General features: G+C 70.1%; 25 protein-coding genes and 2 pseudogenes (2 of these 27 only partly in view). 12 read left to right on the top strand and 15 right to left on the bottom strand.

The annotated features are described in order from the left end of the window. The 3 genes in view from KZQ38_RS11690 to KZQ38_RS11700 are tightly spaced (at most 28 nt apart) and all read right to left on the bottom strand, a layout consistent with a single transcriptional unit that may run on beyond the window. Nucleotides 1-1,715, bottom strand: the 5' portion of a protein-coding gene (locus KZQ38_RS11690; protein ID WP_219441087.1) for a non-ribosomal peptide synthetase. It extends 64 nt beyond the left edge of the window; 1,715 of the gene's 1,779 nt are visible here — the first part of the coding sequence; its start codon is at nt 1,713-1,715; its stop codon lies off the left edge, out of view. Further along, nucleotides 1,712-2,581 carry an NAD(P)-dependent oxidoreductase gene (locus KZQ38_RS11695; protein WP_219441089.1) on the bottom strand — a complete coding sequence of 290 codons (870 nt, stop codon included), beginning with the start codon at nt 2,579-2,581 and terminating at the stop codon, nt 1,712-1,714. Before KZQ38_RS11695 ends, KZQ38_RS11690 begins: the two co-directional genes overlap by 4 nt. A 28-nt stretch (nt 2,582-2,609) precedes the next feature. Then, a complete protein-coding gene (locus tag KZQ38_RS11700) occupies nt 2,610-3,413 on the bottom strand; it encodes an SAM-dependent methyltransferase (protein ID WP_219441091.1) in 804 nt (267 codons plus the stop codon). Between the two features lie 186 nt (nt 3,414-3,599). Here KZQ38_RS11700 and KZQ38_RS11705 point away from each other — a divergent pair, with 186 nt between their 5' ends. From KZQ38_RS11705 to KZQ38_RS11720, 4 genes are read left to right on the top strand one after another with little or no spacing between them, the layout of a single operon-like run. Further along, nucleotides 3,600-4,796 (top strand): cytochrome P450, encoded by a 1,197-nt coding sequence (locus KZQ38_RS11705; protein WP_219441094.1) that lies wholly within the window; start codon nt 3,600-3,602, stop codon nt 4,794-4,796. Continuing rightward, nucleotides 4,793-6,076 (top strand): aminotransferase class III-fold pyridoxal phosphate-dependent enzyme, encoded by a 1,284-nt coding sequence (locus tag KZQ38_RS11710; RefSeq protein WP_219441097.1) that lies wholly within the window; start codon nt 4,793-4,795, stop codon nt 6,074-6,076. Before KZQ38_RS11705 ends, KZQ38_RS11710 begins: the two co-directional genes overlap by 4 nt. Before the next feature lie 28 nt (nt 6,077-6,104). Continuing rightward, entirely contained in the window at nt 6,105-8,069 is a 1,965-nt protein-coding gene (locus tag KZQ38_RS11715) for a radical SAM protein (protein WP_219441099.1), read from the top strand. A 6-nt stretch (nt 8,070-8,075) separates the two neighbouring features. Continuing rightward, nucleotides 8,076-8,660, top strand: a complete 585-nt coding sequence (locus KZQ38_RS11720; protein WP_219441101.1) for a hypothetical protein — start codon at nt 8,076-8,078, stop codon at nt 8,658-8,660. Nucleotides 8,661-8,716: 56 nt separating this feature from the next. On the opposite strand, the gene KZQ38_RS11725 is transcribed toward KZQ38_RS11720, so the two are convergent. Next, a complete protein-coding gene (locus tag KZQ38_RS11725; RefSeq protein WP_219441103.1) occupies nt 8,717-9,256 on the bottom strand; it encodes a TetR/AcrR family transcriptional regulator in 540 nt (179 codons plus the stop codon). A 93-nt stretch (nt 9,257-9,349) separates the two neighbouring features. Between KZQ38_RS11725 and KZQ38_RS11730 the strand changes: the two genes are divergently transcribed. Then, nucleotides 9,350-10,231, top strand: coding sequence for an NmrA/HSCARG family protein (locus tag KZQ38_RS11730; RefSeq protein WP_308258346.1), 882 nt, complete (start codon nt 9,350-9,352; stop codon nt 10,229-10,231). Nucleotides 10,232-10,268: 37 nt separating this feature from the next. On the opposite strand, the gene KZQ38_RS11735 is transcribed toward KZQ38_RS11730, so the two are convergent. Then, nucleotides 10,269-10,853, bottom strand: coding sequence for a TetR/AcrR family transcriptional regulator (locus KZQ38_RS11735; protein ID WP_219441105.1), 585 nt, complete (start codon nt 10,851-10,853; stop codon nt 10,269-10,271). 111 nt (nt 10,854-10,964) lie between these two features. On the opposite strand from KZQ38_RS11735, the gene KZQ38_RS11740 reads away from it, so the two are divergent. Next, nucleotides 10,965-11,879: an aldo/keto reductase gene (locus tag KZQ38_RS11740; RefSeq protein ID WP_308258347.1), complete on the top strand. Its 915-nt coding sequence runs from the start codon at nt 10,965-10,967 to the stop codon at nt 11,877-11,879. A gap of 52 nt (nt 11,880-11,931) precedes the next feature. Here KZQ38_RS11740 and KZQ38_RS11745 read toward each other — a convergent pair whose 3' ends face one another. The 6 genes from KZQ38_RS11745 to KZQ38_RS11770 all read right to left on the bottom strand — a co-directional run bounded on the left by KZQ38_RS11745 (nt 11,932) and on the right by KZQ38_RS11770 (nt 17,946). Then, nucleotides 11,932-12,603, bottom strand: coding sequence for a response regulator (locus tag KZQ38_RS11745; RefSeq protein WP_219441107.1), 672 nt, complete (start codon nt 12,601-12,603; stop codon nt 11,932-11,934). Further along, nucleotides 12,600-13,748 carry a sensor histidine kinase gene (locus KZQ38_RS11750; RefSeq protein WP_219441109.1) on the bottom strand — a complete coding sequence of 383 codons (1,149 nt, stop codon included), beginning with the start codon at nt 13,746-13,748 and terminating at the stop codon, nt 12,600-12,602. Before KZQ38_RS11750 ends, KZQ38_RS11745 begins: the two co-directional genes overlap by 4 nt. Before the next feature lie 16 nt (nt 13,749-13,764). Next, nucleotides 13,765-14,610, bottom strand: a complete 846-nt coding sequence (locus tag KZQ38_RS11755; RefSeq protein ID WP_219441111.1) for a CPBP family intramembrane glutamic endopeptidase — start codon at nt 14,608-14,610, stop codon at nt 13,765-13,767. Between the two features lie 118 nt (nt 14,611-14,728). Further along, a complete protein-coding gene (locus KZQ38_RS11760; protein ID WP_308258348.1) occupies nt 14,729-16,237 on the bottom strand; it encodes an alpha/beta fold hydrolase in 1,509 nt (502 codons plus the stop codon). A gap of 174 nt (nt 16,238-16,411) precedes the next feature. Beyond that, nucleotides 16,412-16,747: a hypothetical protein gene (locus KZQ38_RS11765; protein ID WP_219441114.1), complete on the bottom strand. Its 336-nt coding sequence runs from the start codon at nt 16,745-16,747 to the stop codon at nt 16,412-16,414. Between the two features lie 95 nt (nt 16,748-16,842). Beyond that, nucleotides 16,843-17,946, bottom strand: coding sequence for an FAD-dependent oxidoreductase (locus KZQ38_RS11770; protein WP_219441116.1), 1,104 nt, complete (start codon nt 17,944-17,946; stop codon nt 16,843-16,845). A gap of 81 nt (nt 17,947-18,027) precedes the next feature. On the opposite strand from KZQ38_RS11770, the gene KZQ38_RS11775 reads away from it, so the two are divergent. Then, entirely contained in the window at nt 18,028-18,618 is a 591-nt protein-coding gene (locus KZQ38_RS11775) for a TetR/AcrR family transcriptional regulator (RefSeq protein WP_219441118.1), read from the top strand. Nucleotides 18,619-18,908: 290 nt separating this feature from the next. Here KZQ38_RS11775 and KZQ38_RS11780 read toward each other — a convergent pair whose 3' ends face one another. Further along, a complete protein-coding gene (locus KZQ38_RS11780) occupies nt 18,909-19,607 on the bottom strand; it encodes an allene oxide cyclase barrel-like domain-containing protein (protein ID WP_219441121.1) in 699 nt (232 codons plus the stop codon). Between the two features lie 67 nt (nt 19,608-19,674). Next, nucleotides 19,675-22,425 carry a helix-turn-helix transcriptional regulator gene (locus KZQ38_RS11785; RefSeq protein ID WP_219441123.1) on the bottom strand — a complete coding sequence of 917 codons (2,751 nt, stop codon included), beginning with the start codon at nt 22,423-22,425 and terminating at the stop codon, nt 19,675-19,677. Nucleotides 22,426-22,713: 288 nt separating this feature from the next. Between KZQ38_RS11785 and KZQ38_RS11790 the strand changes: the two genes are divergently transcribed. The 5 genes and pseudogenes from KZQ38_RS11790 (at nt 22,714) to KZQ38_RS11810 (ending at nt 56,429) form a co-directional block, all read left to right on the top strand. Further along, nucleotides 22,714-40,974: an SDR family NAD(P)-dependent oxidoreductase gene (locus KZQ38_RS11790; protein ID WP_219441125.1), complete on the top strand. Its 18,261-nt coding sequence runs from the start codon at nt 22,714-22,716 to the stop codon at nt 40,972-40,974. 49 nt (nt 40,975-41,023) lie between these two features. Continuing rightward, nucleotides 41,024-51,061: pseudogene (locus KZQ38_RS11795) on the top strand (SDR family NAD(P)-dependent oxidoreductase); the annotation flags it as partial. Then, a pseudogene (locus KZQ38_RS11800) lies at nt 51,057-54,317 on the top strand (type I polyketide synthase); the annotation flags it as partial. The pseudogenes KZQ38_RS11795 and KZQ38_RS11800, both read left to right, overlap by 5 nt. Then, nucleotides 54,290-55,210: a TIGR03621 family F420-dependent LLM class oxidoreductase gene (locus KZQ38_RS11805; protein ID WP_219441131.1), complete on the top strand. Its 921-nt coding sequence runs from the start codon at nt 54,290-54,292 to the stop codon at nt 55,208-55,210. The pseudogene KZQ38_RS11800 and the gene KZQ38_RS11805, both read left to right, overlap by 28 nt. 136 nt (nt 55,211-55,346) lie before the next feature. Next, nucleotides 55,347-56,429 (top strand): acyltransferase family protein, encoded by a 1,083-nt coding sequence (locus KZQ38_RS11810; RefSeq protein ID WP_219441133.1) that lies wholly within the window; start codon nt 55,347-55,349, stop codon nt 56,427-56,429. A gap of 50 nt (nt 56,430-56,479) precedes the next feature. On the opposite strand, the gene KZQ38_RS11815 is transcribed toward KZQ38_RS11810, so the two are convergent. Further along, on the bottom strand, nt 56,480-57,547 hold the full coding sequence (locus KZQ38_RS11815) for an alpha/beta fold hydrolase (RefSeq protein WP_219441135.1): 1,068 nt from the start codon (nt 57,545-57,547) through the stop codon (nt 56,480-56,482). A 14-nt stretch (nt 57,548-57,561) separates the two neighbouring features. After that, nucleotides 57,562-57,671: the end of a 2-oxo acid dehydrogenase subunit E2 gene (locus KZQ38_RS11820; RefSeq protein ID WP_219441137.1), read on the bottom strand. It continues 661 nt past the right edge of the window; the window shows 110 of its 771 coding nt (coding positions 662-771); its start codon lies off the right edge, out of view; the stop codon is at nt 57,562-57,564.

Here is a 57,671-nt window from a genome sequence, read left to right on the forward strand (position 1 = left end):
GACGGGGCGTACCCGTCGCCGGAGGTCTCGGACGGGACGCGCCCGTCGATCCGGGCGGCGAGCAGGCGCACGGTGTGCGCGGCGAGCAGGTCGGCCACGGGCAGCCGGAGCGACCAGCGGCCCTCCACCTCGGTGCGCAGCCGGGCCAGGTCGAGCGAGGTGCCGCCGAGCGCGAAGAAGTCGTCGTCCGCCCCGACCTCGGCCACGCCGAGCACGTCCGCCCACATCCGGGCCACCGCCCGTTCGGTGTCGCCGCGGGGTGGTGCGTACCCGTGCCCGAGGTCCGGGCGGGGGCGCGCGGCCGGGAGCGCGTCGCGGTCGAGCTTGCCGTTCGGGGTCAGCGGCAGGGCGTCGACGGTGGTGAACACCGACGGGACCAGGTGCTCGGGCAGCCTCGACCGCAGGAACGAGCGCAGCGGGCCCGCGGGCACCGGCGCGCCGGTGGGCCGGACGTGGGCGACGAGCCGCTGGTCCGCCGCGGACACGGCGGCGTCGGCCACGCCGGGGTGCGCCCGCAGCGCCTCTTCGACCTCCGCGGGCTCGACGCGGAACCCGCGCACCTTGAGCTGCCGGTCCACCCGGCCCGCGAACTCGTACGTGCCGCCGGCGGTCAGCCGGGCCAGGTCACCGGTCCGGTACAGCCGCGCGCCGGGGTCGGCGGCGAACGGGTCCGGCCGGAAGTGCCGCCGGGTCAGCTCGGGGCGGGCGAGGTAGCCCCGCCCGACACCGGGGCCGCCGACGTGCAGCTCACCGACCTCGCCCGGCGGCACCGGGTGCCCGGCGGCGTCGAGCAGGTGCACCGCGACACCGGGCAGCGGCACGCCGATCGACGGTCTGCCGACGCCGGTGCAGCGACCCGCGGTGACGCACACGGTGGCCTCGGTCGGGCCGTAGGCGTTGATGAAGTCGACCCGGCCGCGCCAGCGGCGCACCAGCGACTCGGGCAGCACCTCACCGCCGGCCACCACGCAGCGCAGGTCCGGCAGCTCCTCGGGCGACAGCGTGCTCAGCAGGGAGGGCGCGGCGGAGAGGTGGGTGGCCCGGCCGGCACGCAGCCACCGGGTGAGTTCGGCGCCGGTCAGCGGCCCGTCGGGGTCGGGCAGGCAGAGCAGCCCGCCCGCGGGCAGGCTCATCGCCAGCTCCCACACCCACGCGTCGAACGACGGTCGAGCGAACTGGAACACCCGCGCCGCGGTCAGGTCGCCGAACAGGTCCGCCAGACCACGTGCCAGGTTCACCACCCCGCCGTGCTCGATCGCCACGCCCTTGGGGGTGCCGGTCGAACCGGAGGTGTACAGCACGTAGGCGAGGTCCCGATCGCCCACCGCCACCGGGTGGCGGCGTGGCGGGGGAGCGGCGGCGCGGTCCAGCCGCAGTGCCGGTGCGGGCACGGTGTCGACGTCGGCGAGCACGACCCGCGCGCCGGTCTCGGCCAACGCGGCCAGGGTGCGCGGGAGCGGGTCGTCGACGGGCAGCGGGACGTACGCCGCGCCCGCCTTCCACACCCCGAGCACGGCGACCAGGTGTCGCAGCGGGTCGGCCAGCGCGAGGCCGACCACCGCGCCCCCGGCGCCCGCGGCGGCGAGCCGGTCGGCCACCTCCTCGGCGCGGCGGTCGAGTTCGCCGAAGGTCACCACGCCCGCGGCCCGCCACACCGCGACCCGGTCGGGCTCGCGGCGCGCGTGCTCGGCGACGAGTTCGTGCAGGCCGCTCACCCGGCGGCCCGCCCGGCGCGGAACTGCTCCACGACCACGGCGATGTGCTCGCGGCTGCCGCCGAGGTCCACCGCGCGTTGCACCCGGTCCCGCACGGCGGGCAGGAACGAGTCGGTGACACCGGCCTGCGCGGCAAAACCGGGCAGGTAGCGCAGGATGTCCAGGTGGGTGGTCAACGGCGCCTGCTCGAAGGTGTAGTCGCCACGCGCGATCAGTTCCACGCCGGTGTCCACCGTGGACTGGAGGCCGGCCTGGTACATCGGCACGGACCGGGCGAACGCGGGCAGCGGGACGCCCTGGTCCAGCGCCATCGCCGCGCACTCCAGGAAGCCGTTGACGCAGGCGTAGTAGTAGGCCGCCGCCACGAGCAGGTACGCCTTCGCGGTGGTCAGCTCCGGCCCGAGGTGGATGCGCGTGCCGCTCACGGCGTCGGTGAGCGGCGAGACCGACTCGTAGGTGGCGACCGGACCGGCGTACACGGTGAACGCGCCGGCCGTGCCGATCGCCTGCGGGTAGTTGAGGATCGCGGCTTCCAGGTAGGACCCTCCCGCCCCGTGCACGGCGTCGGCGAGCGGGCCGACCTCGGCCGGCGCCCCGCTGGAGGTCTGCACCAGCGTGCGCCCGGCCAGCTCGCCCAGCACCGGTCCCAGCACCTCGTGCGCCACGTCGTAGTTGAGCAGCGCCGACACCACGATCGGGGCGGCCCGCACCGCGTCGGCGACCTCGTCGTGCCGCGTGACGCCGGCGTGCCGGGGCACTCGGGCCGGCGTGCGGTTCCACACCGCCACCGACAGCCCGGCGTCGGCGCACGCCCGCGTCACCGCCGACCCCATCACGCCCGACCCGATCACCGCGACCTGCGCCATGGTCCACCCTTCCCTCGTGCGGGCGTGCTCATCGGCGATGCGCGGTCAGCACCGCGCCGCCCACTTCGGTGACCGACGCCCAGTCGGTGAACAACGCGATCACGCGGTCCGCCTCGACCCGGCCGACCCGACGGGTCAGGTCGTCGCGACGGGCCGCCAGCACGCGGGCGAGGCGGCTGAACGACGGGCGCACGTTCGACGTGATGTCCTCCACCTCCGCCGGCTCGAAACCCGCGTCGCGCAGGGCGGTCAGGTGCTCGTCCACGCGGTGGATCCGCGCGGCCCGCAAGAGGTCGAGGAACCCGGCGGCGCGCCGGCGCGCGGCGGCGTCCAGGGGGCGGCGCGTGCACGGCGTCTCCACGACCAGCCGCCCACCCGGCCGCGACAGCCGCCACAGCACGGGGTACAGCGCGTCCAGGTCGAAGTGCGGCGTCGACTCGACGGCGACCACCGCGTCGAACGGCTCCGGCCACGACGCTCGCAGCACGTCGTCCAGGACGAACTCGACGAGGTGTTCGACGCCCGCGTCGCGCGCCCGGTGTCGCGCCACCTCCAGCGCGCCGGGGTTCACGTCGACCCCGACCACCTCGGCGCCCGTCGTGGCGGCGATCTCCACCGCCGGACCCCCGCACCCGCAGCCGACGTCGAGCACCCGCTGCCCCGGACCCGTGCCCAACCGGGCGACCACCTCGCGCGTCAGGCGCGCGGTGGCGGCGCGGAAGTCGTCGTCCGGCTCGTCCCAGTAGCCGTAGTGCAGGTCGTCGCCCCAGTGCTCACCCACGAGGTCGCCGACGCGGTCGTAAGCCGTTGCGAGGGTTGAGGATTCCGTCACCCGACCTCCAGGCGCTGGGCGGGATGCCGACGATTGTCCGCAGAGGACCGTCGCTTTGCCCTTCCTAGCAACCCCTTTCGCCCCGTGACAACCCGTGCTACCGGACCGGGTGACTTTGCCGGGGAAGCGCTGCCGGACGCGCGGTATCACGCTGCACTGGGGCGTGGACGTGGAGGGAGGCCCGCGATGGAGCCCGGTCCGAGAGCCGTGCGGTACCCGTTCGCCGACCCGGTGCGTTTGGAGGTCGACGACGGCTACCGGCAGTGCCGGGAACGCGGCGGGCTGACCCGCGTGGCCGCCCCGTTCGGGGACCAGGCGTGGCTGGCCACCACGCACGCCGACATCCGCCTGGTGCTGGGCGACCCCCGGTTCAGCCGGGCCGCCGCCGCCCGGCACGACGAAGCCCGGCTGACCCCGCTGCCGCTCCAGGCCAGCCTGCTGGGCGCGGACCCGCCGGACCACACCAGGATGCGAGGTCTGCTCGCGAGCGCGTTGCGGTTCACCGGCCCCCGCGTGGCGGCGATGCGCCCCTCGCTGGAGCGCACGGCCGACGCGCTGCTGGCCGGGGGCGTCGACGCGGGCCCGCCGTTCGACCTGGCCGAGGGCTTCACCACCCCGCTCAGCGTCTCCGCCGCCTGCGACCTGATGGGCGTGCCGCTCGGGGACCAGGAGGTCTTCCGGGAGTGGTTCGAGTCCTTCGCCAGTACCGAGCTGCCGGCGGCGGAGGTGGAGGAGCGGGTGGCGCGGATCTCCCGCTACACCCGCGACCTGCTCGCCGACCGCCGGGCCCGACCGCGTGACGACCTGGTCAGCGTGCTGGCCGGGTCCCGCTCGCTCACCGAGCGCGAGCTGGTCGAGGTGGTCGAGGACCTGTTCCTGGCCGGGGACAACGTCGCCACCCAGTTGACGAACGCGTTGTACGTGCTGCTGACCTCGCCGGAGCACTGGCAGGCCCTGCTGCGCGACCCCGGACTGCTGCCCGGCGCGGTGGAGGAGCTGCTGCGGTTCGTGCCGTTCCCGTCGCACGCGACGTTCGCCCGGTACGCGTTGGAGGACGTGCGGGTGGGCGGTTCGCTGGTGCGCGCGGGTGAGGCCGTGCTGCCCGCGCTGCCGTCCGGCAACCGGGACGAGTCGGTGTTCGCCGACCCCGACCGCCTGGACTTCCACCGCAGCCCGAACCCGCACCTGGCGTTCGGCCACGGCAGGCACCACTGCCTCGGCTCGAAGCTGGTGCGCGAACTGCTCGCCGTCGCCATCGGCCGCGTGCAGCACCGGCTGCCGGGCGCCCGGCTCGCCGTCCCGGTGGAGGACGTGCGGTGGCGTGCCGACATGCTCATCCGCCGGGTGGTCCGGCTGCCCGTCACCTGGTCGGTGGTCCGTTGACCGCCGTCGCCGTCGACGCCGACCGCCTCGGCATCGTGGCGCGGGACCGCCTGCTGCGCGGCTACAGCAGGCACACGACGCGGGCCGTGCCGCTGATCACCCGCGGCGAGGGCTGCCACGTGTGGGACGGGCACGGCCGCCGTTACCTCGACGCGGTGTCCGGCGCGTTCCTGGTGCAGGTCGGGCACGGACGGGTGGACCTCGTCGAGCGCGCCGTGCGGCGCACCGCCGACCTCGGCTACTTCCCGGTGATGGAACGCGCGCACCCGGTCGCCGCGGAACTGGCCGAACGGCTCACCGCCGACGGGGGCCGGGTCTTCCTCAGCTCCGGGGGCGCGGAAGCGGTTGAAAGCGCGTGGAAGTTCGCCAAGCAGTATTTCAAGGCGATCGGACAACCGGCGCGCCACAAGGTGATCCGCGCCGACTGGGCGTACCACGGCGGCACGCTGGGCGCGTTGGCCGCGGGTGGCCTGCCCGGCCTGGGTGAGGTGTTCGGCCCGCTGCCGCCCGGCGGGTCGGCGGTGCCGGTCGGCATGGCCGCCGAGGAGGTCGACGCCGCGATCGAGGCGGATGGACCCGACACGGTGGCGGCGGTCATCGTCGAGCCGCTGTCCCGCCCCTCGGGGTGCCGGCCGCCGGCGCCGGGCAACTTCGCGGAACTGCGGCGCGTCTGCGACCGGCACGGCGTGCTGCTGATCGCCGACGAGGTGATCTGCGGCGCGGGTCGCCTCGGCGCGTTGCTCGGCGGCGCGCGATTCGGCCTCGAACCCGACATCACCTGCTTGGCCAAGGGGTTGACCAGCGGCTACGCCCCGCTGGGCGCGACGCTGGTGAGCGAGCCGATCGCCGCCGCCATGCTGGCGGAGATGCCCCTGCTGCACGGCTGCACCTACAGCGGGCACCCCCTCGCCGCCGCCGTGGCGCTGGAGAACCTGGCGGTGGTGGAGGCCCTGCACGAACACGTGCTGGCGACCGAGGACGAGCTGCGGGCCACCCTGGAGGAGCTGACGTCCCTGCCGGTCGTGCGTGCTGTGCACGGAGCGGGCTACCTGTACGCCCTGGAACTCCAGCGCGGCCCCGGACGGCCCCTCACCGCTCAGGAGTGCGCACGACTGGGCACCGGGTGGCTGGCCGACGCGTTGTTCGACGCCGGGCTGCACTGCCGCGCGGGCGATCACGGGCAGCCCTACGTGCACATCGCGCCACCGCTCATCGCCGGACCCGCCGAGTTCGCCGGTATCCACCGGATCCTCGCCGAGGTGCTGGGCGCGCTCGACTGACGGCCGCACGACAACTCACGGAGCACCGATGGCCAGGCAAGTCCACCTCGTCGACCTCACCTCGGTCGCCGGCATGACCTACAGCCCGAGCCTGGGCTACCTCCAGGCCGCCGCGCGGTCCGATCCGGACGTCGCCGCCGCCTGCACCTTCCACAAGCACGTCCGGGTGGCTCGCGGAACCCTGTTCGAACGGGTGTGCGCGGACGTCCTGGCCGCGATGCACGACCCGCTCGTGGCCGCGTTCTCGGTCTACAACTGGAACCGCTCCTCGTCGCTGGAACTGGCCAGGCTGGTCAAGCGGCGTTGGCCGGAGTGCCGGATCGTGTTGGGCGGCAACGACGTGTCGCACCAGCAGGACGTCGTGTTCGCCGAGGCGCCGTGGGTCGACGTGCTGGTGCACGGCGAGGGCGAACTGAAGTTCCGCGACGTGCTCGTGACGTACCTGCGCGGCGGAAGCGACCTGTCGGGCGTGGCCGGGGTGTCGTTCCGACGTGACGGCGTGGTGGTGACCACCGAGCCCGCCCAGCGGATCGCGGACCTGGCGACCGTGCCGTCACCGCTGCTGGGTGACGCGTTCACCGACGCCGAGCTGGCCGACACCAGCATGGTGATCTACGAGACGAACCGGGGTTGTCCCTACAGTTGCGCGTTCTGCTACTGGGGCGGCGCGGTCAACTCCAAGGTCCGGCAGTTCCCGTTCGACCGCGTCGTGGCCGAGCTGGACCGGGTCGTGCGGTGCGTGCGCGACGGCGCGCTGCTGTTCCTCGCCGACGCCAACTTCGGGCTGCTGCCGCGTGATCCCGACATCGCCCGCGCGCTCGTGGCGCTGTGCCGGCGCCACGACCGGCGGTTGGGGTTCATCGCCGCGTGGGCCAAGAACACCAACGACCGCGTGATCGAGACCGCGACCGTGTTGCACGAGGCGGGCCTGCTCAAGGCCGTGACGCTCTCGGCCCAGTCTTTCGAGCGGTCGGCACTGGCCACGGCCAACCGCTCGAACCTGCGGCCGGACCGGTTCCGCGAACTGCACGCGCGGTTCCGCGGCCTGGGCATCACCACCTACACCGAGCTGATCTGGGGCCTGCCCGGCGAGACGTACGACTCGTTCAAGAACGGCGTCGAGGAGGTGCTGGCGGTCGGCGGCAACGTCGTGGTCTACCCGTTGCAGTTGCTGAACAACACCGAGTACGACACCGACCGGTTCCGGGCCGGGCACGCCCTCACCACGCGCCGCATCCCGGCCGACATCAGCAACCCCGAACTGCTCGGCGAGCTGGTCGTGGCGCACTCCACCATGACCGAAGAGGACTGGTTGCGCGGCCTCGAACTGCGGCTGTCGTTGTTCCTGTGCCAGAAGACGTTGCTGCGCGCCACGTTGCGCCTGCTGAGCGCCGGCACCGGCGTGCGGGTCGTCGACCTGTGCGAACGACTGGTCCGCCACCTGGTCGACTGCCCCGACCCGGTGGTGGCCGCGATCGCGCGCGGGTACCGCGAGGCGTGGCGCGACCCGGAGCACGCCGACCGGGGGCTCCTCGCCGACGAGTTGGGCGAGGAGTTCCTGGCCGACGATTCGCACTACCCCACCGAGGTGCACCTGCAAGCCATCGTCCACCACCTGGTGCGCACACCCGGTGCGCTGGAGCGGTTCCTCCACGGTGCGGTCGACCACCTGCTCTCGACCGTGCGGCCGGACCGGCGCTGCGACGTCTCCGAGGGGCTCGCCCTCGACCTGGCCGCCGCGAGCGTGTTCCGCGCGCACCTGTGGGGCACCCCGCAGTCCGCCGAGTTCTCGCTGTCCGCGGCCACCGCGCGGCTGTTGCGCGCGACCGGCGAACTGCCGCCCGGACCCGAGGACGACCTCCTGGTCGGGCGGTTCGAGACGGGCTCGCGGACCGTCGACCGCTTCTCGTTCAGCCGCTACACCGACCTGGTGTGGCGCAGCCTGGCCCACCCGCTGCACGACGCCGTGCTGACCGCGGCCGTGCCGAGCTGAACCGCCGTGACCACCGCCATCAGGACCGGCCCGGCCGACATCCCCGGTCTCAGCGCGCTGTTGGGCGCGGCACTGCACGACAACCCGCTGTCCGCGCACTACCAACCCGACCCCGAACGGCGTCGGACGGCGCTGCCCGCCCACTTCACCGCCCTGCTCACCGGCTGGGTGCGTGCCGACCCCGAACTGGTACGGGTCTGGACCACCGCGGAACGCGACGCCATCACCGTCTGGACCCACGCGGACCACACCGAAGGATCGTCCGACGACGACTTGGCCGACCTGCTCGGCACGCACTCCGCCCGGCGTTTCGCCGAAGCCGTGGCCGTCGCCGACGCTCACGAACCACCCGAGCCGCACCACACGTTCCAGTTGGCGGCCACCGACCCGAGCCGCCGCAAGCAAGGGCTGGGGACGACCGTCGTCGCACCGGGCCTGGCGTGGTGCGACACCGACCACATGCCGGCCTACTGCTGGACCGCCCACGACATCGTCGTGCCCTGGCTGAAAACCTACGGCTTCCGCGTGATCTGGACCGACCGGGCACCGGGCGGGTTGACCATGTACGGCGCCTGGCGAGACCCCCGCTGACCGTCCGCTCTTACCGCGGGATCTCCCCGCACCGCGCTCGCGCGGCCGGTGACCGCTCAGGGCAGCACGCCGTCGAGGGCGAGGCGGAGCAGGCGGAGTGCCGTTGCCGAATCTCCTTCGGTGGCCACGGAAATGGCCGTCACGAGGGCGAGCAGGTCGTCCGGCGAGGTACCCGCTCGCACAGCGCCCACCGCGAGCGCCCGCTCCAGCAGGCGCACAGTCACCCCCCGCATCACGGCGTGGCAGCCGTCGGCCGATGACGGCCCCCCGGCTTTCAAGGCCGCGGTCAGGCCACGGGTCTCCACCGCGCTCACCGTCAGTTCTTCCAGCCAGGTGAAGAATCCCGTACCGGGGTCACCGCCGGCCAACTCGTCACCCCGCCGGCGCAAGTGCTCGACCGCCTCGCGGAAGACCTCGTCGAGCAACGCGTGCCGGGACGAGAAGTGCCGGTGCAGGGTGGCCGAACCCACGCCGGCCTCGCGCGCGACCTCCTCCAGCGAAACCCGGGCACCGTCCCGGGCGACAAGGGGCCGGGCCGCCGCCAGCAGCCGCTCGTGGTTGCGCTGCCAGTCCGCCCTGGGTCCGCTGCGTGCCATGGGACGACCTCTCGCTAGACAAACGGGGTGGCACCCCATATCTTAGGCCAAGAGAAACGGGGTTCCACCCCACTTAACGCCCGGAGGACCGCTGTGCCCACATCACCGCCGTTCGTGCTGGTCACCGGGGCGACCGGCAAGCAGGGAGGCGCCGTCGTCCGCGCGCTGCTCGCCGCTCACATCCCGGTTCACGCCCTGGTGCGGGACGTCGAACGCGCCGCCGCCCTGCGTGAACGAGGAGCCGTTCTCGTGCAAGGCGACCTGGACGACGTCCCGTCGTTGGAAGCGGCCCTGGACAACGCCTTCGCGGTGTTCTCGGTGCAGACGCCCGACTTCACCGACCTGCTGGGCGGCTCCGAAGTCCGCCACGGCCACAACCTGATCAAAGCCGCCCAGCAGGCCGGGGTGAAGCACGTGGTGCACACCTCGGTCTCGGGTGCAGGCACGATCGACGTCGTGCACTTCGACGAGCAGCGCTGGGGCTCCTTCGTGCGGCACTACTACCACAGCAAGGCCGCGGTCGAGGACCTGGTGCGCACCGCCGGCTTTCCACAGTGGACGATCCTCAGGCCGGCCACGTTCATGGAGAACTTCGTCCGCCCCTCGCCCTACTTCGCCGACCTGACCTCGAACCGACTCGCCGTCGCCGTCGACCTCGACGTCGCACACCCCTTCGTCGCGGTGGACGACATCGGGGTGGCCGCCGCGACGGCGTTCGCGGAACCGGGGCGCTTCCACGGCGTCGAACTGGAACTGGCCGGAGACGTATTGACCTTCCGCGAAGCCGCGCGGATTCTCGGGGCCGTCGTCGAACCACCTCAACACGCGGAGGGCCTGCCCTCCGCGCTGTTCCAAGCACAGCGGCACATGAGTGCCCATCCCGCGCCGGCACGTCCGCGGTTCGCCGAAAACCTGGGTCTACCGACGACGACCTTCACGGACTGGGCGACGAACACCCGGGCCAGCCGGTCGTGAAGGTGGAGGTCCCGATCCGTCGCCGCGGAACCACCCTTCACCGGGCTCGGAGACCGTCGAGGACCAGCGAGACGACCGCCGCGGACTCCGCTTCGGTTTCGGGGGAGTGCCATTCCGAAGCGTGTTTCGGGTCGTGGAAGCGGCTCGTGGCGTTCACGACGGCCCGTGCGATCACATCCGGCTCACCGGCGGCGAAGTCACCGCCGGCGACACCGTCGACGATGATGTCCCGGACCTGGGCGACCAGGAAGCCGACATGGCCGGAGGACACGGTGCTGTGCTCGGCCGCCAGCACCCGGAAGGTGGCGAACAGCTCCGGGTCCTCCCTGGCCTTCGTCCACTTGGCGGCGAACATGGCCGTGAGCAGTGCCCGCAACCGCTCGGCGGGGGGCTGCCCGGGGTCGTGCGCCGCGGCGAGTTCGTCCCGCACCTGGTCGAGCCAGCGCCGGATCACGGCCTCGCGGAGCGCGGCCTTGGACGCGAAGTGCCGGTAAACACTGCCGTGGCTCACGCCTAGCTGCCGTGCGACGTCGAGCACCGTCGTCTTGTTCGGGCCATGACGGCGCAGCAGCTCCTCGGTGGCCGACACGATCGTCTCCGCGTCAAGCGGCTCCCCGCGCATCGGGCCTCCTCGCCGGCTGGTCACGTCGTCAGCCCCGGGAACCTATGTCGCCCTGGAGTCGGCGGTCAAACCCCGTCAACTGGATGACAACTATTGAAATCTGTCAGTAAGGTGGAGTCACCTGAACAACGACCGAGGGGACTCGTCATCAACACCACCACCGCTTCCTTCGCCGGCCGCTCCGTGTCCCGGACCGGCTACGGCGCGCTCCAGTTAGGCCGGCTGCACGATCGCCGCGACGAGGCCGTCGCCCTGCTGCGGCGTGCTGTCGAGCTGGGCGTGAACCACGTCGACACCGCCGAGTTCTACGGCTTCGGCTTCGCCAACGCCGTGATCCGCGAAGCCCTGCGGCCCGGGGACGACGTCCTGGTCGTCACCAAGGTCGGCGCCGAACCCGACCCGAGCAGGCAGGTGCCGCTGCGGATCGCGCAGCGGCCCGAACAGCTGCGGGCCGCCGTCGAGGACAACCTGCGCGGCCTCGGCCTCGACCACCTGCCGGTGGTCAACCTCCGGCGCCTGGACACCGGCCCCGGACTGCGCCCCGAGGGTGACCAGGTGGTCGACCTGGACGACCAGCTCGCGACGATGACCGCCCTGCGCGACGAGGGCAAGATCGGCGCGATCGGCCTGAGCGCCGTCACCCCGGACGTCCTGCGCCGCGCCCTGCCGGCCGGCATCGCCTGCGTGCAGAACGCCTACAGCCTCGTTTCCCGTGAGGACGAGGACATGCTGCGGCGGTGCGTCGAAGAGGGCATCGCATGGGTGCCGTTCTTCCCGCTCGGCGGGGGATTCCCGGGCCTGCCCAAGGCCACCGACGAGCCGGTGGTGCGCACCGTGGCCGAATCCCTGGGCGTGACGCCCTCCCAGGTCGCCCTCGCCTGGCTGCTGCACCACGCGCCGAACACCCTGCTCATCCCCGGCACCGCAGACCCGGCCCACCTGGAGGCCAACACGGCGGTCGGCGAGATCACCCTCGACGCGGACGCCTTGGCCGCCCTCGACTCCTGCTCCACCAACGTCCCGTGAAGGCCACCGCGACAACGGCGGCGTGGTCGGCGAAGTCCTGGTCGACAGGGCTTCACTCGGCGACGACCAGTCCCACCCGGTAGGCGAGGACCACGGCCTGCACGCGGTCGCGCAGGTCGAGTTTGGTCAGGATGCGGGAGACGTAGGTCTTCACGGTTTCCGTGGTGATGTGGAGCTTCTCGGCGATCTCCGCGTTGGACATGCCCGCGGCGAGCTGTTCGAGCACTTCGAGTTCCCGGCGGGCGAGGGTCTGCCGGACGCGGTCCCGGGCCGGGTTGGTGGTGTCGGGGCGCAGGCGCTCGGCGTAGTGGCCGATCAGGGTGCGGGTGACGGCCGGGGCCACCAGCGACTCCCCGGCGGCGACGGTGCGCACGCCGTTGACCAGTTCGCGCGGTGGCGCGTCCTTGAGCAGGAACCCGCTGGCACCGGCCTTGAGCGCCTCGTAGACGTACTCGTCGACGTTGAAAGTGGTCACCACCAACACCTTCGCCGGGTTGTCCACGCCGGGCCCGGCCAGTCGGCGAGTGGCCTCGATGCCGTCGAGGATGGGCATGCGGATGTCCATCACCACGACGTCCGGGCGCAACCGCGACACCTCCTCGACGGCCTGCCTGCCGTCCGCGGCCTCGCCGACGACCTCCATGTCCGGTTGCGCCGAGAAGATCGTGGTGTACCCGGCGCGCACCAGTTCCTGATCCTCGCACACCAGAACCCGGATGGTCATTCCTGCCTCCGTGACGGGATGAGGGCGTGCACCCGGAACCCTCCTCCGGGCCGTGCCGCGGCCACCAGTTCACCACCGAGCATCCGCACCCGCTCCCGCAGCCCGCTCAAACCGCGCCCGCCCGACCCGACCGCGGGCGTGCCCGCGGAGACCCCGTCCGTCGTCACCTCGATCTCGATCCGGTCGTCGTGGTCGTCGATCCCGACCCGCGTCAGGTGTCCCGCCGCGTACTTCATCGCGTTGGTCAGCGCTTCCTGCACCACCCGGTACGCCGCCAACTCGACGTCGACGGCGTGCTCGCGCCGGTCGCCCCGCCTGTGCAGCTCGACCGGCTGACCGGACAGCCGGGCCTGCTCGACGAGGTCGCCGACCCGGCCCAGGGTCGGCGACCGGTCGGCCCGCGCCGAGTCACCCGTCGCCTCCAGCACACCGAGCAGGTGACGCAGTTCCGTCAACGCCCGGCGGCCCGTGACGCTGATGGCGTCGAGCCCTTCCCCGACGCGTTCCGGCGCCCCGTCGAGCAGGAACTGCGCCGCGTCCGCCTGGACGACCATCGCGGTCACGTGGTGGGTCACCACGTCGTGCAGGTCCCGGGCGATGCGGGCCCGTTCCCCGGCGGTCGCCACCTCGACGCTGAGCCGGCGGTTCTCCGCCTCCTCGGCCCGCCACCGGCGCATCGCGGTCCCGGCCATCCACATCACCACCAGACTCAGGTAGAAGACGACGAACACCTGGAGCCGACTGGGCGAACCCAGCACGTGCAACGTGATCGCCAGCCCGGCGAAGCCCGCGGTCGCCACCGCCGCGGTGACCCGGCGGTACCGGACCTGGTGCGCCCCGACCGTGAACAGCGCCAGGTAGAGGCCGATACCGGCGATGGTGTCCGGGTAGCCGAACGACTGGTGCAGCGCGAAGGCGGCACCGGTGACCGCCAGGCAGCCGGCCGGCCGGTGCCGCCTGACCGCCATCGGCACGGCCTGCGCGATGACCAGCACGAGCGCGAGCGCGTCGACCGGGCGTTTCGGCAGGTCCCCGAGCTGAGGACCCATGGTCGACACGGTCGGGACGAACGCCAGAGCCGTCAGGAGCAGCGCGAGCGCGATGTCCTTGGTGGACTGGGATAGTTTCTGCCACCACCGGAGCACCGCGCGAGCGTACTGGTCAGGCCGCCTTGGCACGGCGCTGGATCCGGCCGGTGCGGGCGGCGCGGCGCAGCAGGACGGCGATGGGCACGACGCAGACCAGCAGCGCGAGCAGGCTCGCCTCGGGTCCGAACGCCCCACCGGTCAGCGCGGCGGGACCGGACAGCGTGGTCCGCAGCAGCCCCTGCGACGCATCGGCCGAGCCGGACAGCGCGACGCCGAAGATGCCGGCGTGGGTGAAGTTCCAGGCGAAGTGCAGGCCGATCGACAGCCACAGCGAACGGGTCGCGACGTAGGCGGCGGTCGTCAGCAACCCGCCCGTCAGGGCGATCGACAGCACGCCCCAGAGCGTCGCGTCGGCGTTGATCGAGTGCGTCAGACCGAAGATCAGCGACGACAGGACCAGCGCGATCACCGTCCCGGTGCGCTCCTCCATGATCCGGAACAGCACGCCGCGGAACAACACCTCCTCGGCCACCGCGACGCTCGCCATCAGCCCGGCGGTGCCGAGGCAGCCCCAGATCGAGCCCCACGTCACGTCCTGCCAGCCGCCGAACATCCCGATCAGCAGGATCAGCAGGGCGGACAGTCCGAACCCGAGCACCACCCCGCGCCCCAGCTGGGACCACACCCGCGCCTCGGTCAGCTCGGGGATGTCCGCCCGCTGCTCCACGACCCGCGACAGCTTGCGATAACCGGCCACGACAACGATGACGGAGCCGACACCCAACGGCAGGGCGAGCAGTGCGACGGGCGACACCAGCTGCATGATGACCGCGTTCACCAGCATCACGACGGTGAACGCGACCAGCAGCACGGGGAACCGATACCTGCGAAGCTGCCCGATTTCCTTCGTACGAACCATTGCCCTCGTCCCCTCTGCGACGGTCTCCTTGCGTGACACAGAGATTAGGAATCCAGGCCGGTCACGGAATCCCGCCGGGAACAACAACCTGTGTAGCTCGCAAGGGGGACAACGACCCTCAGCGCGGGGCGACGTCGGTGCAGTCGACCTTGCTGTCCGGCAACCGGCCGGTGGTCAGGAACGTCACCGTCGCCTCGTCCACGCACTTGGAGCCCTGGTTGTAGACGTAGTGCCCACCGTTGTCCGCGCCGACGAAAGCCGCTCGCTCGCCGAGGGCCTGGTAGAGCCCGAGGCCGTCTTCCCACGGTGTGGCGTTGTCCCGGCGGTTCTGCAGGATCAGCGTGTTGCGTGGTCCCTGGTCGGTCACGCGGACGGGCTCTTCGACCGGCTCCGGCCAGAACGCGCACGCCCGGATGTTGGCGGGCATCCCCGCGGTGAGCGGCCAGGCCGCGCGGTCCTCGGCGGTGCGGCGGGCGTACTCGTCGACATCATCGGACCACGGCGCGTCACCACAGGTCAGTGCCAGGAACATGGTGGCCTGGTTGTCGACCGGCACGCCCGGGGTCGGTGGCGGTGCGGCGAACACCTGGTGCAGCACCTGGCCGTCCGCCTCGGTGAGCGTGCCGTTGGCCAGGGCGACGGCGGCCTTCCAGAACCGCGCGAGCACCGGCAGAGTCTCGTTGTGCAGCAGGAGGCTGTAGGTGACGGTGCGCAGCACCGAACCCGTCAAAGCAAGGGAGGAGCCGGGAACGGGCGCGGGAACGCGGTCGAGGCGGTCGGCGAGTGCGAGGTACGTCCGGGTCACCTCTTCGGCGGTGCGGCCCAGCCCGAGCGCGGCGTGCTGTGCGGCGGCAACCCCTGCCGCGTCGGGGAAGCGTTCCGACATGGCCTTGCCCCAGTTGTCCGTCGCGTCGGCCCAGACCTTCGTGGGGTCGACGTTGCTCTCCAGGATCACCCGGTCGGCTCGATCCGGGAACAGCGACGCGTAGACGGTGCCGAGGTACGTGCCGTAGGACTGACCCCAGTAGGAGATCTTCTCCTCGCCGAGCGCCACGCGGATGCGGTCCATGTCGCGGGCGGTGTTGGCGGTCGTGAAGTGCCGGAGCTCCTCGTTCGCCGCGCACCGTTCGGCGTCGGCGCGGGCGTGGTCGACGTTCGCGGTGATCGAGCCGTCCGCGGCCGGGAACGGGAAGATCCCGGTGAGGGTCGGGTCGCCGAGACCACAGCTCTGCGGTGTGCTGTGCCGGACTCCACGCGGGTCGAAACCGATCAGGTCGTAGGCCGCCAACACCGGCGGCGGCAGGGTCGGCGCGACGGCACCCGGGGTGTCCAGGCCGGGCAACGCCGGGCCGCCCGGGTTCAGCAGCAGGACGCCGCGGCGGTCGGGCGACTTCGCCGCCGGCAGCTTCGAGACGGCCACCTCGATCATCCCGCCACCGGGGTTCCGGTAGTCGAGCGGGACCTCCACCGTTCCGCAGGTGAGCCGGGGGTCGCGACCGGCGCCCTCGGCCGACTCCGGGCACGTGCCCCACGTGATGTGCGGCGTGGCGGCGACCGGTGGCGCGGCCCCTCTTCCCGGGGCGGCGTCACAGGCCGCCACCGCGGTGAGCGCCACCGCGATCACCACCCCGGTGAACCTCCGGGGGACACCCGCTGACCGTTGCGTCGTCTTCAACGCCTTGCCTCCAGTTCTCGGCGTACCGCGACGGACTGACGCCGTCATCGGCGAAAACTACGAGAGGCTGTGGCGCGCCGAATCCCCTTGGTGTGGACACTTCTCTGTAGTCCTCACGGGGGAGCCCTACATCCGCACCCGCACCGTGACACGGCCCTTGTCGTCGCGGTGCGATGTCGCGTGCCCGGTCCGTTGGACGCCATCGAGTTCCAACGTCAGAGGACCGCCCTCGCCGCTGAAGTTGCGCCACCAGGTCTTGGCGTCCGGCATCATCACCCTGATCTCGACGATGCCGCCCTTGCGTTGGTACCCAACGGGTGTGGAGAACGTGCGGCCCGACTTGCGCCCCGTGTAGGACGCCACGGTGATCCCCTTGCGGACGAGCTTCCCGATGAGCGGCACGTCGCGCAGTCCGACGACCCACCTGTTGACGCGGCCGACGAGTGGAGCCTTGAAGTTCATGTGCCCGACCGTAGTCCGGGAAATGGAGAATCCCCTCCGCCGGGCGTGAAGTGAGGAAGTGACGGCGGAAACGTCTCGGATGCTCCGGCGCACCGTCAGTCGGCCGACAGCAGGTCCTGCACGCCGTTTTCAAGCAGCTTCGCCATCTCCGTCGAACGGGGCAGCATCGTGTCCTCGTAGGCGCGGACGGCGTCGGCGACGGTGGGTGAGTGCGCGAGGGCGAGCGCGAGGTCGCGGGCGTCGAGCAGGGCCAGGTTGACGCCGACGCCGAGCGGCGGCATGAGGTGGGCGGCGTCGCCGAGCAGGGTCACCGCCGGGTCGTGGTCCCAGGTGTGCGGTACGGGGAGGGCGTGGATCGGCCGGTCGACGTAGGGGCCGTCGTTGTCGGTGATCATCCGGCGCAGGTCCGGCGACCAGTCGGCGAACTCGGCGAGCAGGTGGGCACGCAGGCCCGCGGTGTCCTCGACGGTCAGCCCGGCCGCGGCGATCCAGTCGACCGGCACCCGCTGGATGACGTAGACCCGGATGTGGCCGCCGCTGCCGCGCTGGGCGAACAGGGCGCGGGTGCCGTCCGCCGCGTGCGCGCTGCCCGGGCCGACCAACCGGGACAGGTCGGCGTGCCGGTCCTCCACGTCGTTGAACCGGGCTTCCAGGAAGCTCACGCCGGTGTGCCGGGGCACGGCGCGCGAGACGGCCCGGCGGACCCGGGAGAACGCGCCGTCCGCGCCGACGACCAGGTCGGCCTCCGCGGTCGTGCCGTCGGCGAAGTGCAACGTCCGCGGCCCGCCGGGCGACCCGCCCACCCGGTCCAGGGCGTGCCCCCAGCGCACGGTGCCGGGCTGGAGCGAGTCGAGCAGCAGGGTGCGCAGCCGGCCGCGGTCGATCTCGGGTTTGACCCGCTCGTCCGGGTCCGGGACGTGGTGGGCGCGGAGTTCGCCGGACGGGTCCAGCCCGCGCATCTCCTGCCCCTCCGGGCGGGCGTGCGCGAAGAACTCGTCGAGGAGGCCGGCCTCGCGCAGGGCGAGTTGGCCGTCGTCGGCACGCAGGTCGAGCGAACCGCCCTGGTCGCGGGCGTCGGGGCCCAGGTCGCGGTCGTGGACGGTGACCGCGATGCCGTGCCGCTGGAGGATGCGGGCGCAGGTGAGCCCGCCGGGTCCGGCGCCGACGACGGCGATCCGGGCGGTGGTGGGTGACGTCATGGTCACCAGAAAAGCAAACTCAGTTCAAAAGTGCAACCGTTCAACTTTGTGCCCGATGCCACCTTCGGTTACGCTCCCGTCATGACCGAAGCCCCGGTCGGCCGCCGCGAGCGCAAGAAGGCCGCCACCCGCCAGGCGATCGCCGATGCCGCCCTGCGGCTGTTCCTGGAGCGCGGCTACGCCGATGTGGGCATCCGGGACGTCGCCGACGCGGCCGACGTGTCCACCACGACGGTGTTCAAGCACTTCACCGGCAAGGAAGCGCTGGTGTTCGACCAGGAGCGGGACCGGGAGGCGGAACTGGTCGCCGCCGTGCGCGACCGGCCGGCCGGGCAGGACGTCCTAGACGCGCTGCGGCACCACCTCCTGGACACGTGGCTGCCGATCGCGGCCCACCCGCAGGCCGCCGCCTTCACCGAGCTGGTGAACTCCACGCCCGAGCTGCGCGACTACGCGGAACGCATGTGGACCCGCCACACCGACCGCCTCGGCGCGGCCATCGCCGACGAGTTCGGCGTTGCCCACGACGACCTCGCCTGCGTGACCCTCGCCCGGTTCGTTCTCGAAATCCCCGCGCTCACCCGTGCCCGGCGCGATCGCCGGCAGGCCGTCGAGGCGATCTTCGACCTGCTGGCGCACGGCTGGCGACCGCCGAGCGCCGTGGTCAGCTGAGCCGTAGCCGAGCAGTTAGTCCAACGAGCTTGCGAGACTCCCTCACCGGGAGGTTCTCCTCGCGCAGGCGGAAATGGGTTCCCTGAATGGCGATCTGCCGCCGTTGTTCGGTGTGTCGGCACCCACGGCGTACCGGAGGTCCGCGCAGCGGACGCAGGCGGTACCCGTCGCGGCGGTTGCACCAGACAGTGCTCGACCGGCTCAGCGCCCAAGGGATGGTGGACTGGCAGAGGGACCCTGGTCCGTGTCGCGAGCCCACCCTACCTGTGGTGAGTCGAAACGCCTGGTGGTCACGCCAAGTGCGATCGTACGGCGGAGGTGGTTGATGACAGGTCCGTGCTGACAGGTGGAGCTTCCAGACGACCTGATTCGGGCTCAGGGTTGACCTGCGGACCAATCAGCGCGCCCAGCAGCGTCAGCAACAGGTCCAGTTCCTCTGGGCTGGTCGGAGCGGTAGTACCCGGTGGGAGGGAGCGCAAGACGAGACTGGACTCGTAACGACTGTGCGGGTTGTCGGGGGTGGGGCGGAACCCGCGGATGCCGATTGTCCCGCTGAGCGCCCCGCCGGTGCCGACCACGGGAAAGCGCTGGGCCACGCCCTTGATGATCTCGCTGGCGTCGATCCAACCAGCCGTTTGGGCCGTCCCGTCGGGGAATTCCAAGCGCTCACGGTAGTACATCATGACGTGGCCGTCCCGAGAGCGCTGGTAGAGGATTCGACCAGTGCCTGTCAGGGTGGCGACCAAATCGCCGTCCGGCGTGCGCAGCTCGCTGTCGTAGGTGTCCCAGTCGCCGATGCTGCGCCCAGGCGGATTGACGTGGCGGTAGTCCAGCTCGACCCGCTCCACCAGCTCCGCGTGATCGCGGTCACCGGGAGAGCAGCGCCCGCCTGGCGCCAACCCGCCGTTCTCGGCCAGCGCTGTGAACGCTGTGACGGCGGCGGCGAGGGACAGGTTGCGGCCGGGGATGCCGATGGTCGTGGGAAACATGACCCTCCGATCGAAGTGTCGGTGACCCATCGTGTGATCGATGTCTAAAGCTATCCTTGCTTCCCGGTCAGGACGACGCCATCAACCGGATCAACTGGGCGCGCGAGGTGAGGTTCAACTTCTGGTAGATCCGGGTCAGGTGCACATCGACCGTGCGCGGGCTCATGCGTAGTTGTTGGGCGATCTCCTTGGTGCGCTTGCCGGTCGCGGCGATGGCTGCCACTTCGGACTCCCGCTTGGTGAGGGTCGACAACGGCTCCTGCTTGCCCGCAGCCGGCTGTGGGCCGGAGTCGAGGTGTTCGCGGGCCAGGGTGGCTAGACTCACGGCACCGCAGCCGAGCGCCCGGCGCTCGGCGTCAACGAGGAGCGCGCGGCCCTCCCTGGCGTTTCCCGCTTCGATCTCACACAACCCTGCCAGCAGGATTGCCTGCGCGCGGGGCAACGCCATGTCTGTCAGGGAGAACTGATCGGCGGCCTGCCGGTACAGCACCCGGCCGAGCCGAGGGTTGCCTTCAGCTCTGGCGACGTGCGCGCTCGCCAGCAGTGCCCACCCGTGCTGATGAGGGAGGTTCTGCCTGCGAGCCTCCCTGGTCGCCCGGGCGGCCCAATCGGCGGCCTCGCCCTCCTCGCCGAGAGTCGCCGAGGTGAGCAACTCGTAAATCCGGGGCCGTAGCGCCGCGGGAAACGCGGTGAGCGCGGCCCCGCCGTTGCCGTTGAGCACGACGCGGACGCAGCGCCGCACGTCGGCTCCCGCATCCAGAACGGCCTGCAGCCACATCGTCATGCTCTGGGCGAATGGTGTGCTCTGCCGAGGAAAATCGATGACCACCTGCTCGGTGGAAGCCACCGCGATGCTCGGGTCGGTCAGCGCGCCGACCCGGGTCAGGGTGAGGTGTCCGGCAGCGGCGGCGAAGTCGTGGAGGCACCGAGCCCCGGCTTCCTGGGCGAGTTGTGCCGCGCGTCGGTAACGCTCGACCGCCTTCGGGAGATCACCGAGCAGGTCGGCGACGGCACCCAACGTCGAGACCACGGCGGCCTCGACGCCCAGCACACCCGCCTGCCTGCCTGCTTCCAGCGCTCGGTGCATGTGCCGCTCGGCGTTGTGCAGCCAACCCATCAACATCTCGCCATAGCCGAGTACGAGCGGGCTGTCGAAGTCGTGCCGGGTGCGCGATCCGGGTAGCCCGTCGAGGTCGCGCGCGCACGCGGTGAGCGTCTGAGCGGCCAGTGCGCAATTCCCGTCGAGCACCTCTTGGAGGCCGCGTACGGCCAGCACTCCGACGCGGGTGTGGATGTCATTGGTCTCCGCGTGGGCACCAAGTTCCGCGATCCGGTCGACCGGCACGGGGGGACCGCCCAGCAGGGACAAGAAAGCCTGGCGCACCACGACTTGCGCCACCTCGGCTCGCGCAGTGCCGGGCAGGGTGGCAAGGTGCTCTTCGAGGATCGTGTTCGCCTCTACGTAGTTGCCCGCCAGGCAGAGCACGGTCGCCTGGTGCCGGACGGCGTCGGTGGCCAGTCGGAGGTTGTCCTCGCTCGCGAGTCGAGCTGCTTTTGCGGCAATGCGCACGCTGTCGTCGAGTTCGCCTGTGGCGGCTGTGACCCGGGCCAGGCGCAGTGTCAGCTCCGCGCGTTCTCCGCCGTCGTCTGTGATGCCGATGGCCGTGCAAAGCCAGTGTGCGGCCTGCTCGGGTGCCTGCTGAGCGACCTCGTCGGCAGCAGCGGCCAAGATCTCGGGGTCCTGTGGCGTGGCATGGGCGATTGAGCGTTCGATGTGACGTGCGAGGATTCCCGTCGGAGTGGTGCGCTCGGCCAGCGCGAGCTTCGCACGGCGGTGCAGATCCGCCCGCGCACCCGCCGCGATGTCGGTGTAGGTGGCGCGGCGCAGCACCGGATGTCGGAAGCGGGGTATTCCCGGGCCGTCCTGGTGACGCAGGACGTCCGAAGCCACCAACGTGTCGAGTGCTCGGTTGGCGTCCTCGCGGTCGAGACCGGCGACCTCTGCCAGCAGGTCCAGGTCTGGCATGTCCTCGTCGAGGACCGCCAACGCGTCAAGCACCAACCGGTCCTGGTCGCTGAGGGTCCTCAGCTCGTCCGTCAGTAGGGCGGTGATGTGAGCCGGCGACTTGTGCGTTCGAGGAGTGTCCGGGCACTTGGCGTAGGCGAGGGCGAGCAGGTAGAGCGGGTTTCCGCCTGACTCGGCGTGGAGGGCGCGCATCGCATCGTCCTCGGTGTCCCGACCCAGAACGCGCATCGCCTGACCGATGGTCAAGGGTGGCAGCGCGACCCGGTGTACTGTGCCCAGCTCCACGCCATGCGCCAGTGCGCTGACCAGGGTGCGCGGCGACCGCCTGCTCCGGCGCGCGATCACGATCACAAGCGGTCCGTTGATCGGGGCGTGGGCGAGGTTCTCCACCAGTTCCACCGACTCCTCGTCGGCGAGGTGGAAGTCGTCGAGCACCAGAACCACCCGGTGCGGGTTCAGGCGCGTCAGGGCGGTTCGCGCCGCCGCATGCCGCCGGAGCTGGTCGCCGCGCACCTCGACCTCCGTCAGATGGTCGCCCAGGGCGGTCGCCAGTGGCCCGAGTGGTTCACTGCGATTCCGCGCCGAGTAGCGCACGCGTAGAACGGTCCACCCCGCATTTTGGCAGTGTCGGGAAACTGTCGCCAATAATGCTGTCTTGCCCATTCCGGGTTCGCCGACGATATCGATAATCTGACCGTGCGCTGTTCCTGATCGGTTGAAGTGGGCTAAGACTGCGCAGAGTTCTTCGTTCCGAACAGCGTTATCAGGGTCAACAGGAGGTCGGTTGCGCATCAGCTTTGGCCTCCTGGAGTCCGCTCGGCCCACTTGGTCCACTCGGCCTACTGTGTCCGCGGAAGCGGAGAACGTAGCGGCTCGATGGACTGCTGACCCTGAGGAATCGCGCGTCTACGGGATCAGTCTAGCTGTGTGCGGATCATGTCGGCAAAGCCGCCGACCTGGTTCCACTTGGTGAACACGACCACGCCCAACCGGCGGGTCTAGTTGTCGGCCACCCTCGCCCCGTCCACCTCCGCCGACCGGCTTTAGGCGTGGGCTAGCTGCCGTCTGCACAGTAGTGGCTTGGCCGAGCCTGCCGATACGTTCAAGGGAGCGCCGATGTTCGATGCGGGTGTACCAGCGATGCCATCCGACTCTGCTGGTGTTGCTGCGGATCGTGCGGTCGCTGTGGTGGGTGTCGCCTTCCGGCTACCTGGCGCGTCGTCGCCCGAGGAGTTCTGGGCCTTGCTGGAGTCCGGTCGCGACGCGATCACTGACGTGCCTGCGGACCGTCTCGGCGCAGATATCGACCCAGTGGGGCGGGGTGGGTTCATAGCGGGGGTGCGAGAGTTCGACGCCGGGCTGTTCGGCATCAGTCCGCGCGAGGCGGTCGCGATGGATCCACAGCAGCGGATCATGCTCGAACTGGCGTGGCAGGCCTTCGAGGACGCCGGGATCCCGCCGCGGCGGCTGAACCGGGTCGGGGTGTTCATCGGGACGATGGGCAGTGACTACGCCACTCTGCTGGCCCGCGGGGGCGTTGATGCGATCGGCAGGCACACTCTCACTGGCCTCAGCCGAGGGCTCATTGCCAATCGCGTCTCGCACGCGCTCGGTCTCACCGGCCCCAGCCTTGCAGTCGATTCGGCGCAGTCCTCGGCTCTGACGGCTGTGCACCTGGCGTGCCAGAGCATCCGCCGAGGCGAGTCCTCCGCCGTGCTCGTCGGAGCGGTGAACCTGAACCTGGTGCCCGACAGCACGTTCGCCGCCGCGCGTTTCGGCGGCCTGTCCCCGGACGGTCACAGCCACACCTTCGACGCCCGGGCTAACGGGTACGTGCGCGGTGAAGGCGGCGTGGCTATCCTGCTCAAGCCACTGACCGCGGCCCTCGCCGACGGCGACGACGTTCAAGCGGTGATTCTCGGCAGCGCGCTCAACAACGACGGGCCAGCACCGGGGCTGACCGTACCCAGCGCTGCCGCACAGGCCGATGTGCTGCGTCGGGCATACGCCGACGCAGGGGTCGACCCGGCCGAGGTCGACTACGTCGAACTGCACGGGACCGGAACGGCCGTCGGTGACCCGGTCGAGGCAGCGGCGCTCGGCGAGGTGCTCGGCAGTGCCCGGCAGCCGAACCGGCCGTTGCGGGTCGGTTCGGCCAAGACCAACGTCGGTCACCTGGAGGGTGCGGCGGGTCTGGTCGGTCTGGTAAAGGCAGTGCTGGCTCTCCAACACCGAAAGCTGGTGCCCAGTCTCAACTTCGAGAACCCCAACCCGCGCATCCCACTGTCCGAGCTGAACCTGGCGGTGCAGCAGAGCACCGACGACTGGCCCTCCGTTGGGCGGCCCGTGGCAGGCGTCAGCTCGTTCGGCATGGGAGGCACCAACTGCCACCTAGTGCTCACCGCCGCACCCGCGGATGCCGGAGCGGCTGTCGCCTCTGCAGGGGTGCGAGCGCCCGTGACGCTGTGGCCGGTGTCAGCTCGAGGGACGGACGGCCTGCGTGCCCAAGCTGCGGCTCTTCACGCTGCTTTGGTCAACCGTGCGAACCTTGATATCGCCGATGTGGGACACGAACTCGCACTGCGCCGAACCCATCTTGACGACCGCGCCGCCGTGATCGGCACGGACCGCGCAGCTCTCCTGGAAGGTCTGGCCGCACTGGCCTCAAGCGTGCCGTCACCAGCCGTCGTGACGGGAGCCGTCCGCCAATCGGGGCGTGTGGCGTTTCTGTTCTCGGGCCAGGGGAGTCAGCGTCCCATGATGGGAGCGGGCCTCCACCGCGATCACCCGGTGTTCGCCGCCGCGCTCGATGAGGTCTCCACAGCGCTGGATCCGCACCTCGACCGCCCGATCCGCGAAGTGCTGTTCGACGAGAACTCCGACGCGGCCGGTGTGCTGGAGCAGACCAAATACACCCAGCCCGCGCTCTTCGCCCTCCAAGTGGCCCTGTGCCGGCTCGCCGAGCACCACGGCCTGCTCCCGGACGCGGTGTCGGGCCACTCGGTCGGCGAGATCGCCGCCGCGCACGTCGCGGGGGTGCTGTCGCTGGCGGACGCCGCCGCGATTGTGACTGCACGTGGTCGACTCATGCAATCCCTGCCACAGGGCGGACGGATGATCGCGGTCGCGGCGACCGAGGAGGAGGTTCTCGACGTCGTCACCGGACGGTCCGATGTCGGGATCGCTGCGGTCAACACACCCGGCTCAGTAGTGGTGTCCGGCGCGGGAGAAGCGGTCGCCGAGGTGGTCGCGGTGCTCGCCGCTCGGGGCGTGATGGCGCGAGACCTCCGCGTCAGCCATGCGTTCCACTCGCCGCTGGTGGACCCGGTGCTACCCAGGTTCCGGGAGGTGGTGGCGGGCTGCACCTTCGCCGAACCAGGACCGGTCTTCGTCTCCGCCGTGTCCGGTACCGTGGTTGGGACCCGTGAGCTCGCGGACCCCGACCACTGGGTGGATCACGCCCGCCGCGCCGTCCGCTTCGCCGATGCGGTTCGGGCTCTTCGTGACCAGGGCGTTACGACGTTCGTCGAGATCGGTCCCGATGGCACGCTATCCGCGTTGGCCGCGGAGACACTCGCAGCCGACGGGTCTCCCACCGGTGAAGCACCGGCAGCCTTCCCGTTGTTGCGAAAGAACACCGACGAGTCGGTCGCGTTCGCCACCGGGCTCGGGCTGGCATTCGTTGCCGGCACAGAGCCGGACTGGTCAGCCCTCGGCGGTGGACGTCGCGTCCGTCTGCCGACGTACGCCTTCCAACGCAAAACCTATTGGCCGGAGGTCGTCCATGAGCAGGCGACTGACCTGCGCCTCGACTCATCCGCTGAAACGGCAGAGCCGACTCCTGCGCCAGATCCGCGGACGCTGCTCGACTTGGTTCGCGTCGCGACGGCCGCAGTCCTCGGACATGCAGACGCGGTCACGGTGGAGAGCACCCGGACGTTCCACGACCTCGGCCTCGACTCGCTGGGCGCCGTGGAGTTGCGGGACCGGCTCACCGAGGCGACCGGTCTGGTACTCGCCCGCACCGTTCTGTTCGACCACCCCACGCCCATACGGCTTGCCGCTCACATCGCGGCAATGCGGCCCGACGCGAGCGGGAGCGCGCCGATCCCGAACCCGTCCGGCACGAACGAACCGATCGCCATCGTCGGCATGGGTTGCCGCTATCCCGGGGACATTCGATCCCCGGGGCATCTGTGGCGATTCGTCCTGGACGGCCGCGACGCCATCGGGCCTTTTCCCGACGACCGCGGTTGGGACCTCGAAGCCTTGCTGGGCGGAGGATCGGCCGCGACCGGCGGTGGTTTCGTCGCGGATGCCGCGGGGTTCGATGCGGAGTTCTTCGGCATCAGCCCCCGCGAAGCGGTAGCAATGGACCCCCAGCAGCGCCAACTCCTAGAGGTGACGTGGGAAGCGCTGGAGCGGGCGCGGGTGCGCCCATCGCACCTCGCCGACACCGCGACCGGTGTGTTCATCGGTGCGATGGCCCAGGACTACGGTCCTCGCCTGCACGAACCGGGGGACGACGGGGGCCATCTGCTGACCGGTAACACTGCCGGCATGCTCTCCGGCCGAATCTCCTACCTGTTGGGACTGCGCGGTCCAACGCTGACCGTGGACACGGCGTGTTCGTCGTCGTTGGTGGCTTTGCACTTGGCGGTGCGCTCGTTGCGGTCGGGGGAGTGCTCGCTCGCGCTCGCGGGCGGAGTCGCGGTGCTGGCCAATCCAGGCATGTTCGTCGAGTTCAGCAAGCAGGGTGGGTTGTCTGTTGACGGGCGTTGTAGGGCGTTTGGTGCGGGTGCGGATGGGACGGGGTGGGCTGAGGGTGTGGGTGTCGTTGTTCTGGAGCGATTGTCGGATGCGCGTCGGTTGGGTCATGAGGTGTTGGCGGTGGTGCGTGGTTCGGCGGTGAATTCCGATGGTGCGTCGAATGGGTTGACGGCGCCGAGTGGTGTGGCGCAGGAGCGGGTGATCCGGTCGGCGTTGGTGGATGCGGGTTTGTCGGTGTCGGACGTGGATGTGGTGGAGGCGCACGGTACGGGGACGAGGTTGGGTGATCCGATCGAGGCGGGTGCGTTGTTGGCGACCTATGGTCGGCGTGATGGTGTGCCGTTGTTGTTGGGTTCGTTGAAGTCGAATATCGGGCATGCGCAGGCGGCGGCCGGGGTCGGTGGTGTGATCAAGATGGTCGAGGCGCTGCGTCATGGTGTCGTCCCGCCTACTTTGCACGCTGTTGAGCCTTCTCCGCATGTGGACTGGGCTTCGGGTGCGGTGGAGTTGGTGCGCACGGTCACGGACTGGCCGGTCACAGGGCGTCCGCGCCGTGCTGCCGTGTCGTCCTTCGGAATCAGCGGCACCAACGCACACCTGATCCTTGAGGCGGTCCCGGAGGAAGCGACTGCGGCCGTCGAACCGGTCACACCCCCGGTTCCGCTGGTGTTGTCCGCGGCGACGCCTCCGGCGTTGCGCGCGGTCGCCGGTGGACTGCACGACCTGATTGATGACGACCGGCACCTCACCGCGGTCGCCGGCGCGCTCGTGCACGATCGGGATCTGCACGAGCACCGGGCCGTCGTGGTCGCGGACGATGCCGCGTCCGCCCGGGCCGGTCTATCCGCCTTGGTCGACGGCGTGGACTCTGCCCATGTGGTGGCAGGACGTGCTGCCGACCCAGGACGAGTGGTGTTCGTCTTTCCTGGGCAGGGCACTCAATGGGTGGGCATGGGAGCCGATCTGCTGGACGTGCCCGGTGCGTTCGCGGAGCGCATGCGCGAATGTGACACAGCGCTCGCCCCGCACACCGGCTGGTCACTGTTGGACGTCGTGCGCGGTGCGGAGGGCGCGCCCTCTCTCGACCGGGTCGACGTGGTGCAACCTGTCTTGTTCGCTCTTATGGTGTCGCTGGCCGCGCACTGGCAGGCGGCCGGGGTCGAACCCGACGCCGTGGTGGGCCACTCCCAGGGCGAGATCGCCGCCGCGTGCGTAGCGGGCGCCTTGTCGCTCGACGACGCTGCACGGCTGGTCGTACTGCGCTCGTCCACCATCACGGTGCTATCTGGTGAGGGTGGGATGCTGTCAGTGGCGCTGTCCGAGGAACGAGTGCGCGAACTGCTCACCCAGTGGCCCGACCAGCTCGACATCGCTGTCCGCAACGCCGCCGGCGCCACGGTGGTCGCGGGCGCGCTCGACGCGCTGGCCGAACTGGCCGCGACCTGCGAGGCGGCAGGTCACCGCGCACGCTGGTTGCCCGTGGACTACGCATCCCACTCGCCCCAGGTCGAACGGCTGCGAGAGGAACTGGTCACAGCGCTGGACTGGCTGGAACCCGCCACAGGTGCGCTGCCGCTCTACTCCACCGTAGACAGCTCAGTCCTGGATGGCTCCGCCCTCGACGCTGAATACTGGTACCGCAACCTGCGCCGGACCGTGCACTTCGAGTCGGCCGTCCAGCTCTTGCTCGCCGACAGGTACCGGACATTCATCGAGGTCAGCCCTCACCCTGTGCTGACCTCTGCGGTCCAGGACACCGCCGAGGCTGCCGACGTTCGCGGTGTCGTTATCACTGGCTCGCTGCGTCGTGACGACGGCGGCCCGGGCCGGTTAGCGCTTTCCCTCGCCACCGCCCATGCCGCCGGTGTAGTGGTTGATTGGAAGCTTCCCGCGACCACCCGCGTCGACCTGCCGACTTATCCCTTCCAGCACCGCCACCACTGGCTGTCCGCCTCCGGGCCGCGAGCGGAGCCGGAGGCAGCGGGTTTGACCCGGCTCGAGCACCCCATGCTCGGCGCGCTCGTGTTCCGGGCCGACGAGGACGAGCTTCTCTGCACCGGTCGGATCTCGTTGCGCACGGACCAGTGGCTCGCTGACCATGCCGTGAACGGCACGATTTTGCTGCCTGGCACCGCCTTCGTCGAGTTGGCACTGGTCGCCGCCGGTCGTGCGGGTGTCGGCGACTTGGCCGAGCTGACACTGGAGGTGCCGCTGATCCTCGACCCGGATACCGCCGTCGCGGTGCAGGTCGTCGTCGGCGTTCCGCGGGACGACGGAGCGCGCCCGGTGCGCGTGTACTCCCGCGACGAAGGGGAAGAGCCCGCCGTTTGGACCCGGCACGCGACCGGTCTGGCCTCGCTTCCGGCGCCGCCCCGCACCGCGATGCCGACCGAGTGGCCGCCACCCGGTGCCGTCGAGATCGACCTGACCACTCGTTACGCCGAGTTGGCGGACGAGGGCTACGAGTACGGGCCCGCCTTTCAGGGGCTCGCCCGCGCATGGCGGATAGGTGACGACGTCTACGCCGACCTGATCCTGGACGAGGGCCAGCAGGCGCAGGCGACGAATTTTGACCTCCATCCCGCTCTCCTGGACGCCGCGCTGCACGCGGTCGGCCTGATCTCGGGCGGTTCGCGAGCAAGCTTGGCGAACCTCCCACTGCCGTTCCACTGGTCGGGGGTACGGCTGTATGCAACCGGCGCGACCGCCACCGGGGTCCGACTGAGGCGGATCTCGGCGGACACCGTTTCGCTGGTTCTGCAGGACCGGTCCGGCCTGCCCATCGCCGAGGTCGACTCGCTGGTCATGCGCCCGGTCGACGCCGCCTCCCTGCGCCCGGAGCCGCCGGTGCACGAGGTGCACTGGGTCCCCGTGACGCTGCCCGAGAATCCGGACAGGGCCCTTGTGGAGGTCGTTCGCGTCGGGGCGCACCCCGTTGATGCTGACGTAGTCGGCGACGTGCACGAGACCACCGCCGCGCTCGTGGCGGATCTGAAGAAACGGGTCGTCGACGGCTCCGCGCGTGTAGCCGTCGTGACCTCCGGCGTGGGTCCCGGTGCCGAACCTGTCGATCTCGTTGCGTCGGCGGTGTGGGGCCTGGTGCGCACCATCCAGGCGGAACACCCGAACCGGGTCGTGCTCGTCGACGGTCCTCCCGGTATCGCCGACCAGGTCGTCGCCCGCGCGGCCGCGCTCGGCGAACCCCAGGTGGCACTGGACGCCGGAGGGGCGCGAGTGCCCCGATTGACCCGGGCCGGTGGGCACCCCGTCGCCGACGTCCACTTCGGTGGCACAGTTCTGGTGTCGGGCGGGTCCGGCGTCCTGGCCGGCTTGGTGGCGCGTCGACTGCTCGACGAGCACGGGGTTGAGCGGGTCGTACTGGTTTCACGTTCCGGCGCGGGCACGGGGCCGGGGATTGTCGGCGTCCCCTGTGACGTCACCGACCGCGATGGTTTAAGGGAAGTCTTCGAGGAGTTCGGCGTGACCGGCGTCGTGCACGCGGCGGGTGTGCTGGACGACGTGACGCTAACCGGCTTGGACCAGGAACGGCTCGCGCGCGTGCTGCTGCCCAAGGTCGACGGCGGTTGGGTTCTGCACGAACTGGCCCAGGAATTCGGGGTCACCGCGTTCGTGATGTTCTCCTCGATCACCGGAATCGTCGGTTCGGCCGGTCAGGCCGCCTACACCGCGGCGAACGGTTTCCTCGACGGGCTCGCCCGGTACCGCCGATCCCTCGGTCTGCCCGCCGTCTCGTTGGCCTGGGGGCTCTGGGGCGTTGGCACCGGGATGACCGGCAACCTGTCTCAGGCGGACCACGGAAGACTCCAGCGGATGGGCTTGATCCCGATGAGCACCTCGCACGCGTTGGCGCTGTTCGACGCCGCGTTGCGCGACGGCGGCGCAATCGTGGTGCCCGCCGCTTTCGATGTGCACGTGCTGCACGAACAGGCCTCCGCCGGTGTGCTGCCGTCGGTCTACGGCGGGCTGGTCCGGAAAACTGCCCGACGGGTTGTCGAGCACGACGAACCCGAGACCTGGACCGCATCCCTCGCGGCGCTGTCGCCTGCAGATCGCGACGCGCGCCTGCTGAACCTCGTGCGCGCCCAGGTCTCCGTTGTTCTCGGTCGCGACGCCGACGACGAGGTGGAGTTCCACCGCACCTTCAAGGAACTCGGCTTCGACTCGCTCACCGCCGTCGAGTTGCGCAACCGGCTCAACGCCGTGACCGGCCTGCGCCTGGCATCCACACTCGTGTTCGACCACCCTACCCCTGAGCAGCTGGTCGGCTTGCTCCGTGACCAAATCACAGGTACCGCGGCGGTACCCGCGCCTGCGGTCGCCTCTGCTGACGACGACGACTCGGTGGTAATCGTCGGCATGGGCTGTCGCTTTCCCGGTGGGGTGCGTTCCGCCGCCGATCTATGGGACTTCGTTGTCTCAGGCAGGGAAGCGGTGTCCGACTTCCCGACCGACCGCGGCTGGGAAGTTGACCGCCGCTTCGACCCAGGCGGCCGGCGCGCCGACGGGATCTCCACCCGCCGCGGTGGATTCCTCTACGACGCTGCGGATTTCGACGCCCAGTTCTTCGGCATGAGCCCACGTGAGGCGTTGGCCACCGATCCGCAGCAGCGGCTGCTGCTGGAGGTCGTCTGGGAAGCTCTCGAGTCCGCAGGCATCGACCCGAAGGTGCTGCGTGGCACCGACACTGGCGTCTTCGCGGGGATCATGTACAACGACTACGCCGCCCGCTTCCGCACGCCACCGCCCGAACTGGCGGGCTACCTCCGCAACGGCAGCTACGGCAGCGTCGCCTCTGGGCGCATCGCCTACACCTTCGGCTTCGAGGGACCCGCTGTGTCGGTCGACACCGCCTGCTCGTCCTCGCTGGTGGCCATGCACCTCGCCGTGCAGTCCCTGCGGCGGGGCGAATCCTCGCTGGCGCTGGCGGGTGGCGTGACCGTGATGGCTACGCCGAACACCTTCGTGGAGTTCAGTAGGCAGAACGGCCTGTCGAGCGACGGCCGGTGCCGGGCGTTCGGCGCGGACGCGGACGGCACCGGCTTCGCCGAAGGCGTAGGCGTCGTCGTCTTGGAGCGGCTGAGTGATGCACGGCGACTGGGACACCGGGTGCTGGCGGTGGTGCGCGGTTCTGCGGTGAATCAGGACGGGGCCTCGAACGGCTTGACGGTGCCGAACGGTCCCGCGCAGGAAAGGGTGATCCGGACGGCGCTCGCTGACGCCGGCCTGACCTTCGCGGACGTCGACGTGGTGGAAGCGCATGGCACGGGGACGAAGCTGGGTGATCCGATCGAGGCGGGGGCACTGCTGGCGACGTACGGACAGCGCGAGTCGGGCACCCCGCTACTGGTGGGGGCGTTGAAGTCGAACATCGGCCACACGCAGGCCGCTGCCGGTGTCGGTGGTGTGATCAAGTTGGTCGAAGCGCTACGTCGAGGGGTGGTGCCGAGGTCTCTCCACGTGGAGACGTTGTCCCAGCACGTGGACTGGGCTTCCGGTGCCGTGGATGTCGTCCGGCAGAACGTGACCTGGCCGGAGACCGGCCGGCCACGACGGGGCGCGGTGTCGTCGTTCGGCATCAGCGGCACGAACGCGCACCTCATCCTCGAACAACCCGACCTGGAGCCCCTGAACGCGACCGAGCCGGCCGACGCGGCTGGATTGGTGATCAGCGGGCACAGCGAGGCCGCCCTACGCGGTCAGGCCGCTCGGCTGCGCGAGTTCCTAGACGCGGAGGATCTTCCTGCTCTTGGCGACCTCGCCCATACTCTCGCCTCCGCGCGAGCCGAACTGCCGCACCGGGCCGTCCTACTAGGCGATTCGGTCGAGGCTCTGCGCACCGCCGCGACCGCTGTGGCCGCAGGACGCCCGACCGAAGACACCGCAGTAGCACAGGCCACATCCCCGCGTCGGGTCGCCCTGGTGTTTCCTGGCCAAGGCGCGCAGCTGGCGGGCATGGGAAACGGGTTGGACGCCTTCCCTGCCTTCGCCAACGCACTGGACGAGGTGTGCCTGGTCGCCGACGAGTCGCTGGGCCGATCCCTGCGTGAGGTGATGGCATCCGGCGACGGCCTCGAACGAACCCGCTACGCCCAGGTGGCGCTCTTCGCGCATGGCTACGCCTTGGCCCGTTTGGTCGGGTCCTGGGGGATTGTCCCGGCCGCGCTGCTCGGGCACTCGGTCGGCGAGATCGTCGCGGCCTGTGTGTCCGGGGTGCTCACGGTCGTCGATGCGGTTCGACTGGTGGTGGCCCGTGCTGGCCTGATGGACGCCCTGCCCGACGGCGGTGCGATGGCCGCCGTAGCGGCCCCTGTCGACGCTGTAGTGCCGCTACTCGTCGATGGTGTGGTGATCGCCGCGGTCAACTCGCCCGGTTCGGTGGTGCTCTCCGGCGTAGCGGCGGGAGTCGATCGCGTCGTCGACCGGCTCGCCGCGACCGGGGTCCGCGTGCGACAGCTGGCGGTGTCGCACGCCTTCCACTCGCCGCTGATGGAGCCGGCACTCGATGAACTCGTCCGGGCTGCGGCCGCCATCCCGCTTGCGGACGCCCAGATCCCGGTGGTGTCAACCCTGACTGGTGAGCTCGCGGAAACTGGTTCCTTTGGCACCGCCGGTTACTGGCGTGCGCAGGCACGGAGCGCGGTCCGCTTCGGCGACGCCGTCGCGGCACTGCGCAACCTGGGCGTCGACGCGGTCTTCGACATGAGCCCAGACGGCTCGCTCGCAGGGTTGATCGAGGCCAGTTCGGTGGCTGGGACGACCGTCCTCCAACTCTCCCGTCGGGGGCAGCCCGAGGCCGAGGCTTTCCTGCGTGGGATCGCCAGAGCGTACGTGGCCGGGTTCGGAGTGGACCGCACCCGGTTCGGTCGCGGCCAGCTCGTGCAAGCACCCACGTACGCTTTCCAGCGCAAGCGCTTCTGGCTGGACTCGTTCGCCGAACCTGGCGATCTGTCCGATGCAGGGCTGTCCGCCGGGGTTCACCCGCTCCTCGCGGCGTCGGTCGCGCTCGCCGACAGCGGGGCGACGGTGTTCACTGGGCGGTTGTCCACCGCGGTGCACCCCTGGCTCGCGGACCACCGCCTGTCCGGTGTCGCCGTCTACCCAGCGGCCGGGATCGTGGAGTTGGTCGCCTCGGCAGGCGCTGTCACCGGCACGCCAGTGGTGGCCGACCTGGTGCTGGAGGCGCCGTTGATCGGCGACGACCTCGCCCTACAGGTCGTCGTGGGTGCCCCAGCGGAAGCGGGCACCCGCTCGGTTAGCGTGCACTCCCGGCGCATCGACGGCGATCATCCGTGGCAACGGCACGCCTCCGGCGCTCTGGTAGCGCGAACCGCCGCGCTCGGCGTCGTCCAGTCCTGTTATCCACCCGCCGACGCTGAACCTATTGACCTTGACGGCGTCTACGAGGCGTTCGCTGACTGCGGCTACGAGTACGATGGTCACTTCCGCGGCCTGCACGCTGCATGGCACAGCGGCGACGTGCTGTTCGCCGAGGTGCGCGTGCCCGCGATAGCGGCGAATGGTTTTTCTGCGCACCCGGCTGTCCTAGACGCCGCGTTGCACGCCCTGCTGCTTGACCGGCTCGCTCTCACCTCTGGCCAGTGGCCGTCTGTGCCGTTCGCCTGGCGGGGCACGACTGTCGTTCCGTCTACGACTGAGGTGTTACGAGTGCGCGTAACCCCGGCTGGCCCGGACTCTTTCTCGGTGACCGCCGTGGATGAGCAAGGTACGCCTGTGCTGCGCGTGGAGTCACTCACGCTGCGCGCGGTCGACCCGGCCACCCTCGGTGGCCAGGCAGCCATTGACGGGCTGCACGTCCTCGACTGGGTTCCTGTCGAGACCCGCGGCGGCGACCTTGGCGGTGCGGTCGTCGTGCGGTGCCCGCCCCAGAACGGACCGGTGGTCGAGGCGACGCACGCGGCCGTGAGCTTCGTGTTGGACCAAGTCCGCAATCACGTGGTCCATGGCGATGATGCGCTGGTCGTTGTGACCTCCAGCGGGATCGCTGCGGTTGAGGGCGACGCGGTGGACCCCGCCGCCGCTGCGGTGTGGGGCTTCGTGCGCTCCGCGCAGATCGAACACCCTGGGCGGATCGTTCTGGTCGACGCACCTGGCGATCTCTCGGACCATGCCCTTGCCGAAGCCTTGGGGACCGGAGAGCCCCAAATCGCGGTGCGCGAGCGAGTGCTCGTACCAAGGGTCACGCGGGCCACCGGGGACGGGACCAGGGTTCGTTTCGGGAAGACAGTGCTGGTGTCGGGTGGTTCGGGGCGATTGGCCGGTCTGGTGGCACGCCGGTTGATCGATGCGCATGGTGTTGGCCGAGTGGTGCTGGTATCGCGGTCAGGTGCCGGCGGAGGCCCGGGGATCATTGGCATCGCCTGTGATGTCACGGACCGCGACGGTCTACGGCAGGTTTTCGAGGACTTCGGCGTCACTGGTGTGGTCCACGCCGCAGGCGTGCTCGACGACGCCACACTGTCCGGTTTGGACGGCGACAGGCTCGCCGGCGTGCTGCGGCCCAAGGTCGACGGCGGGTGGGCCCTGCATGAACTGGCGGTAGAGTTCGGTGTATCCGCCTTCGTGTTGTTCTCCTCGGTGACCGGCGTTATCGGTACAGGTGGTCAAGCCGCGTACGGCGCGGCTAACGGCTTCCTCGACGGGCTCGCGGCTTGGCGGCGTGCCCAGGGGCTGCCCGGCGTGTCGCTCGCCTGGGGTGCCTGGGACGTCGGCGGCGGGATGGCCGGTGGTCTGTCCCCGGCAGGACTGACTCGACTGCGTCGCTCCGGCCTGGTCCCGATGACCGCCGATGAAGCCCTGACGCTCTTCGACACTGCCATGGCGCACGGCGGGACCGTACTCGTACCCAGCCGATTCGACCGCGCGGCGCTGCACGCATCCGACGACCTACCGTCCGTCCTGCGCGGGATCATCCCGTTCCGGACCGCATCGCCCCCGCGCATCGGGGACCTCGCCGCCCAGATCAGAGAACTTCCCCGAGCCGATGCCCATGCCCTGCTGCTGCATCTCGTACGCGAGCACGCCGCTACGGTTCTGGGGCACGACAGCGCCGCGGCCGTACTTCCGGACGAGAACTTCAGCACGCTCGGATTCGACTCGTTGACGGGCATCGAGTTCCGCAACCGGCTGGAATCCGCCACCGGGCTGCCCCTCCCCGCGACCTTGGTGTTCGATCAACCGACGCCCGCGGCGGTGACAGACCTGCTGATAGCAGAATTCCTAGGCGCGACCGTCCCTTCGGTCGCGGTCCGGCCGAGTGCCATCGACGAACCGATCGCGATTGTCGCCATGGCGTGCCGCTACCCCGGAGGGGCGGACTCCCCGGAGGCGTTGTGGGACCTGGTATCCCGCGGCGGGGATGCGATCGGCGAGTTCCCCGCCAACCGCGGCTGGCCGCTCGATTCGCTGCACAACCCAGACCCTGCCCACGTCGGGACCTCGTACACCCGGCACGGTGGATTCCTTTACGACGCGGCTGGTTTCGACGCCGAGTTCTTCGGCATGAGCGGGCGCGAGGCGTTGGCCACCGATCCGCAGCAGCGGCTGTTGCTGGAAGTCGTATGGGAGGCGTTAGAAGACGGCGGCCTTGATCCTAGTGCGCTCAGAGGCAGTGACACGGGTGTGTTCGCCGGAGTCATGTACAGCGACTACGGAGCACGCGTCCACACCGCGCCCGCAGAGCTGGAGGGCTACGTGGTGAACGGCAGCGCTCCTAGCGTCGCCTCGGGCCGCGTGGCCTACACGTTCGGCTTCGAGGGGCCCGCGCTCACCGTCGACACCGCATGTTCGTCGTCGCTGGTGGCGATGCACCTGGCCGCGCAGTCGCTGCGGCGTGGTGAGTGCTCGCTGGCTGTGGCAGGTGGCGTGACGGTGATGGCCACACCGGCCACGTATGTGGAGTTCAGCCGGCAGAACGGCCTGTCGGCCGATGGTCGGTGCCGCGCCTTCGGCGCGGGTGCGGACGGAACGGGCTTCTCGGAAGGCGTTGGCGTCGTTGTCTTGGAGCGGCTGAGTGACGCGCGGCGCCTAGGCCACAACGTCCTAGCCGTGGTGCGGGGCTCCGCAATCAACCAGGACGGCGCGTCGAACGGCATGACCGCGCCGAACGGCCCGGCCCAGGAGCGCGTCATCCGCTTGTCCCTCGCCGACGCCGGCCTGACTGCGGCGGATGTCGACGTGGTGGAGGCGCACGGAACGGGTACCAGGCTCGGCGACCCGATTGAGGCGGGCGCTCTGCTGGCGACCTACGGTCAGCGCGGTTCCGCGTTGCCGCTCTTGGTCGGGTCATTGAAGTCGAACATAGGCCACGCGCAGGCGGCCGCGGGCGTCGGCGGCGTGATCAAAGTGGTAGCCGCGATGCGTCACGGAGTCGTCCCGAAGTCGTTGCACGCGGAAGAATTGACCCCGCACGTGGACTGGACCTCAGGCGCGGTGCACGTCGTCCGAGAAAACATGGCGTGGCCGGAGACAGGCCGCCCGCGCCGGGCCGCCGTGTCGTCGTTCGGCATCAGCGGCACCAACGCGCACCTCATCCTCGAACAGGCTGAGGACACCGCAGAGCCGGGACCTGTGACCCGTCGCGCCACGCCGGTGCCTTGGGTGCTGTCCGCGCGATCGGAACGCGCGCTGCGGGCGCAAGCCGTGCGGCTCGCCGACGCGGTCGCCAAGCACGACTGGGTGGAGCAAGACGTGGCGCACTCGTTGGCCACATCGCGCACCGCGTTCGACCACCGCGCGGTCGTGGTCGGGGCGGACCGCGCCGAACTGCTCGCCGGACTCACCGCCTTGGCGGAGGGGCGACCCCGTGTGGGCACCCGCACCGGACGAGCGAGGCCCGGCAGGCGAGTTGGTCTCGTCTTCGCGGGTCAGGGGGCACAGTGGGCTGGCATGGGCTCCGGCTTGGCCGCGTTCGACGAGTACAACGCCGCAGTTGACGAGGTCTGCGCGGTGGCCGACGATTTGCTCGGTTGCCGGCTGCGCGACGTGCTGGCGGGGTTGGACGGCGACCTGCGACGGACCCGCTATGCGCAGATCGCGCTGTTCGCCCACGGCTTGGGCGCGTGCCGACTCTTGCTTTCGTGGGGTGTTGTCCCTGACCTGCTGGTGGGCCACTCCGTCGGAGAAATCGTCGCGGCGTGCGTGTCCGGTGTGCTCCTCGTTGAAGACGGTGTTCGGCTCGTGATCGCCAGGGGTGCCTTGATGGACGCTCTGCCCGAGGGCGGTGCGATGACGGCGGTGGCTGCCGGACCGGACGTGGTCGAGCCCCTGTTGATCGATGGACTGACGATCGCTGCGGTGAACTCACCCCGCTCGGTCGTCGTCTCGGGACCGGTCGAGGCGGTCGAGCGAGTCGGTGGAGTTCTGATCGAATCAGGCGTGAGGGTCCGTCGCCTGGACGTCTCGCACGCCTTCCATTCGCCAATGATGGCCCCCGCCGTCGACGGCTTGAAGGGTGTGGCGGACGCGCTGCGCCCGCGCCTGCCTGTCATCCCGATCGTTTCGACGCTGACCGGCGAGGTCGCCGACGCGGACACCTTCGGGACGGCCGGGTACTGGCGTGACCAGGCCATGGGCGTAGTCCGGTTCGGCGACGCCGTCCGGACCGCACGTGATCTCGGTGTCGATGCCTTCGTGGACATGAGCCCTGACGGCTCGCTGGCCGGCCTGATCGAGGCCAATCTCGACGATGACGAGGTGGTGCTGTCGCTGACGCGCAAGGGCGAGCAGGAGGCGGCGCATGCGGTGGCCACTCTTGGCGAGTTGTTCGCCACGGGTGTACGGGTCGACATCGGTGCGCTGGCAAATGGTCATCGTGTACCGCTGCCCACTTATGCATTCCAACACCGGGACTATTGGCTCGACGTCCCTCAGGAGGAACCTGCGGGTAGGTCTCGCGTGCACCCCTTCCTGGACAGGGCAGTCGTCTTGGCTGCGGGCGGCGACACCGTGTTCACCGGTCAGGTGCGGCTGGCGGAGCACCCCTGGCTGGCCGAACACACCGTATTCGATGTCGCGCTGCTACCTGGCACCGCCGTGCTGGAGGTGGTGGCCACCGCCGCAGCGGAGTGTGGCTTGCCTGTCGTTGACGACTTAATGCTGGAGAACCCGGTGCTGCTCGATACGGACAACACTGTGCAACTACAACTGGTCGTCGCGGCGCCCGACGGTTCGGGCTCCGCGGCGGTGTCCCTGCATTCCAGTACGGATGGGAGCCGGTGGACTCGGCACGCCTCCGGGGTCGCGCGGACCGCGATCGACGACGTTGACACGTCCACAGGCACGTGGCCACCGCCCGGCGTGACCACCGTGTCGGTCGATACGCTCTACGATGCGCTTGACGCGCTCGGCCACGGCTACGGTCCGGCGTTCCGCGGCGTTACCGCTCTCTGGCGCGGTGACAGCGTGCGCTACGCCGAGGTGGAGCTGCCCGGGGTTGAGTCCTCCGGGTTCTCTGCTCACCCGGCCCTGCTCGATGCGGCGCTGCACGCCTTGGGCGCGGACGCGGGTGGTGAGGGTGCCCGCGCTCGGCTCCCGTTCTCCTGGGCTCGGGCGCGCCTCACCGCCAGCACCGCGACGAAGCTGCGGGTGCGGCTGCGGGACACGGGCGCAGACACCGCCTCGTTGCTCGTCACAGACAGCGCGGATCGGCCTGTGCTGAGCGCCCTGCTGACCCTGCGCCCAGTCGATCCCGCCTTGCTGGTAGGCGCGGCCGGATCGGGCTCGCTGCACGTCGTCGACTGGCGACCTCTTCGCGCGGTGCGCGGTGAACTGCCCGCGACGGCTGTGGTGGGCGCGACCGTGCCGCCCTTCGACGGTGCGGTGTGCCACCCCGACTTGGCCACGCTGCGAGCCGCCGAGAATCCCACTCCCGAGGTGGTGTTCCACGTCCCGGATGTGACGGGCGACCTGCCTGCGGCTTTCCAGGACGTGCTGCTGCAGACCGCGGCCACCGTTCGGGAGTGGGTGGCCGACCAGTCCGGCGACCGCCTCGTGGTGCTGACCCGGGGAGCGGTCAGAGTTGAACCCGGCGAGACGCCGAACCCCGTGGGCGCGGCCGTGTGGGGCCTGCTGCGTACTGCTCGCAGCGAACATCCCGATCGGGTCGCCGTGGTCGACCTCCCCGCTGAGGGCCCGGTGCCCATCGACCTGCTCGCCGCAGCAGTGGGGAGTGACGAGCCGGAGGTGGCCGTGCGCGCCGCCGGGCTGCGCGTTCCCCGCTTGGTCCCCGCCTCGACCGGGGCGGAGCGGGTGCCAGAGCTTGGCGGCACCGTTCTCGTCACCGGTGCGACGGGCACGTTAGGCCGCTCGGTCGCCCGGCACCTGGTCGACGCGCACGGAACACGGCGGCTGGTGCTGATCAGCCGGTCCGGTTCGGCGGCACCCGGCGCCGCCGAACTAGCTGCTGAGCTTACCGGGCGTGGTGCGGAAGTCACGTTCGCGAAATGCGACGTGGGAGACCGGTCCGCGCTGGCAGCCCTATTGACCGACCACTCGGTGACCGCGGTCGTTCATGTCGCCGGTGTCACTGGCGACGGCTTGGTCGGCTCGCTCACCGCGGACCAAGTAGAGGCGGTGCTGCGGCCTAAGCTCACTGCGGCGTGGTACCTGCACGAACTCACCCGAGAGCGCCCGCTGACCGCGTTCGTGCTGTTCTCCTCGATCGCCGGCGTGATCGGCAACGCCGGGCAGGCCGCGTATGCGGCGGCCAACGCGGGTTTGGACGGGCTTGCCGAGATGCGTCGCTCGATCGGACTGCCCGCCATCTCGTTGTCATGGGGCCTGTGGGCCGACAGCAGTGGCCTGACCTCGGCGCTCGGCGAGGCCGACCGCGCGAGGATCGCCCGGAGCGGCATTCGGCCGATGGCCACCGGCCAGGCACTGGCCTTGCTCGACGCCGCGCTCACCCATGGTGGACCTGTGCTGATCCCCGCCAGGGTGGACCGTGCGGCCTTGCAGACAGGCCCGGGATTGGCCCCCGTGCTGCGCGACCTGGTGCCCGATTCGGTGCGGCAAGTCGGGCCGGCTCCTGAAGACCCGGTGCGGAGGTTCGTCGGGCTCGCACCGGCGGATCGCGAGACGGCATTGGTCGAGTACGTCCGCGCCGTCGTCGCCGACGTCCTGGTCACTCCGGTGAGCGCGGTCGACGCCGACCGCGGGCTGATGGAACTGGGTCTGGACTCGTTGACCGCGCTCGATCTGCGGACGCGGCTCGGCACGGCCTGCGGGCTGTCACTGCCGAGCACCCTTGCCTTCGACCACCCGACTGTGCGGGCGCTGGCCCGCTACCTGGGAGAGCTGCTGGCGTCGGACGCGCCCGAGGACGAGGACCGGGACGGTGACGACCTGCTCGTCGAGCTGGACCGGCTGATCGGTCGAGTGCGTGGAAGCCGCGCGGGAGATCGGGGCCGGCTGGCTGAGCGGATTTCGACGCTGTTGGCGGAGCTGAGCGCCGCTTCGGCAGCGGGGAAGGCATTGGACACCGCGAGCGACGACGAACTGTTCGACCTCATCGACCGCGAGTTCCGCGCGTGACCCGCGCGGAGCCGGACCGACTGGGAGACGACCTCGCATGAGCAACGAGGCGAAGCTGCGCGACTACCTCAAGCGGGTCACCGCGGACTTGCGACGAACGCGCGACCGGCTCGACGGCTTGGAGTCCGCGCGGCGAGAGCCGATCGCCATCGTCGGTGTCGGATGCCGCTACCCCGGTGGAGTCGCCTCCGCCGACGACCTGTGGCGGTTGGTGGCCGGCGGGGCCGACGCGATCACCCCCTTCCCGACGAACCGCGGTTGGGATCTCGACGCGCTTTACGATCCCGACCCAGACCACGCCGGCACCTCCTACGCCCGGCATGGCGGGTTCCTGCACGACGCAGACCGCTTCGACGCGGAATTCTTCGGCATGAGCCCGCGCGAGGCATTGGCCACCGACCCGCAGCAGCGGCTGCTGCTCCAGGTGGTGTGGGAAGCACTGGAGGATGCAGGCATTGCCCCGGACGTGGTACGGGGCAGCGACACCGGCGTGTTCACAGGCGTCATGTACAACGACTACGCCAGCCGGCTCAGGCCTGTTCCCGAGGAGTATGAGGGCTACCTGGGCAGCGGCAGCGCGGGCAGCATCGCCTCCGGTCGAATCTCATATGTCTTCGGGTTCGGCGGACCGGCGATCACAGTCGACACGGCCTGCTCCTCATCACTCGTCGCGCTGCACCTCGCCGTGCAGTCGCTAAGGCGGGGCGAGTGCGGGCTTGCCGTCGCGGGCGGGGCAACGGTGATGGCTACTCCGAACACCTTCATCGAGTTCAGTAGGCAACGCGGCCTATCCCCGGACGGCCGGTGCAAGGCGTTCGGGGAGGGCGCCGACGGCACCGGCTGGGCTGAGGGCGTCGGTGTAGTGCTGCTGGAACGACTCTCCGACGCGCTGGCGAACGGGCATGACGTACTCGCAGTCGTGCGCGGCAGCGCGGTGAACCAGGACGGCACCAGCAGCAGGCTCACCGCGCCGAACGGATCTGCGCAGGAGCAGGTCATCCGCGCCGCGCTAGACCAGGCCGGCCTCGAGCCCGCCGATGTCGACGTCGTGGAGGCGCACGGCACCGGGACCCGGCTGGGGGACCCGGTCGAGGCGAACGCTGTTCTAGGCACCTACGGTCGCGCGCATACGGCGGAGCAACCGGTGCTGCTGGGCTCGATCAAGTCGAACATCGGGCACACCCAGGCCGCCGCCGGGATCGCAGGTGTGATCAAGGTGGCTATGGCGATGCGCCACGGCGTTCTCCCTCGCACCTTGTACGCCGACACACCCACGAGCGCGGTCGACTGGTCGTCCGGCACGGTCGTCGTGGCCAGCCACGACACCCCTTGGCCGCGAACCGGCGGGCCCCGCCGGGCCGGCGTGTCGTCATTCGGTATCAGTGGGACCAATGCCCACGTCGTTCTGGAAGAAGCACCAACCCACGAAGAGGCGGAGGATTCAGCCCGATGCGGGCCCGTAGCCTGGCTCTTGTCGGCGAAGTCCGCCCCCGCGCTGCGCCGGCAAGCCGTCCGCCTGGCCCAACATGTAACGGCAAACCCGCACCTTCCGCCGGAGGGAGTCGCTTGGTCGCTGGCGACGAGCCGGGCGCGGCTGGAGCACCGCGCGGTCGTCGTCGGCGAATCGCTGATGGACTTGACCCGCGAACTCGCCGTTCTGGCCGCCAACGACCCCGGTGGCCAGGTCATCACCGGTGTGGCGGGCGAACGGGGTAGGCCGGTCTTCGTCTTCCCCGGCCAGGGTGCGCAATGGGCGGGGATGGCTGCCCAGTTGCTGGACGAGTCCGAGGTGTTCGCGACCCGAGTGCGTGAGTGCGCCACCGCTCTTGCCCCGCACCTGGACTGGTCCTTGGAAGACGTGCTGCGCCGCACACCAGGCGCGCCGTCACTGGACCGGGTCGACGTCGTACAGCCGGCGCTGTTCGCGGTGATGGTGTCGCTGGCAGCGGTTTGGGAAGCCGCAGGGGTTCAGCCTGCCGCTGTCGTCGGACATTCACAGGGCGAGATCGCCGCCGCCTGCGTCGCGGGGGTGCTGTCACTGCCAGACGCGGCCCGGGTGGTGGCCCTCCGCGCTCGCGCACTGCGTTCGCTGTCCGGCAAGGGCGGGATGGCCTCTATCGCCGAACCCGCCGACCGGGTGCGGGAACGCATTGCCGGAACCGGGGTCGCGTTGGCTGCAGTCAACGGTCCCCGGGCCACGGTCGTCGCGGGCGAACCGGATGAACTGGTCGCACTGGTCGCGGCGTGCGAGGCCGAAGGTGTTCGGGCGCGAGTGCTGCCGGTCGACTACGCCTCGCACTCGGGCCAGGTCGAAGCGTTGCGCTCCCGGATACTCGCGGATTTGGTATCCATCTCGCCTCGACCGGTTGAGGCGGTGTACCAGTCGAGCCTCCTCGCGGGGGCGGTCGCCGACACCACGGCGCTGGATGCCGACTACTGGTATCGCAACCTCCGTGAACCAGTCCGCTTCGCCGACGCGATCCGCGATCTGCTCGGCCGTGGTTTCCGCACCTTCGTCGAGCTGAGCCCTCACCCGGTGCTGACCAGGGCGGCCCTCGACGTCGCAGCGGAGGGGAATGTGGCCGGCACGGTCGCTGTCGGCTCGCTGCGCCGCGACCGCGGCGGGCTGGCTCAGTTCCTCACGTCCGTCGCGGAGTACGAAGTCGAAGGCGGCCGAGTCGACTGGACCGCGTTGTTGCCCGGACCGCTCGCCCGGATCCCACTGCCCACTTACGCCTTCGCCGACGACCCCTACTGGCTGGACGTCCCCGCCCTGCCCGGCGACGTGCTGGCCCTGGGACAGGCTCAAACCGATCACCCACTGCTCGCTGCCGTCGTGGAGACCTCCGAGGATGTGGTTTTCACCGGCAGGCTAACCCCCGTTGACCACCGCTGGCTCGTCGATCACCGCAGGCACAACCGTGTGGTCATGCCCGCCACCGCCTGGCTCGACATAGCCCTGCACGCGGGGGCCCGCACCGAGGCGCCGAGAATCGAGGAGTTGGTGTTGACGGCGCCGTTGGTGTTCGACAACGACTCCCCGGTGCTGCTTCGAGTGACCGTCGCGGCACCGGACACGGGCGGCAGGCGGCGGCTCGGTATCCAGACCAAGGCGGATGGCGGAGACTGGACTGAGCACGCGACAGGTGTCGTCGGACCGTCCCAGCACATCACGACTGTGATCCCACCGATGCCCACCGATGTCGTCGAATACCACTTGGATGGCATCGAGGATGCGCTCGCCGTCGCGAGACGTGACCCGGGCGCGGCATTCCGCGGTTTGTCATGGGCACGAGGAGTGGATGGGCAATTCTGGACCGAGGCCGCGCTGCCCCAACCTGACGACGCAGGGCGGCACCCGCTGCACCCCGCGCTACTCGATGCGTTGCTGCGCCCACTGCTCGTCGGTCAGGGGTCCGTGCTTGAACCGCAGGCCTGGGCCGGCGTCGAACTGTTCGCCGCCGGAGCTCCGGCGGCGTTAGCCCACGCGACCTCTCTGGGACCAGACACCTACGGTGTCTGCTTGGCCGACGTGGACGGTAATCCGATCGCCTCGGTTGAAGCCGTGCGGCTCGCCTCATCCCCTGAGGAGCACAGGGCCATCCTTGCCCTGGAGTGGGCCCCCCGCACGCTTGACGCCGCCGACGGGGGTCCGTACGTGGTCGTGCCGGTTCCAGACGAGGGCTCTGACGCAGTCGGCGCGGACACCATCGCGGAGTTTGTGCGCACCACGCTGGCAGCGCACGCAGCAGCGCACCCCGATGGCGGTCCCCGGCTGGTGTTCCGCACGACCGGGGCGGTATCGACAGGCGTCGGGGACCGGCTATCCGCGCCGGCGCAGGCCGCTGCCTGGGCGCTGGCTCGCGCACACCAGGCCGGGGTGATCGACGTTGACGCCGAGTCCGAGCCGTTGCTCGGCGCCGCCCTCGCGACTGGGGAGCCGGAACTGGCGTTGCGCTCCGGCGTCGCGCTGGTCCCACGGTTGGCGATGCGCTCCGTGCCCGCGACGGACTTGCCGAGCGGGGAAGTCGTGCTGGTAGTCGGCGACCCGGATTTGGCCGACCGGTTGCGCGAGCGGATCACGACAGTGGTGGCGGTGGACGCCGCGCAGGCCCTCGTCGACGCCGAGAATTTGGTTTCCGAGGTCGGCACCGTCGTCATCGCCGCGTCCGGACCGACCGCAGTGCGCGCCGCAGCAGCCTTGCACCGGTCCACCGACAGCGCCGCGTTCGTCGTCATTACCCGAGCGGCGACCTTCCTCGGCGTGGAAGCGGATGTCGGCTCCGCCGTTCTGGACGCGATCGCGGCAAGCCGTAGCGCCGCGGGTACCTCGGCGGTATCCCTCGCCTTAGGGGCGGTCGACGGTTTCGGAAGCACCAACAACGTCGATGCGTCGCTCGTGCTCGGCGCGGCTCTCAGTGCAGGTAGCGCTCTTGTGACGCCGTGGCTGCCGAAGCCCAGCGACCTGCGCCGGCAGGCGCGCGCCGGTAGGCTCCCAACCTTGCTGAGCGGGCTCGAACCCGTTAGGACGACCTCGCAAGGCTCCTTCGCCGAGCGGCTGGCCGAGTTGCCGGACGGCGCGCGTTTCGGCGCCGTGCTGCGGTTGGTCACCGACGGCATGCGGGGCGTGCTGCACTTGGGCGATTTCGTCGAGATAGCGGTGGACCGCCCCTTCCGCGACTTCGGGTTCGACTCACTCGCTGCGGTCGAGCTGCGCAACCGGCTCAGCCGCATGACAGGCCTGGAATTGGCCACCACGCTGGCCTTCGACCACCCGTCCCCATCGGCGCTCGCCCGCCACCTCCTGGAGCGGCTGGCCGGCCTTCCCGAGCAGCGCCGAGTGGTCCCGGCCACGGCGGCGCCCGTCGACGACCCGATCGTCATCGTCGGTCGGGGATGCCGTTATCCGGGTGGCGTCGACTCGCCCGAGGCTTTATGGCGCCTGGTCCGTGACGGGGTCGACGCCGTCACGGAGTTTCCGACCGACCGGGGCTGGGATTTCGACGGGCTGGCCCGGCTGGACGGGACGGGAACTACCCTGTCGACCACACGGTTCGGTGGTTTCCTCGCGGATGCCGCGGGGTTCGATGCGGAGTTCTTCGGTATCAGTCCCCGCGAGGCCGTTGCCACCGACCCGCAACAGCGTCTGCTGCTCGAAGTCGTCTGGGAGGCGCTGGAGAACGCTGGTATCGATCCGAGCGGATTGCGCGGGGCCGATGTAGGTGTCTTCACGGGAACCAGCTCTCAGGACTACAGCAAGCTCGTCGACGCCGCGGGCGACCAAGTGAGGGGATACCTGCTGACCGGCACGTCGGCCAGCATCGTGTCCGGCCGAGTGTCCTATCTCTTCGGCTTCGAGGGGCCCGCTGTGTCCGTGGACACGGCGTGTTCGTCGTCGTTGGTGGCTTTGCACTTGGCGGTGCGCTCGTTGCGGTCGGGGGAGTGCTCGCTCGCGCTCGCGGGCGGTGTGACGGTGATGTCGACTCCCACGGGCTTCGTCGAGTTCAGCAAGCAGGGTGGGTTGTCTGTTGACGGGCGTTGTAGGGCGTTTGGTGCGGGTGCGGATGGGACGGGGTGGGCTGAGGGTGTGGGTGTCGTTGTTCTGGAGCGATTGTCGGATGCGCGTCGGTTGGGTCATGAGGTGTTGGCGGTGGTGCGTGGTTCGGCGGTGAATTCCGATGGTGCGTCGAATGGGTTGACGGCGCCGAGTGGTGTGGCGCAGGAGCGGGTGATCCGGTCGGCGTTGGTGGATGCGGGTTTGTCGGTGTCGGACGTGGATGTGGTGGAGGCGCACGGTACGGGGACGAGGTTGGGTGATCCGATCGAGGCGGGTGCGTTGTTGGCGACCTATGGTCGGCGTGATGGTGTGCCGTTGTTGTTGGGTTCGTTGAAGTCGAATATCGGGCATGCGCAGGCGGCGGCCGGGGTCGGTGGTGTGATCAAGATGGTCGAGGCGCTGCGTCATGGTGTCGTCCCGCCTACTTTGCACGCTGTTGAGCCTTCTCCGCATGTGGACTGGGCTTCGGGTGCGGTGGAGTTGGTGCGCACGGTCACGGACTGGCCGGTCACAGGGCGTCCGCGCCGTGCTGCCGTGTCGTCCTTCGGCATGAGTGGCACCAATGCCCACGTCGTACTCGAGCAGGCACCGGACATGGACGCGGCATCGGTTATCCAATCCGACCGGCTCGTCGCGTGGGCGTTGTCCGGTCGCACCGCCGAAGCGTTGCGAGCCCAGGCCGCGCGGCTCGCCGAGCGGGTCGCAGAGCCCGGTTCCGGTTCCGCGGCCGACATCGCGCGCTCGCTGGCCACCACGCGGTCCGCCTTCAGGCATCGAGCCGTGGTCGTCGGCGACCTGCGGGGCGGCCTTGCTGTACTGGCCGCCGGTGAACATGCTCCCGACGTGATCACCGGGGTAGCCGGAGTCCGCCGCGTCGGGCTGGTGTTCGCAGGACAGGGGGCGCAGCGGCGTGGGATGGGCAGTGAGTTGTCGGTCTTCCCGGATTTCGCGGACGCGCTGGACGAGGTTTGCGCGGTGGCCGACGACTTACTCGGCATCTCACTGCGCGAGGTGCTGGCGGGTCAGTCCGGAGACCTGGTCAGGACTCGATTCGCCCAGATCGCGTTGTTCGCCCACGGGTTCAGTGTCTGCCGGCTGCTGCTGTCAAGCGGCGTGACCCCCGAGGTGCTCATAGGGCATTCGGTCGGGGAGGTTGTGGCGGCGTGCGTGTCCGGAGTGCTTTCACTGCCAGACGCGGTGCGGCTGGTCATCGCTCGGGGCGCGCTCATGGATGAGCTCCCGGAGGGCGGCGCGATGCTCGCGGTCGCCGCTGGGATCAACACGGTCGAGCCGCTGTTGTCGGCGGAACTCGGCATCGCCGCTGTCAACTCACCTCACGCCGTGGTGCTTTCCGGCTCAGCCGAGGAGGTGCGGCGCGCCTCCGAGACTCTCACGGCCCAAGATGTGCGAGTACGACTACTGGAGGTCTCGCACGCCTTCCACTCGCACCTCATGACACCTGCCTTGGCCGGACTGGCGCGCGTCGCAAGCTCGATGACCGTGGGCACACCCGCCATACCGGTTATCTCGACGTCGATCGGATCCATCGCTGAGCCCGGCGAGTTCGGTACCGCTGACTACTGGTGCGATCAGGCCCGCAGCCCGGTTCGCTTCGGTGATGCCGTCGCTGCGGCCCGGGATCTTGGAGTGGACACCTTTTTCGATCTGAGCCCGGACGGGTCGTTGACAGGGCTCATCGAGGCCAACCTCGACGAGGCGGCACTTGTCCTGCCGATTGGCCACCGGACGCGACCCGAATTGCCCGCCTTCTTGCGCGCCGCCGCGCGGGCGCACGTGGCGGGGGCTTTGCCTGACCGGACCGTCTTCGGCGACGGGAATCGGGTCCCACTGCCCACCTACCCATTCGAGCACCGGCGCTACTGGCTCGACCCCGATCCGCGGAGGGAAGAACCCGGCGTGACCGGGCTGCTGTCCGCTCGTCACCCCGTGCTCACCGCTGCCGTGCCGCTGGTAGTGGGCGGTGGCTGGCTGTGTACGGGGATACTCACCCGGCAAGCTCTGCCTGTCGGGCACACCGGTCCGGTACCTGCGGCGGTGCTGGCCGACCTGGTGCTGGAGGCGGCGACCCGAGCCGGGCATGCAGAGGTCGTGGAGCTCGTCGAGGTCGCGCCGCTATGGCTCCCCGACGGGCACTCCTTGCGCATCCAGGTTTCTGTGCAGGCCGCCGGAGCGGACGGGCTGGCCGCCGTCCGCATTGACGCCCAACCCATACGCGATGAGTCTGATGCGGCGTGGACCACCTACGCCACAGGCCTGTTGGCGGCAGGTAGTCCCGCACCGCAGCACGGCGTCGGACGCCCGCGTGGGGCCACCGAGGAGGGCATCGACCTTGATGTCGAGCTGAGTGACCCGGAGACTGCCGACCGCCACGCCCTGCACCCTGAATTCCTGTTGGCGGTCGAGCGCGCACTCGACGAGACGGAACCGGACCGGCGAGTCGTCGGCTATCGAGGACTCAGCCTGCACGCCACTGGGATGGCGGCGCTGCGAATGCGGTTGGAGCCATTGGACGCTGACAACCTCACGCTGGAATGCACCGACGCCACCGGAGCTCCAGTGCTGTCCGCCACGCTGCGCCTCGGCATCCGGACGGCTACCAGCGAGCACAACACGCGCGTCGGCTCGCTGCACGCGGTGACCTGGTTCCCGGTCGCCCCCGGCGTCGCCGAGGTCCGACCCGTGCTCGTCGGCCCGGATCCACTGGGCCTCGCCGAGCGCTGCGCGGCCCGCTTCGCCACCCCTGCCGAGCTGGCCAACTCCGGTGTACGTCCGGACTATGCGCTGATCGGGTTCGCATCCTCCGGCGACCCAGTGGCCGACGCACACAGCGCACTGACCGGACTTCTTCGTACAGTGCGGTACTGGCTCGACGATGACCGGCTTTCCGGCACGAAACTCGTAGTGGTTAGCCGCGACGCCGCACCGGGCTCGGACGGAGCCACCGCCCCCGACGCCGGGCATGCCTCGCTTTGGGGTTTTCTGCGGTCCGCACAGTCCGAGCACCCCGATCGGTTCGTCCTGCTCGACATCGACGACCTGACCGAATCGGCCGACGTGCTGGCGGGTGCCCTCGCCACAGGGGAGCCACAGTTACGCGTCCGAGCGGGTCGGCTCAGCGTGCCTCGACTGAGTGCACTACCCCCGGCATCAGCCGGTGAAACGCTGGACATCGACCCTCAGGACACTGTGCTCGTCACGGGTGGTGTCGGCGGAATCGGCAGTGCGCTCGCCCACCACCTTGTGGTCAGACACGGTGTACGGCAGTTGCTGCTGACCAGTCGTAGCGGTCCGGATGCCCCAGGCGCAGCTGCGTTGGTCGAGTCACTGGAGGCACTGGGTGCCCAGGTGCTGGTGCGGTCCTGTGACGTCGCGGACCTCGACCAGGTCGAGTCGCTTATCGCGGAGATCCCTGCGGCGCACCCGTTGCGGGCGGTGTTCCACCTCGCGGGTGTGGTCGACGACGGGATGCTCGCCGCGCTCACTCCGGCGCGGCTGTCCAGGGTACTTCGTCCGAAGGTCGACGGCGCGTGGAACTTGCACCGGGCGGCGGGTGATGTGGCGGCGTTCGTGCTGTTCTCCTCAGTATCGGCGGCCATCGGTGGCCCAGGTCAGGCCAACTATGCGGCCGCCAATGCCTTTCTCGAAGGACTCGCCGCGCACCGGCAGGCTCTGGGGCTTCCCGGGATCGCCCTGGCCTGGGGGCGATGGGCCGACACCGGGGGTATGACCGGCGTCCTCGATGCCGCTGGCTCGGCCAGGCTGGACCGCAGCGGCTTGCTGCCGATGGATCGGGACACTGCCATGGCGCTCCTCGACCGGACCCTTACCTCCAACGCGGCCGTGCTGATGCCGGCGGCGTTCGGCCTACGTACTTTGCGTGAGCAGGCCGATGTCGGGACTCTCCCAGCCGTCCTGCGTGGTCTGGTGGGCACGCGACTGCGCACGGCCGCGCGCACCGTCGGGACCGCGGGCGGATTCGCCGAGCGGCTGCGAGCCGCAGAGCCGTCCGATCGCCCCAGGCTGGTGCTCGACCTGGTTCGCGCGGAGGTGGCCAGGATCCTCGACCTGCCCGACATAGGAGCGGTGGACCTGCACGCGCAGTTCCGGACCCTAGGGTTCGACTCGCTGACCGCCATTGAGTTCCGCAATGCGTTGCGCGCGGCCATCGGGCTCGACCTGCCTGCCTCCCTGGTGTTCGATCACCCGACTCCGGTCGACGTCGTCGCACTGGTGCTCGACCGGCTCGGCCGCCCGCGGGTGGAAGCCACCCGTCTGCGCAACCTCGACGATGCGCTCGCCGCCGCCGACGATGACGCGGAGCTGAGAGTGCGGTTCACCGGCCGGTTACAAGCAGCGCTCGCCCGCTGGTGGGCGGCCGACATACCGGAGCGCGACAACGTTCGCACCCGGCTCAACGACGCAGGAGTGGACGAACTGCTCGCCTTCATCGATCACGACCTCGGCCGGTCAACCAAACCTGACACCACGGAGGTCACGCATGTCGACTGACGAGAAGCTGGTCGAGTACCTGAAATGGGTCAGTGCCGAATTGCACCGGGCCAAGAGCGAACTGGACGCGCGTCACGAACCGGTGGCGATCGTGGGCATGGGTTGCCGCTACCCCGGCTCGATCGCCTCTCCCGACGACCTGTGGCGAGTGGTGGAGAACGGTGTCGACGCCATCTCTGAGTTCCCGACCAACCGGGGCTGGGACACCGACGCGCTCTACCATCCGGACCCGGCGCACGAGGGCACGACCTACACACGGCATGGTGGTTTCCTGCACGACGCAGGTGCCTTCGACGCCGCCTTCTTCGGTGTGGGGCCGAACGAGGCGCTGGCGATCGACCCGCAGCAGCGGCTGCTTCTGGAAGTCAGCTGGGAAGCGCTCGAACGCGCGGGCATACCGCCGCGATCGCTCAAGGGCACTGATACGGGAATCTTCACGGGCATGTCCTGGCAGAACTACGCTCCCCGCGCACACGAGGCGCCGCGGGAGGTCTCCGGGCACCTCATCACAGGGAACGCGACCAGCGTGGCTTCCGGGCGTATCGCCTACCTGCTGGGGCTGCGCGGCCCTGCCTTGACGGTCGACACCGCCTGCTCGTCATCGCTGGTCGCCATGCACTTGGCGGTGCGGTCGCTGCGCTCGGGAGAGTGCTCACTTGCGGTGGCGGGTGGCGCGGCCGTCGTAGCAACACCCGAGGTGTTTGTCGAGTTCAGCCGTCAGGGTGGGCTGTCGGTCGACGGTCGCTGCCGTGCGTTCGGCGCGGACGCGGCGGGCACTGGATGGGGGGAAGGCGTGGGGGTCGTGGTGCTGGAGCGCCTCTCTGACGCCTGTAGGTTCGGTCACCCGGTGCTGGCGGTGGTGCGCGGCTCAGCGGTCAACCAGGATGGCGCATCCAACGGCCTCACCGCGCCGAATGGCCCGGCGCAGGAGCGAGTCATCCGCGCAGCTCTGGCCGATGCCGGCCTCACCACGTCAGATGTCGAGGTAGTCGAGGGGCATGGCACCGGCACGAGGCTTGGCGACCCGATTGAGGCGCAGGCGCTTCTCACCACCTACGGCCAGCGCGACGGTGACGCGGTGCTCCTCGGTTCCCTGAAGTCCAACATCGGTCACTCTCAGGCGGCGGCGGGTGTCGGTGGTGTGATCAAAATGGTCGAGGCGATGCGTCGCGGCGTCGTCCCCGCGACGCTGCACGCCGAGGTCGAGTCCCCGCACGTCGACTGGTCGGCGGGCAAGGTGACCCTGGTCCGGCGGACCACGCCTTGGCCGGACACGGGCCGGGTACGGCGCGCCGCGGTGTCGTCGTTCGGCATCAGCGGCACCAACGCCCACCTCGTGCTGGAAGGCGCTCCGGAGGAGGAATCCGCCGAGGAATCCGTGTCCCCCCAGGACGGGCCGGTACCCTGGGTGCTCTCCGCCGCTGACACCGCTGGCCTGCGTGGGCAGGCCCGCCGCCTAGCGGCCTGGGTGCGCGCGGGCGCCCAGGGTTCTGTGGCCGACATCGCCTACTCGCTCGCCACCACAAGGTCCGCGCTGGCGCATCGCGGCATCGTGGTCGGCCGTGACCGTACGCGCCTGTTGGCCGGTCTGGAAGCCCTCGCCGAGGGGGCCGTAGGGTCCGCAGCGGTGTCGGGTGAGCCCAGGCCCGGTGGACGGATCGCGTTCCTGTTCTCCGGGCAGGGAAGTCAGCGCGTGGGGATGGGCCGTGAGTTGGCCGCAGCGTTTCCGGTGTTCACCGAAGCGCTCACCGCGGTGTGCGAGCCGTTCGACCGGGTGCTGGGGCGGTCGTTGCGCGAGGTCGTAGAGACCGACGCCACGCTGCTCGCCGACACCCGGTACACGCAGGCGGCCGTGTTCGCCTTCGAGGTGGCGCTTTACCGCCTGGTGACTTCCCTTGGCGTGGTCCCGGACGTGGTCGTGGGTCACTCCATCGGCGAACTCGCCGCCGCCCATGTTGCCGGAGTGTTCGACGCCGACGGCGCGGCGGCACTTGTCCTCGCCCGCGGTCGCTTGATGAGCAACCTCTCGACGGCTGGTGCGATGGTCGCCATCGAGGCGACCGAGCGGCAGGTGGCGCGTTCGCTCAGGGACGAGGACGAACCGATCGCCATCGCCGCCGTCAACACCGAGAACTCTGTGGTCATCTCTGGTGCGGCAGGTGCCGTCGCGCGGGTCGAGCAGCGGTGGCGGGCGGCGGGACGCCGGACCCGAGCGCTGCGGGTCTCCCACGCTTTCCATTCTCCCCTGGTGGAACCGGTGGTCGCCGAGTTCACCGCCGTCGCCCAGGGCGTCGCGTCGGCCGCGCCGACCATCCCTTTGATCTCCACTGTGACCGGTGCTCTCGTCGGTTCGGAAGAGATCCGCGATCCGGCGTACTGGGGACGCCAGATCCGCGAGCCCGTCCGCTTTCACGACGCGGTGAGAGCCGCGGGCGGCCTGGGCGTGACCCGGTACCTGGAGATTGGTGCCGATGCTGTCCTCATTCCGATGGTCCAGTCCATCGTCGAGAGTGACGCCGTCGCCGTCGCCGCACAGGCCCGCGACCGGGACGAGCCCACGACCCTCCTGACCGCGCTGGGTGTCCTGTTCGCAGCGGGGCTTGAGGTCGATTGGGCTGCGGCGATCCAAGGTGGTGGCCGCGTGGAACTGCCCACTTACGCCTTCCAACATCGCGATTATTGGATACCGGTGTGCGGGAACGCAGGCGAGTCACCCGCCGTGTCCCGGTTGCGCCGCTTGGTGGCCGGGGGCGACGCCGTGGCCGTGGCCGCGGAGCTCGGCGTCGAGGGCCATGCCGCCGTCGACAGCCTCGAAGCGCTCCTGCCGGCGCTGTCGGCATGGTTCGAGCGCACCGTCGCCACCGCGCCGCCCCTGCCCGCGCAAGTGGAAAACGTTGACCTTCCGGCTGTGGTCGAGCGGTTGTCGTCGGTGCCCCCCGACGAGCGCAAACCGGCGCTGGTGGACCTGATTCGGCGGCACGTGGCCGACGTGCTCGGTCACGTTGGTCCGACGTCAATCTCCCCGCACGACAACCTTCTCGAAATCGGGCTGTCCTCCTTCGCCGCGCTCGAGGTGCGCAACCGCTTGACCGCGATCACCGGGGTGCAATTGCCCGCCGCTCTCGTCCTGGAGTACCCGACCCCGGCCGTGCTCGCCGACCACCTGCTCGAACGGCTGCTGACCACGGGCGGGGTACAGCCGGAACCCGGCCACAAAGGAGAGAACACATGCCCCGTCCCTTCCGCTTCGGCGTAAGCATGGCGCTGACCGGCGATCGAGCCCACTGGGTTGCCAAGTGCTGCCGAGCAGAGCACCTCGGCTTCGACGTCATCTCGGTCCCGGATCATCTCGGCATGCCCGCCCCCTTCCCGTCGCTGATGCTCGCCGCGTCGGTGACCGAGCGCATCGGCATCGGCACCTACGTGCTCAACACCGGCTTCCACAATCCGATGCTGCTGACGAGGGACGCTTTCGCCGTCGACGAGTTCAGCGGCGGGCGCCTGGAGATCGGGCTCGGTGCCGGGTACGACGCCGCCGAGGTCGAACGGGCCGGTCTGCCGTGGTTGTCCCCACGACAGCGGGTCGACCGCCTCACCGAGTTCGTCGACACCCTGCGCGCCCACGGCGCCGATGAGTCGACGTCGCCCCGCCCTATCCGACCCGGTGGTCCCCGGCTGGTGGTCGCGGGTTCCGGCGACCGGGTGCTCCGCCTGGCGGCCGAGCGCGCCGACGTGGTCGCCTTCAGTGGCGTCAAACCTGCCCCGTCCGGGTTTTCCGACAGCTCCGTCGTGGGCGCGGTGGCCAGCCCGTACAGCATTGCCGAGGCAGAAGTGGTCGACGAGCGCGTCGCCTACGTCCGTGAGTGCGCTGCAGGCCGTACCGAAGAGCCCGAGTTGAACATCGTGCTCCAGAGCGTGGTGCGTACCAATGACCGGAAGGCCACCGCCGAGGAGTTGCGCGGTGGTTCGGAGCTCACGCTCAACCAGTTGCTGGAGGCGCCGACGTTGCTGTTCGGCACCACGGAGGAGATGGCCGAGCAACTGGTGACCAACCGCGCGCGGTTCGGCATCAGCTATGTCACCGTCATCGAGCCCGTCATGGAGGTGTTCGCAGAGGTGATCGGCCTGCTGCGCGCGGAACGGCTTTAGGCGCCTTCACCAGACTCGTATGGTTGTCGCAGCTGGGTGGCTGCGGCAGGACTGTGTCGGGCGAACACACAGGAGAGCCATGACGTCCACAAGGGAGCGGACCGCCGCACCGAGCCGATTGGACACGCTCACCGGCATGCGATTCCTTGCCGCATTGGCTGTCGTCCTGTGCCACCTGTGGGTTGAGGTGGCGCTGGACGGCTCCGGTCATGTCCCGGCTCCCGCCTACTTCGGTGGGTGGGTCGGTGTCGGCTTCTTCTTCGTGCTCAGCGGTTTCGTGCTGGCCTGGTCGGCGCGCCCGCACGACACCGTGATTGGCTTCTGGCGGCGCAGGCTGGTCAAGATCTACCCGAATCACCTGGTCACCTGGGCCGCAGCTCTGATTCTCGCGCTTGTTGTCGGTCAACGGGCGACCGTAGAACGGACCGTGCCCAGTCTGTTCCTCCTGCACGGGTTCTGGCCAGATCTCGACGTGGTCACCTCGATCAACGTGCCGAGTTGGTCGTTGAGCTGCGAGTTGGCCTTCTATCTCGCGTTCCCGCTGCTGCACCGGGCTGTCGCTCGGATCCGGGGGCGTTGGCTCGGCTGGTTCGTCGGGGCGATCGCGGTCGCCGTGGTCGGTGCGGCAGTGTTCGCCCAAACACTGCTCGGCTTGGGTACGTCCATGGCCGATCTGTCGATGACCGAGGCACAGAACTGGTTCACCTACGCGTTCCCACCGGTGCGCACCCTGGACTTCCTCCTTGGCATCGTCCTTGCCCGGATGGTTCGTGAGGAAAGGTTGCCCCGGTTGCCCCTCCCTGCGGCCGTGGGTGGCTTGGCAGTAGGCGTTGTAGCGCAGTCGGCGTTGTTCCCGACGGTCTTCGCCATGGTCGCCCCGATGGTGTTGCCCGTGGCCGCGGTGATCGTTGCGGGCGCCTGGGCGGACGTAAACGACGTGCGGTCGCCGCTGAGCAGGCCCCTGGCTGTCAAGCTCGGCGAGGTGTCGTTCGCACTGTACCTGGTGCACTTTCCAGTGTTCCACTTCGGACACGTCCTGCTCGGCCAAGGCGGGATGGCCTGGCCGGTGCGAGGCATCGTGGTCGGCACCGCGATGTTCGTGGCGTCGTTGGGCCTGGCCTGGCTGCTGCACCACTACGTTGAGCAACCCGCCATGCGCAGGTGGGGTCGCTCGACGTCGGCCTCAAGGCGGCGGTCGGCTCCAGTCGACGAAGGCTGAAGCGACCGGTGGCCGCGGCCCAAGGGCCGGGGCCACCGGTGGCTGAGTGGTCAGGTGCGCGAGAACACCCGCTTGACACGCGAGGCGGCGAGGGCGCGGGCCAAGCGGAGCCGGTCAACGGTGAAGGCGCGGCGCATACGCAGCACGGACAGCAGTGACCACAACCGCGTCTCAGTGGCATGCCCGGGTGAGCCGTGCACGTCGTCGTGCCAGAGCAGTCGGGAGCGGCGAACCTGACGGGCAACCAGGCGGGGATCGGCACCTGGGATGACCTCATCGCGGGTGCTGGCGACGTAGGCGACCGGCACGCGTACGGCGGCCAATTCGTCGTCGTCCAAGGCCCACCCGCCCAAATCCGACCACGGTCGGCCGGTCAGGTGGGCCAGCGTGGTACGGGTGATCGCGGGCAGCTCTGCGTGCCAGTCCGCATCCGTGAAGAAATGTCGAACCGGGGCACCCACTGTGACGATCCCGCGCAGACGCGGCTCGGATGAGGCGGCGCTCAGCGCCAAGTGGCCGCCGAAGCTCAACGCGACCAGGTAGGTCTCGGTGACGTCCACGCGGTCGGCGAGCTGGTCGAGCAACGAGGTGAACAGAGCCGGCGCCGTCTCGTCGTAGGGCAGGGTGTTCTCGCCGACGCCAGGAAGCTCGGTCACCACACCGGCGAAGCCGAGCCGGTCCAGTTCGACGAGGATCGGTGCCCACTGCTCCTTGACACTGACGATCCCGCCGAGCAGCACCACCAGTGGACGGCGGTCCGCTGCGGACAGCCCGCTCGCCCACGCCCCGAGGCTGCCGCGGGACAGGTGCAGGTCCAGCCGTTCGACCAGCGGAACGGTCCGCCGCCACGCGTCGAACACCTCCACGGTTCGTTGTTGTGCACGCTGCCGCGCCGGCCCGTCGACGAAAGGGAATCGGGCCATGGTGAACAGCCCGCTCGCCTGGAGCAGATCACCCGCCTCCGCGGCGGCATCGGCGGCGGCCGACCACCGGACCGCCCACGACCCGGGATGCCCATCCGTGTCGGAAGTGATCGAGTCCAGCAGGGGTTGATAGGCGGCGGAGGGTATCCGCTGCGCCTCGGCGTGGGCGCGGGCGAACCGCTTGAGCTCGTCCAAGGGGATCCTCGCGCTCACCGCGTTGTCCGCTCGTCAGTCCCGAACGCCTCCAAGCCCTGTTTGACCTCGGTCAGCACGTCGGCAGCCTCGGCCCCGTCGATCACCCGGTGGTCGAACGCCAGGC

Source organism: Saccharothrix obliqua (assembly GCF_019375475.1).
GTDB classification, from domain to species: domain Bacteria; phylum Actinomycetota; class Actinomycetes; order Mycobacteriales; family Pseudonocardiaceae; genus Actinosynnema; species Actinosynnema obliqua.

What these genes read in the sequence shown, in the direction of transcription:
- KZQ38_RS11695 (WP_219441089.1), bottom strand. Translation starts at nt 2,581, where the DNA reads ATGGCGCAGGTCGCGGTGATCGGGTCGGGCGTGATGGGGTCGGCGGTG.
- KZQ38_RS11705 (WP_219441094.1), top strand. Translation starts at nt 3,600, where the DNA reads ATGGAGCCCGGTCCGAGAGCCGTGCGGTACCCGTTCGCCGACCCGGTG.
- KZQ38_RS11715 (WP_219441099.1), top strand. Translation starts at nt 6,105, where the DNA reads ATGGCCAGGCAAGTCCACCTCGTCGACCTCACCTCGGTCGCCGGCATG.
- KZQ38_RS11725 (WP_219441103.1), bottom strand. Translation starts at nt 9,256, where the DNA reads ATGGCACGCAGCGGACCCAGGGCGGACTGGCAGCGCAACCACGAGCGG.
- KZQ38_RS11735 (WP_219441105.1), bottom strand. Translation starts at nt 10,853, where the DNA reads ATGCGCGGGGAGCCGCTTGACGCGGAGACGATCGTGTCGGCCACCGAG.
- KZQ38_RS11745 (WP_219441107.1), bottom strand. Translation starts at nt 12,603, where the DNA reads ATGACCATCCGGGTTCTGGTGTGCGAGGATCAGGAACTGGTGCGCGCC.
- KZQ38_RS11755 (WP_219441111.1), bottom strand. Translation starts at nt 14,610, where the DNA reads ATGGTTCGTACGAAGGAAATCGGGCAGCTTCGCAGGTATCGGTTCCCC.
- KZQ38_RS11765 (WP_219441114.1), bottom strand. Translation starts at nt 16,747, where the DNA reads ATGAACTTCAAGGCTCCACTCGTCGGCCGCGTCAACAGGTGGGTCGTC.
- KZQ38_RS11770 (WP_219441116.1), bottom strand. Translation starts at nt 17,946, where the DNA reads ATGACGTCACCCACCACCGCCCGGATCGCCGTCGTCGGCGCCGGACCC.
- KZQ38_RS11775 (WP_219441118.1), top strand. Translation starts at nt 18,028, where the DNA reads ATGACCGAAGCCCCGGTCGGCCGCCGCGAGCGCAAGAAGGCCGCCACC.
- KZQ38_RS11780 (WP_219441121.1), bottom strand. Translation starts at nt 19,607, where the DNA reads ATGTTTCCCACGACCATCGGCATCCCCGGCCGCAACCTGTCCCTCGCC.
- KZQ38_RS11785 (WP_219441123.1), bottom strand. Translation starts at nt 22,425, where the DNA reads ATGCGCAACCGACCTCCTGTTGACCCTGATAACGCTGTTCGGAACGAA.
- KZQ38_RS11805 (WP_219441131.1), top strand. Translation starts at nt 54,290, where the DNA reads ATGCCCCGTCCCTTCCGCTTCGGCGTAAGCATGGCGCTGACCGGCGAT.
- KZQ38_RS11810 (WP_219441133.1), top strand. Translation starts at nt 55,347, where the DNA reads ATGCGATTCCTTGCCGCATTGGCTGTCGTCCTGTGCCACCTGTGGGTT.